Raw genomic sequence first — 56,909 nt, forward strand, 5'->3', positions numbered from 1 at the left:
GAATCGTCCGTTGCCACGACAGAGCTCTTCATCGACGGCGCCGTGCGTCACACGGTCGATCGCCTCGAGATCGTCGACCCCGCCCGCGCGGGAGTCATCATCGGCTCGGCCGCCGCCGCGTCCGAGGCCGACGTCGCCGACGCGGTCGCCGCTGCCAAGGCAGCGTTCCCTGCCTGGGCGGCGCTCTCACCGACAGAACGCGCTGCGGCGATGACGGAGGCGATCGCCGGCATCGCCGACCTCCGCGACGAGGATGCCGCCATCCTCACGCAGGAGAACGGCAAGATCCGGATGGAGTCCTGGATCGACGCCCTCGTCTTCGAGATCCGCTGGAACCTCGCTCTCATGCACACCGACGAGATCGACACGTCGACCGTGCTCTCCCCGATGCCCGGCATTCCGGTGACGACGGAGATCAGCTACCAGCCGCTCGGCGTGGTGACGATCATCGTGCCCTTCAACTGGCCGATCGCCATTCTCGCCGCCGCCCTCCCCCACGCGCTTCTCGCGGGCAACACCGTGATCGTCAAGCCGCCTGTCTCCGCGCCGCTCGCAACCACACGCGTCGTGCAGCGTGTGGCCGAGAAACTCCCCGCCGGCGTGCTGAACGTGGTGACCGGCCGCGACTCCGAGATGACTGCCCTCATCCAGAACGAAGACGTCGCCAAGGTGTGCTTCACCGGCTCCGTCGGCGGTGGCAAGCGCATGATGCAGATGGCGTCCCAGACGCTGACACGCGTGACTCTGGAGCTCGGCGGCAACGACCCGGCGGTGATCCTCGACGACGCGATCCTCGACGATGTGCACCTCGACCGGCTGTTCGGCGCGATCTACGAGACCACGGGCCAGGTCTGCATGAACGCCAAGCGCGTCTATGTGCACAACTCCCGGAAGGACGAACTGGTCGCCGGCCTCACCGCCCGTCTCGAGAAGGCGGTGCTGGGCGACGGCCTGCAGGAGGGCACGACGATGGGACCCCTGCACTCTCCGGCGCAGAAGGCCTTCGTCGACGACCTGATCGACGAGGCCAGAGCATCGGGTGCGACCGTGCTCGAGTTCGGCGAACTGCCGGGGGGCGAGCTCGCCGGTGGCAACTTCGTGCGACCCGCTCTCGTGATCGACCCGGCGCACGACCTCCGGGTGGTCGCCGAGGAACAGTTCGGCCCGGTCATCCCGATCATCGGCATCGACTCCGACGAAGAGGGTGTGCGCCTCGCAAACGACTCCTGGGGCGGCCTCGGCGGATCGGTCTGGTCAGCCGATGAGGGGCGGGCGAAGAAGATCGCCGCACAGCTCGTCACGGGCTATGTGTGGATCAACGACCACGGAGCCGACCGGCTCGACCTGCGTGCACCGTTCGGTGGCATGAAGCAGTCGGGTATCGGGCGCGAGCAGGGCATCCTCGGCATCCGTGCCTTCCAGGACACCCGCTCTGTCGCGGTGCTCGAAGCGAACGACTGACCGATCACGTCGGTACCGGGTCGATCAGCACCGCCAAGACCCAGGATGACCAGCCGGCCGTCAGGCATCACCGGCAGGTGCCCTGAGGCTCGCCTCCGCCGACAGGCGGTCGACGAGCTCCAGGCCACGCTCTGCCCACTCGATCTCCGTGCGCGCGCGCTCCACCAGACCCTCGTAGGTGAAACGCTTGAAGGCGATGGTTCGGGCATGCTCCGATTCGGGAGTCACCGCCAGCCGACGGACGAGCATCGGATTGTCGACGGCATCGATCCGTGTGAGCTCCCGCTCCCACTGGCCGAGCTCGTCCCGCCACTGTTCAATGTGCCGCAGGAGGAAGATCGTGGCCTGCTCAGGCGACGTCGACTCGAGGTACGCGGCCCTCAGGTGGGCCGGATCACGAACGCGCTGGTACTCGAGGGGGCTGTTCATCCAGTCGAGGAACGCCGCGTCGCCGGTTTCCGTGACGTGGTAGAGGATCCGGGTGCCACGCACGCCGCGAACCTGCTCTTCGGGCTCGATCAGCCCGTCGACGTGCATCCGCCGGAGCTCCGGGTAGATCTGGGAGTCCGGCGCGTGCCAGACGTGCCCCACCGACACAGAGAACTGCTTCTGCAGGTCGTAGCCCGACAGCGGCCCTGTGCGCAGCAGGGCAAGAAGCGCGTACCTCAAACTCATACGCGCTTCCTCCCTGCTGGCATGCTGTCGATCGGCGCTGCCTATTCTCCGGTATAACCGGTGCGCCAGCCGCCCTGGTACGTCGCCCGCGCCACGGTGGAGTAGGGCACCGGGCTCACGACGGCACGCACCTCGAACTGCTCGTGCGGTTCGACGGCGGCCTTGCTGGTGCCGCCGTTCGGCTCACCCCAGATCACCTTCAGTTCGGTTCCCTCCGGCACACTCGGATCGATGGTCGCCAGAGAGAGCGCCCGGCGTTCGTTCGCGCTGTAGCCCGTGAACATCGAGAAGCCGACCACCGTTCCGTCGGAATCGACGACGGAGTCGTAGTTCGCCGATCCGTAGTTGGCCAACGGGAGGTCGAAGAACTTGTAGGCCGGGCCGTCGACGTTGAAGAGGGAGCTGAAGATCGATGTCATGTCTTCGGCGTCCCACGCCAGCGTCACCTTCTTGCGCTGCGAGGCCGGGTCCATCTTCTCCAGCGCGTCACGACCGATGAAATCGTGGTCGAACTTCACGAACGATCCGTAGCCCAGCTCCCACGGCGTGAGGTAGTAGTCCTCGATGTTGTCGGAGACGAACGACCCGGCCAGCGTTCCCGTAGCCTCGTAGCTGTCGGCGCCGAGCCACTCGCGGTAGCCGCGCTCGGCCTCACCCGAGTAGACGGCGGGCAGCGGTGACGGGATCCAGCCCGATTCGAGCGTGTTCGAGGGGTACGCCCTCGAGCCGACGGGCACGAGGCCGAACTCGGCGCCCGCGTTCACGATGGCGGCGTGGATGCGATCGTGGTCCTCGTACGGGCCCCAGATCTCGAGACCGGGCGCCCCGGCCATACCGTGCCTCAGCGTACGGACGGTCGTCCCGTCGATCGTCATCGTCGACATGTTGAAGAACTTCAGCTGCTCGAGCGGGCCACCGTTGAGTTTCTCGATGACCTGCCAGGCGGCCGGGCCCTGGATCTGGAAGCGGTAGTAGTTGCGGTGCACTTCGTGTCCGAACGGACGGGATGGCGAACGCCGGTCGACCTCGATGTCGAGGTTCTGGTAGCCGCCCGTCTCACCGTGGTAGAGCAGCCAGTTCGCCGCGGGCGAGCGGCCGACGTAGACGTATTCGTCTTCGGCCTCGCGGAACAGGATGCCGTCGCCGATCACATGCCCGCCGGCCGAGGTGGGAACGTACTGCTTGGCCTTGTTCACCGGGAAGAGGGCCGTCGAGTTGATGGCCGTGTCGGAGATCAGCGAGAGGGCGTCGGATCCGCGCAGGAACAGGCTGTCCATGTGGTGCGACTGGTCGTACAGCACGGCGGTCTTCCGCCAGGCGGTCTGCTCCTTGATCCAGTTCTGGAAATCCGCCGGAACGACGGGGTAGATGTACGACCCGATCTGCGAGTTTCGCAGCAGGTCGACAGGATTCGTCGCCTCGATGAGGTGTTGCAGGTTTTCGGTCACGGGAGTGAACCTCTCTGTTCGGTCGTGCGGTGTGGGTGTCGGTGTGCTTGTCAGAAGACGATGGTGTGCCTGTCGTGGCGGATGATCCGGTCCTCGGCATGCCATGTCACCGCTCGGGAGAGCACGGCCCGCTCGACATCGGCACCGCGACGCTGCAGATCTCCGACGGAGTCGGCATGCGTGACCCGAACGACGTCCTGCTCGATGATCGGACCCTCATCGAGGTCGGCGGTGACGTAGTGCGAGGTGGCACCGATCAGCTTCACGCCCCGTTCCTTCGCCTTGCGGTAGGGGCCGGCGCCGACGAAGGCCGGCAGGAAGGAGTGGTGGATGTTGATCACCGGAACGCCGACCCGCTCGAGAAAGTCCGGGGAGAGGATCTGCATGTACCGGGCGAGAACGATGAAATCGACGTTGCCGGCGAGCAGGTTCACGATCTGCGTCTCGGCCGCCGACTTGTCCTCGCCCTGCGAGGGCACGTGGAAGAAGGGCACCCCGAACGACCGCACCTCCTCGGCGGTGGTGGTGTGGTTCGAGATGACCATGGGCACGGTGACCGGCAGCTCGCCGCGGCGGTGGCGCCAGAGCAGATCGAGCAGGCAGTGGTCCGACGTCGAGGCCAGCACCGCCATCCGCTTCGGTATCGACTGGTCGGTCAGGGTCCACGACAACCCGAACGGCGAGAGCGTGGCTTCGAGATCCGCCTCGATGTCGGGGAATGCCCCCGCGAGATCGACGCGGGTGAATTCGACGCGCTGAAAGAAGGCGCCGCCCTCCGGGTCGTCCGAGTACTGGGCGAGGCTCACGATGTTGCCGCGGTTGCGAAGCACGAGACTCGCGACCGCAGAGACGATGCCCGGCTTGTCGGGCCCATGCACGATCAGGCAGGCATGATCCATCAGGGCCGGGGTGTGCAGCGTCACAGCGCCGTGTCCGCACTGAACGCGCGAGCCCAGTCGGCCGTCGCCTTCAACCCGCCGAACGTGTAGAAGTGCAGGCTCACCGGCCCCGACCCCGCATCCTCGGCGAGCAGATCCCCGAGCTCGGAGACGAAACGCTCGGGCCCGGCGGTGCCCATCAGATTGGTGAGGGAGAAACCGTACTTCTTGACGATCATCGTGTTCGCACCCACCCCGAACCGCCGCGCGAAGCTCAGCAGCCGTTTGATGCCCGCGGGACCCGGCGTGCCGACACGGATCGGCGTGTCGATACCGCGGGTGCGCACCTCCCGGATCCACTCGACGACGGGAGTGGTGTCGAACGCGAACTGGGTCAGGATGGTGGCATCCAGACCCTGCTCGGAGAGCGCCTTCGACTTGTCCTCGAGCGCCTTCCACAGAACGTCGCCCGGGATGTCGGGGTGCCCTTCGGGGTAGCCCGCGATGCTCACCTCACGCACTCCGTACTTCTGCAGCACCCCGGAGCGGATGACCGCGAGCGAGTCCTCATACGGACCCTCGGGTATTGCAGGGTCACCGCCGACCGCGAACACGTGCCCGGAGGCGCCGATCTCCTGCAGGGCGCCGAGGTACTCCTCGAGTTGCGCCTCCGACGAGAGCCGCCTGGCCGAGATGTGCGGTACGGGAACGAAGCCGGCCTCGATCACCGCCTTCGAGGCAGCAATGCGCATGGCGAGATCCTCGTTGCCGAGAAAGGTGACATTCACTTTCGAGCCGGCCGGAATCGCGTCCTTCGCCTCGAGCAGGCCGGGTATGTCCTTGCCCGTCATTTCGAGTGAATAACCGGCCAGGAGGGCAACGGCCGCCGTGCTGTTCTGGCCTGGGGAAGGGGATCGAGACACAGGTCGTCATCCTTTGCGAAGTCGGATATCAACGCTTCGTTGCGTTGCCCTCCTGAATTTACCTATGTCCATAGGTAATGTCCAGAGGTACCGCTACTCTCGGCCGTACGGAACGAAGGAGTTCGCATGAGCGAGTCTCTGGCGGATGCCCTGGCCACCCTGATGCGTCCAGGCCTGACGGCAGCGATGTGGGCATCTCGCATGACGCCGGTTACATCACCGGAGCCCAGGTCTTCGTCTCCCTCGCGAGGGTGGCCGCAGAATTCGCCGAACCCGGCAACGCCGTGACCGTCGTGTGGGGCGAAGACCCCAACTCGCGCCGACGTGATACCCCGGCAGGAACTCCTCGCGGGTATCACTAGCCGGTCTCTTCTCGGTCAGGGAGTGGGAGTCACGGTCCAGGTGCCGTTGGTCTGTATAGCCATCACCCCAGGGAGGTCCGCATCGAAGACCTCCGAGAACGCTCCGGTGTCGCCGAAGACCTGAGGGTTGCCCGAGGTGGTGAACACCCGTCCCGAGAAGGAATCGCCAGCGCCGGCCACGAACCCTCCGCCTGGACGATGAGCATCTGATCGGCCGGGTCGTCCTCGAAGACATCCATCAGGAACGACCCGTTCATCGGTGCGGCCGCCCCTTCCGCCACGGGGCCAGCGTCGAGGGTTCCGGCCACAGGTTCCGCGGTCGCCGGAGTCGTCACTGTGGGTGTCGGAGTCGGCGTCACGAGGTCCTCGATGCGGGCGTGGGTCGAGGCCGCCTGGCTCGTTGGACTGTACGACAGGTGCCCGCTTCCCCATTTGATCCTCCTCCTGCCGGTCGATGTCCTGGTTCTTCGTCGCCACCGGCCCGCACCCGATCAGCCTCCGCCTGTCTGAGCCACCAGAAAAAGCGTCCTACGAGGAGTCGAGTCAGTCATGACTCTGGTTCGGTGCGTGTCTGTCTGAGGAGTTGTCCCGGGGTGAGCCCGAAGGTGGTGCGGGCGGCGTGCCGGAGTTCTTTAGGACTCATACCCGCCTCTTTCGCGAGTGCCGCTAACGTCAGCGGGTGGGCGTTCTGCGGGATCGCGCGTATTGCGGCGTCCAGACGGGTGTGCTGGATGGTCTCCCGGATGGTGTGCCCGTTCGCCGCGAACGCCCGCTGGAGATGCCTCAGCGACAGATTCAGCTGTCTGGCGATATCCGCCGGTTCCAGTGCGGGGTCGTCGTATCTCGCCTGAATGATCGCAACTGCGGCTTCGTAAGCGCCTTCCACCCGCATCTCTTCGGTGTGCGACGTGTGGGTTTGTGCGAAGAGTGCTGCTGCGAGTTCGACGAACACGGCTTTCGAAGGGTGCCCGGCAGACACCGGTTCCGGGCTCGGGGTGGCGGTGAAGGTTCTCAGAAACGAGAGGGTGGGCCTGAGTAGGTGGGATCGGGAATCGATCCGGCCTGCCGGCGCCGATGGGCGACGTCCCGGCCCGGTCAAGAGACGGTCCTGGACCGAGATCACCAGAAACCGGGTGGGAAGGTGTGTTTCGCAGGAGATGTGCGCCCAGCCGGGAGCCCAGCCTGCGTCACCGGTGGCGAAAGTGTGGGTGCGGTCACCGCCGAGGAAGGAGTACCTCCCTTTGTCTATGAAGAAAAGGCTGGTGTAGCCCGAGTCCGAAACGTCCACGACAGGCCGCGGTGCGACCAGGCATTCGGACTGCTCGATCCGGGAGACGATCACATCCCCGAAAATCCACCGACGACCCTGGTACTGGAACTCGCCGGGCCCGGTATTCACGATCATCCACGGCGCCGCGCGAAGAGCTTCCGCCCCGGTCAGCGACCAGCTCTGCACCGTCACAATCGCTTACACCCCGCGATCCCACCCACGCCAGCAAACTCCGCCCCAGCTATTCGCGGGGAGCCCAGCATAACCCCGGGGACCATTCAACAGCCTCGGGCCCTGTGGGTCACGGTCGAAATCGAGGCAGCTCGAGCCCAGCCAGAGGGCTCGGTGACCGTCACCTCACGGTTTCAGGCTGAGATCGCGGGTCGCGGCGGGCAGGACGACCACGAAGTGTGCGCCTGTCGTGAGCGATTCAGTGATGTGGACCTGCCCGCCGTGCGCGTGGGCGATCTCGGCGGCAATGGAAAGGCCAAGCCCCGAGTTCCCCTTCGAACGATTCCGGCTGCTGTCGAGCCGCACGAAGCGTTCGAAGACCCGCTCCCGCTCCGCCGCCGGAATACCCGGGCCATCGTCGACAATCTCGATCACGGCGGTGTCGGCTACAGGACACGCGCTGATCGCCACCGTAGTGCTGGCGTAGCGAACGGCGTTGTCAACGATATTGCGCACCAGTCGGTCGAGGTCTTGTGCGTTCCCCCGCGCAGCGAGCCCCGGCGTCACAGCAACTGTCACGGTCAGAGCACCCACCCGGGTGGACGCGACAATGCGAGCGATCAGTTCGGCGATGTCGACCCTCTCTCCCCGTGCGCCGAGTTCACCCTCGTCGGCCTTGGCCAGAACGAGCAACTGCTGTAGGAGAGTTTCGAGCCGAATGGATTGTTCCGCCGCGCGAGCAGCGATGACGGGCCACGGCGCACTGTCGGGGTGGGCAATACCCACCTCCAGAGTGGTGCGGATCGCGGCGAGTGGGCTGCGTAGCTCGTGGGAGGCATCCGCGACAAACTGTCGTTGCTTGAGCGCCGACACCTCGAGGCGCGTCAGCATCCTGTTCATGGTCAACGCGAGTTGCCCGATCTCATCGCCCACCATTGGCTCCGGCACCCGGCGCGAGAGATCGTCTGAGGTGATGTCGTTGACGGAGCGTCTGATCTGCTCGACAGGCCGAAGGGCCCGCCCCACGATCAGCCACACCGCCACGATCGAGAGCACGAGAATGATCGGCATTCCGATCAGCAGGACCCGCCCGAACTCCGAGGTCACCAGGTCGAGGATGCCGGTGTCTGTGCCGGTGATGATGACGACGGGCTCGCCATTGACGGTGGCGCGGGTGCCGACGACAATAGCCGAGTCAGGAACGATACCGCTTGCGGCGGGCAACCGCAGCGGTTGGTCGGTGCCATCGGGCAGCGAGTAGACGGCTGGCTGTCCGGCGAGGGAAGCGGTGGAGGCAAGCACGGAGCCATCTGCCGCGAGCACCTGGGCCTCGTACACGGCGTCGAAGGTGGAGCGGGCAAGCGGGGTCGTCCATCCGTTGCCCGTCGCGCCCCGCTCGATTTGAGTTGCGTACTCGCCCAGTCCCCCACTGAGGTTCTGGCGCACTGAATTGGTCTGCACGACGAACATGAGCAGCATCCCTGCCAGGATCGCTGTTGTCATTGCGACGCTCGCGATCCCGGTGACGCGCGCGCGAAGAGACCGTCTGCCGCGCCACGACTGCCAGAGCAGTGAGCCCCTCCTCGTGTCACTCACACCGTGTCGTCCTGTATGAGATATCCCTCGCCGCGCAGGGTGTGGATGACCGGAATGCTGTGAGACGCCTCGATCCTGCGGCGCAATCGGTGCACGAGTACCTCCACGACCGCGGGACCACCCTCATAGGCCGTGTCCCAGCAATGGTCGAGCAGTTCGGACTTCGAGACGACGGCGCCCTTGTGGCGCATCAGATATTCGAGAACGGACAGTTCACGGCTGGTGAGCTCGATCGACCTGTTTCCCCGCGTCACCGAGCGGCTTGACGGGTCGAAAGTGAGGCCAGCGGCCGTGAGCAAGGCAGGTCGTTCGCCAAGGCCACGCCGGGTGAGAGCACGCAGGTGCGCAAGCAACACCGGATATGCAAAAGGCTTCGCGAGATATGCGTCCGCACCGCTGTCGAGTCCTTCGGCGTGGTCAAGGTCATCGTCCATCGCGGTGAGCATGAGAACAGGCGTCCAAATGCCCTGAGCTCGCAATCGGCGACAGACGTGGTAGCCGTCCAGGCCGGGCAGCATCACGTCGAGCACAATCACATCGTGGGGCACCTCTTCGGCTTTCCACAGACCGTCGATTCCGTTCTCGGCGACATCCACCACGTAGCCTTCCGCCTGGAGGCCCCAAGCCAAGGAGGCCGACATCGCCTCTTCGTCTTCGATCACCAGAACCCTCATCCCACAAGCATCGCGCACAACCATTACAGCCCGCTTACACACCCTCAATCAGGGAGCGTTCAGCAGATGCTCAGGCGCCGAAAGGACGTGGACAGGCGTCCGACCCTAGCCTGCGGAACATGACTCTTCTGCAACGATCACCTGATCACCGCGCTGACCACGCGAACAGGTCACAGTGACCGAACTCGGCAGATCCAGAATGCGTCGAGTACCCGTCTGGGCCGGAATCGGATTTCTCATTCTGTTCTTCGCCGACAACGTCGGAGTTCAATTCGAGTTTCTCTCCTCGACAGCCCGACCGGCGGGGCAGGTCGCGCTCCTGGTTGCCGCCATACTGACGGCAGCGGCGACAATCTGGTTCTACAAGAATGTCATCCTGCGCCGGTGGGCGAACCGCGAACCAGACGAACTCGCTTCGTCGAAGATCCGGTACGGAGTCGTCGTAGGACTTCCACTCGGCGCCGCACTCCTGGGACTGGCCTTCCTCGCGACCGTGCTTGTCGGCGCCTCTGTGCCCAGAGTGTCTTCGACGTTCGAAGTTGGTGATGTCATTCAAGTTCTCATTCTTGTGGTTGTTTCGGCCGTCATCGAGGAAGTCGTCTTTCGAGGCCTGCTTTTCCATGCCCTCCAGCCCCTCATCGGATGGAAAGCATGTTTAGCCATCACGGCCCTCTTCTTCGGTGCGGCTCACCAATTGAACGCGCACGCGACCTTGTGGAGTTCATTCGCAATAGCGATCGAGGGCGGCGTTCTCTTCGGATTGCTCTTCATCTGGAAGCACAACCTCTGGTTGACGATGGGTGTGCACGCAGGCTGGAATCTCATGGAATCGCTCCTCGGCGTGCCCGTTTCAGGGCAAGAGCCACACGGTTTTCTGGATATAGAACTTCAGGGCGCCCCCCTCATCACAGGGGGTGAATTCGGAATCGAAGCCTCACTCATCACCTTCACTCTGAGCATCCTCGTCATCGGAATCGTCATCGTCCTGTGGAGGCGATCACTCTCGAACGTGAACGGATTGTCCGCGTCATGTTCCTGTCATGTGAAGCCAAGGATGCTAGGGGGCAGAACACCGACATGACCGGAGACAACATATGCCCTCGAATAAGAAGATCGCCTGCCTGATTGCCGGTGTGGCCCTAGCCGCGCTTCTCTCGAGCTGTGCGGCGTCCGCGGCGACGGGCGGTTCCGATGTAATGACCTCACAGAGTGTGGCCCAGCCCGGCGGCAACGCCGAAAAGGGGGCGGCGAACGTCAAGAAGATCGTTCAGCCCCCGGCGGCCGCACCGTTCGACTACCAGCTCGGCGGCCCCTACACACCGCGTAAGGGAGTGTCCGTCGTGGAGCGTGACCGGACAGCCGAGCCTGCACAGGGCCTGTACAACATCTGCTACGTGAACGGGTTTCAGACCCAGCCGAATGAGTCCAAGTCCTTCGCGAAGGCGCACCCCAACCTGGTACTGCAGAAAGGGGGGAAGCCGCTCGTCGATCCCGGTTGGCCCGACGAGTACATCTTCGACACCTCGACCCAGGCCAAACGGGTTCAGTTGACGAACATCGTCGGCTCGTGGATCGACGGATGCGCGAAATCCGGATATGCGGCCGTGGAAATCGACAATCTGGATTCGTACACCCGATCACAACGCCTCCTCACCGCAGCCGACAACCTTGCTCTGGCGAAGGCATACGCTGCGGCGGCGCACGCGTCGGGGTTGGCGATAGCGCAGAAGAACACAGCCGATCTTGCTCCGAAGCTCAAAGCCTTGGGCTATGACTTTGCGGTCACCGAGTCCTGTTTCGAGTTCGAAGAGTGCTCCTCCTACACCGACCGCTATAAAGCTGTGTACGACATCGAGTACACCGACGAACTCGGCGAATCGGGGTTCACCGATGCCTGCACCGACCCACATCGCCCGGCAACGATGATCCTTCGCGATCACAACCTCGTGACCCCGAACAGTGGTGACTACGTCTACAGAGCCTGCGCGGCGAAGTAGCCGCAAACCGACGACAACGAGGCCTGCCCTGCGCCAGCCGCACAGACGCGATACTGGGTTCATGCGAATTCTCCTGCTTGAGGACGACGCCGTCATGCGCTCTCACGTGAGCGCCGCACTGCGGTCGCGTGGGCATGCGGTCGACGAGACCGATAGCCTCGTCGGCGCCGACGAACGCACGTTCATCACGGAATACAGTGCCGCAGTGTTCGACCGCTTCGTCACAGATGGCGATTCAGTCGACCTCGTCAAAACGATGCGATCACGGGGTGATCACACACCGGTCATCTTCCTGACTGCCGCCGGCGACGTCGATGACCGCATCGACGGACTGGATTCCGGGGGCGACGACTATCTCACGAAGCCATTCGCCCTCGGGGAGCTGTTGGCCCGGGTCAGGGCGATCGCGCGGCGCCCCGTGTCCGCAGAAGCACCGCTGATCGAGTATCAGGATCTGCGAGTCGATACCGTTTCCTTCTGGGCAGAACGCGGCGGGCGAGCACTGAATCTGACGGCGAAGGAATTCGCTATCCTTGCTTTCCTGACGCGCCGCGCCGGCGATGTCGTGTCACGGAGCGACCTCATCGAGCACTGTTGGGACGAGTTCGCTGATCCGCGCAGCAACATCGTCGACGTTCGCGTCGGGCTGCTCCGCCAGAAGCTCGGCGACCCTCCGATCCTCCACACCGTTCGCGGTGTCGGTTACACGATCCGCTGATGCCATCGACAGCATCGTCGCAGCCAACACGCATCATCCGCAGGCTTCGCGTGCGTCTCATCATCGCGTTCGTCGCCGTCGCAACGCTCGGAATTGTCGGACTGGGCGTGACCCTCGTCTTCATCGACACAGCTAATCGCACTCGAACGCTCGACGAGCAACTCAACGGGCTGGCCTCCCGCGCCGCTGCCCTGGTCTATGTCGAGGGGGGCCAGATAAGGACGGATGCCGTTAGCGACGACGCGGTCTTCGAGCAGGCCCCAGTCCTCGTGATCTACCGAGCAGAGACCGCCGCAACAGCGACCTCCATCACGCTTGAGACCATTGCCACCAACTCGACGAGACAGACAACTGCGCTGAACGGTACTGCCTCCGACGCCATCCTGGACGGTTCCGAGCGCGGCACTCGCGAGACAGTGGAATTCGACCGAGACTCCTGGCGGGTGGTCGCCCTTCCCTGGTTCGACGGGCCCGACGTTGGCGGCGCCGTGGTGGCCGCGGCACCACAACCTCGCGCGCTCGACAGCGACATCCTCCTTCCACTGAGCCTCGGGGGTGCGATCCTTGACCTGCTGCTGATCGCGGTAGCCTCGCTTGCAATTCATCGCGGCTTCCGTTCCGCAGTGATCGCAGTGAGCGAGCGTGACCAATTCGTCGCCATGGCCGCACACGAGATGCGAAGCCCGCTCGCCCGGGTCCGGGCGTCAGCCGAGTCGTTGCTCCGCGACTCATCGCGCGACAGCTCTCAGGCTGTCGTCCTCCAATCGTTCGTTGAGGATCTCGACAGCACCGGGCGAACGGTCAACAACCTCCTCCTCGCTGCCCGGATCAATCAGGCAACCGCGTCCGCGCGGCACGAAGTGGTTCGACTCGACCGGATCGCAGCTGACCTCGAACACATCAGCCCGTCGGTGCTCGTCGAGATCACAGAGCCTGTCACCGTCATCGGGGATCCCAGCCTCCTGAGACACGCACTGACCAACCTCGTCGAGAACGCGTCCAAGCATGGCGGCATCGACGGGCGTTCGATGATCATCAACGTCCGTGTCGAGACAGACGGCCGAGCAGTCACGGTGAGTGTCCGCGACAATGGCGTCGGGCTCCCCGAAGGCCACGACGTTGTGCAGCCGTTTGTCAGTGTGGGAGGCAGCCCGGACAGCCACGGGCTTGGCCTGACTCTCGTCGCTTGGATCGCCGAGCAGCATGGTGCAACCCTCCGCCTGCAAAGGATGTCCGAGGGCACAAGCGTCGAACTCATCTTTCCGCGATACGGCTAGCCGATGCGGACGTGACGTGGCGGTCGAATCGACACCCCGATCGGCGAGAAACCTGCACGAGCCCCATCGGGAATGCGCGTCGCAGTGAGACGAACCTGACCCGAATCAGGTCGACTCCCGCACGACGAGGCTCAAGCCGATGACCTTCGCCTCCCCTGCAGCCGCAGGATTTCCGGCGAGCAGCCGGTCGAGGACGTCGAGCGCGACGTCTGCGAGCTCTCCTTTGTCAATCGACAGGGTCGTGAGTTCCGGAGTCACGAATCGCCCGATCTGGAGACCGTCGATGCCCACCACGGCGACATCTTCTGGCACACGTCGGTGAAGTCGCGACATGGCCTTGAGCACACCGATGGCCATCACGTCGTTGTAGACAAGCGCGGCGTCCACATCAGGGGCTCGCAGAACGAGCTGCTCGGCGGCCTCCATGCCACCCTCAATCGACTCCTCTGCACTGATTTCCGGCGTGCCCGCAGGCCACACCAGATCGTGGCCTTCGAGATACGCGCGGTAGACCTTTCGTCGGTCGTCCGGCCCAGATTCGGAGTCGATGAAGGCGATCCGCCGCCGACCGGTTGCGACGAGATGATCAAGCGCTGCCGTGATCCCAGAATCCACGTCGAGAACGATCCGACCGTTCAGTCGTGCGTGGTCTGCGCCATCGAGCATCAGAAGAGGCAGGCCGAGAGCCCCACCTCGGAGCACCGCTTCTGGTAGTAGATCCATGGTGTCCTGGTTGCAGCCTGTCAGGGTGAGAGCGTCGACCCCCGCAACAATCGATGCCAACTGCGCCCGGCCTTTCTCTCTGTCTCCGCCGATGTCGCACAGCAGCACACTCCATCCCCTCTCTGCCGCGGCGCGACTGAGAGCTGAGGCGAGCTCGGCGAAGTACGGGTTTGAAAGGTCTTCGAGCACAAGCCCGACCGTTCTGCGACGCCCGTGAACCATGTTCTGCGCAGCACGGTTCGGGCGATAGTTGAGTTCCATGGCAGCGGCAATGACCCGCGCCCGGGTGGCTGCGCTGACATCGACCATATCGTTCAGTGCCCGCGTCACCGTCTGCCGGGACACACCCGCTCGCTCCGCGACGTCGACGATGGTGCTCGCGCCCGAGTTCTTTGCCATGAACCGACTCTACTGCTACGTTTGGCGCACCGTGAACGTTCACGGCCGTCCCGCGAACAGGAATGAAATGCCCTCTACTCTGACCCAGGCTTCCGGTCCCCTGCGCGGAGTTCGCCGCGCACGAGTCGCCGTCAACGTCCTCTTCTTCACGAACGGCGCCCTCATCTCCAACCTCATCCCGAGGTACCCGCAGATCAAAGACGACCTCGGCCTGACGAATGCCTCCTTCGGCGCGGCTGTTGCCGCATTCCCGCTGGGCGCGCTCCTTGCAGGATTGACGGCTGGGCTGCTCATCCGGCGTTTTCGCTCATCCCGCGTAGCCGTCGCCGCCACTCTGGTGACAGCCATCGGCCTTCTCCTGGCCGGCTTCGCCACGAGCTGGGCGGTGCTGGCGCTCACCCTCCTCATCGCAGGCGCAATGGATTCGATCACCGACGTCGCGCAGAACTCCCACGGCCTGCGCGTACAGAAGCTCTTCGGGCGGTCGATCATCAATTCCTTCCACGCCGTCTGGTCAGTAGGCGCCGTGACAGGCGGAGTGATGGGCGCAGCCGCCGCTGCACTCTCTGTGCCGTTGCTGACGCACCTCACCATCTCCGCTGTGCTCCTCGGCGGGATCGCTGTCGTCTCGTACCGATGGTTGCTGACCGGGCCAGAACCCGAGATCGAACCATCAACGACACAATCGCGGGAAGCGGGGAGTGCAGGGGCAGGCAGCGCAGACGGTCGCATTCGTCAGAGACACCTGACACGGATCCTGCGGTACGGCGTCATTCTTGCTCTGGTTGTCATTGCTTCCAGCGGAGCAATCGTTGAGGACGCCGGCAGCTCCTGGTCTGCGATCTACCTCACCGGCGACCTCGGCGCATCAGCGTTCGTCGCCGGGCTCGGCTTCATCGCCCTGCAGAGCATGCAGTTCGTCGGACGCCTCCTCGCCGACCGCATGGTCGACCGATTCGGGCAGCGCGCCGTTGCCCGCGCTGGCGGCATCATCGTCTTCGTGGGCATGGGCGCCGCCCTCGCCTTCCCCACCATCCCCGGCACAATCATCGGGTTCGGACTCGCCGGGTTCGGCGTCGCAAGCCTCATCCCCGCCGCCATGCACACCGCCGACACCCTGCCGGGGCTCCGACCCGGAACAGGCCTCACCATCGTGAGCTGGCTCCTTCGCGTCGGCTTCCTCATCTCACCCCCGATCGTCGGCGCGATCGCCGACGCGTCCTCGCTCCGGTTCGGCCTCCTCGTCGTGCCCGCCGCGGGACTCCTCGTTCTCCTCTTCTCCTCCGTACTCGGAACCCGCAGCTCGAACTCGTCACCCTCGGCCGGCAGTTCCTCCGCAGAGCGATTGACAGCATCGCGTTAGTCCAGTCTCGCCACATTTCACACAAACTGACCCGATCACTCGAACTGCACCGCGCGGACCCATTCCTCGGTATGCAGATCGCGGCCACACGCATCGATCCCGATAGTCCCCTGGATCCGAATCGCTATCCAGGCAGCATCCGACCGAACGCCACATCACGTCTATCGGTCGCACGCTTGATCCGCGGCGGCGCGCTCCCGAGCTGACTCTGTGCGCGAGCGATCTGCTCATCCGACTGCCTGGGCGCTGACGGAGTGGCCGCTTTCGCCGGACCGACCCCGCCGCAACCTGTTGCCGACAGCATCCACCGAGCAGCTGCCGAGTTCATCACCGAGGCCAGAGCACCATGGGCACCGTGGCGTTCGAGCTCACGAATAGCCAGAGTCTTCGACGATGTCGAGAATGCATGGGCATCATCTCGATTGGGGATCCAAATCCGTTCGACTGCGCTTGATCTCGAGGAACGAAACTAGCTTCATGATCGAAGCAGCCTTTCCGCTCACGAGTATCTGGTCCGTCGAACCGAACCCATACGGGGGTTCTGCTGCGAGGGCGGGCAGTTAGGGATGGAGGTTGGTGTCCGCGTCTGTTGTGCGCCATGACGTGAAGTGAACGACGAGGCCCGCCCGTGACGGAGCGCAGCAGTACGGCCCGGCAGTGACCGTGGCCTCTGCCCGCAAAGGCGCCACCCGAACGAGGCGCCATGATTCTTCATCCACCCGGGCCCGGATCGTGATCGCGTCTCCCGAACGGCTTGCCCGCATGGTTACGGTGCGCCCTGCCCATCCTGACGTCGATCCGAGGGACCAGTCGGACTCTCCTCGGGTCACGACGGCACCAAGGTGCGCTTCACCGTCGCTCCACTCGACGCCGGCCTTGATCCACTCGGTGTCGCTGACGCGGAGGAAGACACCTGCCTGGTCGAACTGTTCCGAGAAGTTCAACTCGAACGACACCTCGACTGCGGCGGTCTGCTTCAGGGGTGCGAGGAGAGCGTGGGCGTTGTCGTGGATGAAGCCGTACGAGGTGATCCGCCAAGCGTCGCTTCCCTCAACGGCGGTCACGCGCATGCCGTCGTCGTCGACCTCTACGTGCTCGGGTTCGGTGCTCCATCTGCCCGCAGACCATTCAGTATTCTTCATGCGGTCGAACTCCTTTCAGTCGGCCGGGTGAAGTCTTCCCCAACTTCACCCGACGCCCACGGTAGACGAGGATGGGATGCTCGCCACGTTGGATCGTAGTCCGTCAGCGATCGTCGTGTGAGCCCCGGCGGATCCCAAGCCCCCCTCGCCCGCCGCAAGACGTTCTCGCCAGCACGCCAAAGCCAAGGGGCTTTCGGCTGTGGTGTTCTTTCCCCTGTCGAGGAGCGGGCGAGGCCGGCGGAGTCGCGCCTGCTGAAGCCGCCTGCGACTGGCCTCGGAGCAGAAGGTGACCCTGCTCCACCGCTGCCTGCGGGCTCGACACGGGCGCGCGACTCGGCACGGGAATGCAGGGTCACGACCACCACCGCCGCCAGCCACAGAACCGCGACGACTGTGAACGAGGCGCCTTCGAGGCCGTCGGCCACGTCGGCCACGGGGTTCGGTAGGCCGAGGCGGGCGGCAAGCCAGCCGGCCGCCGCGATGCCGGCGAACCCGGCAGCACCCAGACGCAGCGGGCGGTACAGCCGGGTGCGGGCGAGCAGCATGAGCGGCGGCAGCACGAGCGCGACGACGGCGAGTTGCATCAGTTCGATGCCGATGTTGAAGCCCAGCAGGCTGAGGGCCAGCTGCCCGCCCGACAGGTCGAGTTCGGTGAGGGTGGCCGAGAAGGCCATGCCGTGCACGAGCCCGAAGATGCCCGCGATCAGGGCCTCCCGGCCCGGGAAGATCGGGCGGAGCGCGTGCACCGCGGCGACCAGGATGCTGACGGCGATCAGCGCCTCGACGGCCTGTTGCGGTACCGGCAGTCCGAGCGCCCCGAGTGCCAGGGTGATCGAGTGGCCCACGGTGAATGAGAGGGTGATGGTGGCGATACGCCGTACCGAACGCCTGGCCGTCACCACCCCGGCCCAGCGTCGCCTGATCGACAGCAGGGGCGCCGGAAGCAGCAGGGTGAGCAGGAACAGTTGGTGGTCCACTCCGTCACGGATGTGGTCGACGCCGAGACTGACCATGCTCACGAACCCGGTCCATGCGCTGCCGTCCCCGAGATCGACCTCGAGGGAGGAGACGACCCCGGTGACGGTGTCGAGGCGGATGGTGCCGAGTTCGCGGGTGGTGCCGAGTGCTCCGGATGCCCAGTCCGACCGCACCGAGACGATGACGATGTGCGTGATCTCCTTGTCGACGACCACCGTGTAGCCGAGCTCGAAATCGCGCTCGCTCAGACCGGGCGGGGGCGTGAGGTGGGCGACGGCGGTGATGTACCCGAAGACGCCGGTGCCGAGTTCTTCGGTGCTGCCCGAGCCGAAGGTGTCGACGGTGACCGTCCAGGCCTGGCCCGAGGTGGAGGTGGGTTGGAAGTGGGCGAGGATGTACGCCCGCAGTGCGTCTTCTTGGGCAGCGACCTCGGCGGCGCTGCCCGATCCGAGGTCGATTCCGCTGGCCGCCTCGATGTCGTCGAGGGGAATGCGAAGGCTCGCATCGACCTCCGACTCGTGAACGTCGAGCACCACGGTGGTGGTGGGCAGGATATGCGCCGAGGCCGACTGGGCAGAGAACACGACGAGCCCCGTCACCATGGCCAGCAGGAGCAGCATGCCGAGGCCGAGGCGGTGCATCCGGCCCGCCCCGGCGGTGCGTGCTGCCCGGTTCACGCCTTCGTTCCGCCGTAGTCGGTGGTGCGGTCCCGCCACACCGAGTGTGGGTGGTTGCCGGCGAGCACGATGCCGTGCTGCATGGAGTACTCGATCCAGACCGACGGCCCGTCGATGCGTACGTAGTCGTTCTGCTCGGTGAGGGCGGTCGTGCCCGAGTATGCGACGTAGGTGTCGGCGAGTTCGCCCTGGTACTTCGAAAGGATGGTGGCGGCATCCGCATCGGCGATGTCGTTCACATACCCCGCGATCGCAGCGAGCACGAGAGCCTTCTGCGTGTCGGAGAGCACGGAGACCTGCAGTCCCTCGTGTGCGGTGGGGAAGGCCCAGTCGTTGCCGGGAGTGAGCACGATGTCGCTGTAGACCGAGCCGAGCTTCGCCGTGGCGAGCTGGTCGGTGGTGAGGCCGGCGAGCAGTGCGGTGAACGCTGCGGCCTTGACGGCGAGCGGCTGGTTCGTGCGGCCGTTGCCGTCGAACGCGCTGAACGGCTCGATTCCCCGGAAGGCGGGTGTGGCGCCGACGAGGGTGGCGTTGTTGTAGGTGTTCGCGACGGCGAGGTGGTGACCGCCGAACTGGAACTCCCACATTCCGGTGTCGGAGGGCGCGCCGAGGAACGAGATGTAGAAGTTGGCACGGCCGTAGTCGCTGCCGCCCCCGTTCGCTTCGAGGTAGTCGTCGGCGTTGAGGTGCTGCTGGATCTCGTCGTAGCCGAGACCGGCAGTGCTGCCGGTCACCGCCGCGAGCAGGGCATTGAACGAGGCGAGCTGGCTGTCGCTGAGGTCACCCAGCGAGAGGCCGAGCCGGGGGCCCGCGCTACCCGTGCCCTGGCCGCCGGTCATGCCGCCGGCCGGTGCGCCGCTCGGTATGGTGCTGCCGCCAGGTGCGCCGCTCGGCATCGCGCCGCCACCGGCGCCACCTGCACCGCCCATGCCGCCCGAGCCGCCCAGCAGGCCCTGCGGGAGGTTCGACCACAGCTCGGCGTTGGCGAGCGTGTATTCGTGCACCAGAGTCGCCTGCTGGTCGGTGCTGAGCGTCGCCTGGAATGCCTGCGCCAGCGCGGCGATGCTCCCCGGAGCAGCCGGAGCAGCCGGAGCAGCCGGAGCGGCCGTCGGAATGGCGGTCGCGGTGGAGGTGGCAGTGGCGGTAGAGGCCGCCGTCGTGCTGCACCCCGCGAGGAAGAGTGCGGCGACCGGGATGCTCCCGAGAAGGGCGCGCCGGCTGAGGGACGGGGTGTCGAGGAAGGGTGTCGTTTTCGGCATGCCCGGAGCCTAGAAAATACACCTATGCCCGAGCCCTGCGCACTCTATGAACTGGCCGGCCACGTCCCCCTCGTGAAACACCACCTCACCGAGAGGGTGTCCGTGAACCAGCTCGCCGCCATGGCCGGACTCAGCCCGACCCACTTCTCGTGGCTGTTCAAACAGCAGACCGGCTCCCCCGTGCTGCACTACCAGACGCAGTTGCGCATGGCGCGGGCCCGCGAGCTGCTCGACACGACCGATGACCAGGTCAGCACGGTGGCCGCCCTCGTGGGCTACGACGACGCCTTCTACTTCTCGAGGCAGTTCCGGAAGATCCACGGAACGACTCCCCTCCGCTACCGAGCCCTGCACAAGGGTTGACGAGGCGCGCTGGTATCGGGAGCATCCACGACCGCCGCCGTCGGGTTCGCTCTCGAGCACCCGACGGCGGAAGATCATCAACCAGGCGAAGTAGACCGCTCCCGCCAGAAGCAGCCCGAGCACCACGAGCGAGGGCACGAAGGCATCGGGCGGGGTCACCAGCACGAACAGCACCAGCGCCACCCACACCAGTGCCACCACGGTGACCGGCAGTTCGAAGCGGCCGAGACTGAACCCCCCGGGCTTCTTCTCGAGCGTGCCGCGAACCACCAGGTAGAGCACCACGATGCCCCCGTACATCAGGGCCGGCAGCAGGGTCCCCCCGACGATCAGCTGGATCAGTGCGTCACCGGGCAGCGCGACCATCAGAACGATGCCGACGGCGACGATCAGCACCGTCGCGGCAACAGGCGTTCGCGTCACCGGGTTCACCCGGCTCATCAGCCGTGCCGCGGGGAACCGGCCGTCACGGGCCATCGCGAAGACCTGCCGCGAGCAGGCCGCCATCACGACCATGCCGGCGCCGAAGAACGCGAACGCGATGCCGCCGAGCAGGATCCGCTCCCAGACCGGGCCGAGTTGGCCCCGGATGATCGCCGCAACCGGTGAGGGATCGGCGGTGACAGCATCCACGTCCTTGATCGAGACCGTGAGAACGATGAGGAAGACGAGGCCCGCGACGCTCGCCGCGATCACCGAACCCACAATCGCCCGCGGAACGGTGCGGAACGGGTTCTTCGCCTCCTCGGCCAGGTTCGCCGCAGAGTCGAAGCCGACCAGGGTGGTGAGCCCCATCAGCGCACCGGCCGCGAGGCCTCCCCCGATGGCGAAGTAGTCCGGGTCGCCGAGAGTCGTTCCGCGGGAGACGAGAGTGGCGGCATCCCCACCCCCGGTCACAGCCAGCACGATCAGCAGCCCGACCACCAGCACCGCGATGATGCCCAGTTCGACGGCCACCGCAGCCGACGTGATCAGGCCGAACAGCCTCGTCGACGCGATCACCAGGGCCGCCTGCACGACGAGGATCACGAGGGTCAGGATGCGCGCCATCCCTTCATCGGCGTCCATTCCGAGCAGCGGCATCACCGCCTGGCTCGCCATCGCGTTGGCCATCGTGACGACCGCGATGGCGAGGTACCAGAAGCTCAGCCAGCCGAAGAACCACCCCACCTTCGGGTTCGCGAGCCGGGAGGCCCACTGGTACGACGAGCCGCTCAGGGCGATGCGGGCGGCGAACTGGGCGACGACGAGCGCGACGAGCGTCTGTCCGACGGCGGCGAGCACCCACAGCCAGATACCGACCGGCCCCGAGGTCTGGAGCATCTCGCCATAGGTCGCGAACACGCCGACCGCCACCGAGATGAAGGCGAACGAGATCGCGAAGACCTGGAAACCGCCGAGCGTGCGTTTGAGCTGCGGCTCGCTCGTCGGGGCGGAGGGGAGGGGAGCTGAGCTTCAGCGTGCCACGGGCTCCACTGTGTCGAGGAGGTGCAGCTCGGCGCGGGTGGGCAGTCCCTCCCAGTCTCCGGGAGCGAGGCACGCGAACGCGCCGGCCTGCGCCGCGAGCGCGAGCCGCGCCTCAGGCGTCGAGCCGCCCGGATCCCCCGGCAGCAGCAGCTCGGCCAGATACCCCGCCACGAAGGCGTCGCCCGCTCCGACGGTGTCGAGCGGGCTGATCGGCACGGGTGGCTGCCAGTGCACGGCGCCGTCGATCACGGCGACCGCACCGAGGTGTCCGCGCTTGATGATCGCCTGCGCCGGTCCGAACTCGGCGAGCCGGGCCGCCAATACCTCGGACGGCGCCTCGCCGACGACAAGCGCGGCCTCGTCATAACCCGCGAACACGACGTCGACGAGCGGGAGCAGGCGTCGGTAGGCGTCGGCAGCGGCCTCCGCGCTCCAGAGTGTCGAGCGGTAGTTGAGGTCGAACGAGATGGTGACTCCGGATGCCCGGGCCAGCCCGATCGCTTCGAACACCGCGTCGGCAGCCGACGCCGAGAGCGCAGGCGTGATGCCCGTGAGGTGAAGGACGCCCGCACCACGCACGAGATCCTCGTCGAGGTCTTCGACCGAGAACCTCGAACCGGCACTGCCGGCACGGTAGTAGGTCACCTTCTGGGTGTGGGCGGTGCGGCGCTCCTTGATCATGAGACCGGTGGGAGCGCCCCCATCCACGATCGCCCGAACCTCCACACCCTCGGCACGGATCTCCCGCACCACCAGCTGCCCGAGCGAGTCGTCGCCGACCCGGCCGCACCAGACGGCGGAGCCCCCGAGTCGAGACACACCGATGGCCACGTTCGACTCCGAGCCGCCGATGCCGAGGCCGAGCGACGAGGCGTGGGCCAGAGGTCCGGGCTGTTCGGCTTTCAGCAGGGCCATCGTCTCGCCGAACGTCACCAGGTAGGGCGCCCGTGGCGCGCGGAGGTTCACGCGGCTGCCTCTGCAACAGCCGCGGCGAGCCGGGTCGCCCGCTCAGTGAGAGCGCGGAGGTCGCCGCCCGCGAAAGCGTCGCCGAGCAGCGGGCCGCCGACGCTCACGGCCAGCGCTCCAGCCTTCATCCATCGCACCGCATCGTCGATCCCCACCCCGCCTGAGGGAATGACCTGGATGCCCGGGAAGGGCCCGCGGAGCATCGAGATGTAACTCTCGCCGACGAGCGAGGCGGGGAAGACCTTCACCGCGGTACCGCCCGCCGCCCAGCCGGTGTGCAGTTCGGTCGGTGTCAGTCCGCCGGGAAAGGTGGGGATGCCGCGGGAGACCGCCGCCTCGATGATGCCGGTCGAGGTCACGGGGGTGACCAGGTACGAAGCGCCCGCCTCGATCGCTTCGACAGCCTGGGCCACCGTTGTCACCGTGCCGACTCCGATCTCGGCGTCGGCACCGAAACGTTCGCGGAGCGCGGGCAGGTGTTCGAAGACCCCGGCCGTGCTCAGGGTCAGTTCGATCGACTTCACCCCGCCGCCGACGAGCGCCTCGATGACGGGTTCGTACTCGACGGCGTGGGTTGCCCGGAGCACCGCTATGACCCTCGTGTCGAGCAGCAGCCTGGAGGGGCGGGGGCGGAGGGGCGTGACGGTTGTCGGCATCGGGTTCCTCGAGGTCATCGGAGTGGAGAGGAGTCGGAGGCGCCGAGCCGGAGCATGACTTTGCTGCTGCCCGCTCTACGGTCGGCGGCGACCTGCATGGCCGCACCGGCGTCGGCCAGGTCGAAGCGGTGCGTCACGATGGGCGAGAGGTCGACCCCGCCCGCCATGGCCTCGAGCGCGTCGTCGATCTCGTCGACGAAGCGGTACGACCCGATCCAGGTGATCTCGCGCGTGACGAGGTCGCCGAGGGCGGCCGGCGTCGGCGTACCCGGCAGGTTGCCGACCTGCACGAGCGTGCCACCCCGAGCCGTCGCGCGGAGCACGGATCCGAGCGCACCGGATGCTCCCGAGGTCTCGAAGACGAGTTCGGTGTCAGTCGGCAGCACACCGCCGGCGGCGACGTTCACTGTCGTCGTGGCACCGAGCTCCTCTGCGATCGCGAGAGCGCTGTCCTGGATGTCCGCGGCCGTGACCGTCGCGGCACCCCGATACTTCAGGGCGGCGACCACGAGCGAACCGATCGGCCCGGCGCCGTTCACCAGCACATCCCTGCCCCGCACGTCGCCCGCGCGGTTCACGGCGTGCAGCGCCACCGCGAAGGGCTCGGCGAGCGCGCCGCTCAGGGTGTCGACGCCGGATGGCAGCAGCCTGATCATCCCGGCGTCCACCGCGCGGAGCTCACTGAACCCGCCGTCGGTGTGCGGGTCGAACGCCGCCGACCCGAAGTAGCGGATCTCGGGATACAGGTTGGTGCGGCCGGCGAGCCGGTCGGGCAGGGGCGCCCCACCGACCGGCTGGGAGGGATGCACAGTGACCGCGTCGCCGAGGGAGAGGTTCGTGACACCCGCTCCGACCTGCACGATGCGCCCGGCGATCTCGTGCCCGAGCACGAGGGGGTGCTTCAGCACGGCCGTACCCGACGCGCCGTGCTTGTAGTAGGAGAGGTCGGATCCGCAGATCCCGCCCCACTCCATCGCGATGACGACCTGGCCCGGCCCCGCGATGGGATCGGCGACCTCGTCGATGCGGAGATCTTCCGGCCCGTGCACGACGACGGCTCTCATGCTGCATCCTGCAGCAGCACCAGGTCGCGGCCGCGGGTCTCGGGCGCCACGATCGCGCTGACCAAGGTGATCGCCGAGTACCCGATGACCATGACGGCGAGCGGCCACCACGATCCGGTCACGGCGGTGAGGGTCGCGGCGAGCACCGGGCCGATCGCCGTCGCGAGGATGCCGCCGATCTCCTTGGCGAGGGCCAGCTGCGTGAAGCGGGTGCGGGCGCCGAAGAGCTCGGCCATCGTCACACTCTCCATCGCGAAGAGGCCGAGCACGCCGATGTTGAGTCCGACCACGATGGCTATGGTCACGAGGGTCGTGTTGCCGCTGTTGATCATGAGGAGCATCGGAACAGCGAACAGGATCGTGATGATCGTCAGAACGATGTACACCGGCCGCCTGCCGACCCTGTCACCGATCAGCCCCATCGCGGGAACCGTTGCGAAGCCGACCAGCGACCCGATCAGGATCGCATTGATGCCGACGGACTTGTCGAGCAGCAGGGTGGTGGCGAGGTAGCCGATGAGGAACGTCTGGATGAGCCCCGAGTTGCCGGCCTGGCCGAACCGCAGCCCGAGCGCGATGAGGAAGGCACGCCCCTTCCGCTGGTGGAGGCCCGCTTCGATCGTGCTGACGCTGCCGGTCGCGGCGGCGGCGAGTTCGGCGCGGGTCATCGCGACGCCGTCGATGACATCGACGCGCTGCTCGAAGACCGGGCTCTCCTTGATGGAGGTACGGATCCACACCGCGAGGATCAGCAGCACGAAGCTCGCGAGGAACGGGATGCGCCAGCCCCAGCTCTCGAGCTGGTCGCTCGGCAGCGTCGCGACCAGAATCGCCCAGATTCCGGAGGCGGCGAGGGTGCCCGAATTGGTGCCGAGCGAGACCAGGGACGCGATCAGGCCGCGCCTCGGTGTCGGCGCATACTCGGCGAGCATCACCGAGGCGCCGGCGATCTCGGCGCCGGCTCCGAAGCCCTGGATCAGGCGGAGCGCCACCAGCATGATCGGTGCCCAGATGCCCACCATGGCGTAGGTCGGCAGTACCCCGATGAGAGTGGTGGACGCTCCCATGAGGGCGATCGTGATGAAGAGCACCTTCTTGCGGCCGATCCGATCGCCCATGCGGCCGAAGTAGATCGCGCCCACCAGGCGAGCGACATAGCCGACACCGTAGGTCGCCATCGCGGCGATGAAGCCGATCGCGGGACTCACGTCGGGAAAGAAGATCTTGTTGAAGACGAGAGCGGCGGCCAGGGAGTACAGCTGGAAGTCCATGAACTCCATGGCTGTTCCGAGCCAGCCCGAGACGGCCACCTTGGCGAGTTCGCCGGACCTTGTGGCCGGTTCCGGTTCGGCGGCGGTCGGATCCGCCTCGGCATTCCGCGTCTTGTCCGTCATGACTGTGCTCCTTTGCAACTCAGGTCGCATCTGCTCGACCTCGTGCACACTACCATACAAGTACTGCCATACAAGTACGCAAGTTTTCCAGACGAGCAATAATGGGGACATGACTTTCGTCGGCTCGTCCCGCCTCCTGCCCACAGCGCCGAGGAACGCCCGCGGCCAGGCACTGGACATCATCCGCCAGAAGATCATCACCCTCGAACTCGCCCCCGGCTCCCAGCTGTCGGAGAACGAGCTCGCCGGCCAGCTCGGCCTCTCCCGCACTCCCGTGCGCGAGAGCCTGATCCTGTTGGCCGAGGAGCAGCTCGTCTCTGTCGTGCCCCAGGTCGGCACGCTCGTCTCCCCCATCGTCGAGGCGGAGATCGCGACATCCCAGTTCGTCAGGGAGTCGCTCGAACTCGCCGCCCTCAGCGAGGCCGTTTACATGGTCGATGCCGCACAGCTCGCTGGCCTCAATGCGCTGATCGCCGAGCAGCGGGTCGCCGATGAGCGAGACGACACCGAGCTGTTCTTCGCGCTCGACGAGCAGTTCCACTTCGCGCTGATGAACATTTCGCAGCACGGTTCTGCGTGGCGCACCGTGAGCCAGGCGAAGGCCCATCTCGACAGGGCCCGTCGCCTCTCACTCTCGCTCACGCAGCAGATGTCGACCCTCATCGACCAGCACCAGAGCATCGTCGATGCCGTGGCGCGGGGCGATTCCGGCGCGGCGACGGATGCCCTGCGGCGCCACCTCCGCAAGGTGTTCGACGACATCGCCCTCATCCGGGCGGCCCGCCCCGAGCTCTTCGCCCCAGCCACCCCCACGCGACGGCGCTGAGCAACCGGATCCGCACGACCTCGTCAGTCTCGTCCACCTGTGCCATACTTGTATATCAGTGAGGGACTCCACGGTTGCGCCGACCCCCCACCCGTCGTTCGCATCAGCGAGGAAACGAACGCCCCAGGCACACCAGGAACGGGCAGACATGCTCATCACCGACGCTCGAGTTGTGGTCAGCTCGCCGGGCCGCAACTACGTGACGCTCATCATCGACACGGATGAGGGCATCCGCGGTATCGGCGACGCCACCCTGAACGGCCGCGAACTCGCTGTCGAGTCGTACCTCCGCGACCATGTGGTCCCCCTCCTGATCGGCCGCGAAGCCAACCGCATCGAGGACATCTGGCACTACCTCTACAAAGGCGCGTACTGGCGACGCGGACCGGTCACCATGACGGCGATCGCGGCTGTCGACGTCGCCCTCTGGGACATCAAGGGCAAGGCGGCGGGGATGCCCGTCTACGAACTGCTCGGCGGGGCCGCCCGCACCGGGGTGATGGTCTACGGGCACGCGTCGGGCAGCGACCTCGAAGAACTCGCCGACGACTTCAGCGCCCACCTCGAGCTCGGCTACAAAGCGATCCGGGTGCAGGCGTCGATCCCAGGGGTCGAGAAGACCTACGGCATCCCCGCCCAGGGCAGCCACTATGAGCCGGCGAGCGGATCACTGCCCCAGGAGGACAGCTGGGAGACCACGTCGTACCTCGACTTCGCCCCGCGCCTGTTCGACTTCGTGCGGGACCGGTTCGGATTCGGCATACACGTGCTGCACGACGTGCACCACCGGCTGACGCCCATCGAGGCGGGCAGGCTCGGTGCCTCGCTGGAGCCCTACCGGCCGTTCTGGATGGAGGATCCGACCCCGGCCGAGGACCAGACAGCGTTCCGCCTCATCCGGCAGCACACGACCACTCCGATCGCGGTCGGTGAGGTGTTCAACTCCATCTGGGACTGCCAGACGCTCATCACCGAGCGGCTGATCGACTACATCCGCACGTCGGTGTCGCACGCCGGCGGCATCACGCACCTGCGCCGGATCTTCTCGCTCGCCGAACTCTACGGCGTGCGGAGCGGATCGCACGGGGCCGGCGACCTCTCCCCCATCACCATGGCGGCAGCGCTGCACGTCGACCTGACCATCCCGAACTTCGGCGTGCAGGAGTACATGGGGCACACGCCGCAGACCGCCGAGGTGTTCCACCACGAGTACACGTTCGACGACGGCCTGATGCACCCCGGCACCGCGCCCGGCCTCGGGGTCGAGTTCGACGAGGCGGCGGCTGCACGCTTCCCCTACAACCCGAAGTACCTGCCGGTGAACCGCCGCCTCGACGGAACGGTGCACGACTGGTGACCGGGGAAGCCCTCACCCGCGACGCCCTGGCAAGGCGCACCGGACTGCCGACGCCCACCCCACCCGTGCGCATCGTGCACCTCGGGCTCGGCGCCTTCCATCGGGCCCACCAGGCCTGGTACACGGCCCGCGCGAGCGATGGAGCCGAGTGGGGCATCGCCGCCTTCACCGGCCGGAGCCCGCAGGCGGCCCTCGAGCTGTCTCCCCAGGACGGCCTCTACACCCTCATCGAGCGAGCCGAATCCGGCGACTCTGCAACGGTGATCACCAGTATCGTCGAGGCGAACGACGGCGCGGATGTCGCGCGCCTCGCGGAGCTTCTCCGGAAGCCTGCTGTGGCGATCGTCACACTCACGATCACGGAAGCCGGCTACCGCCTCGACAGCGCGGGCCGGCCCGATCCGGCCGACCCCTCGGTCGCCGCCGACGTGGCGCTGTTGCGAGACCGGCTGACGGCGCCGAGCACCACCACCCCGCCGGCATCCGCACTCCAGGCAGCACCCAGCCTCCAGACCACACTCGGCCGGCTTCTCTTCGGCCTCAACGAGCGCCGCACCGCTGAGGCAGCCTCGGGCATCGCCGCCCCGATCGCCGTCGTGCCGTGCGACAACCTACCGGGGAACGGGCCGATCGTCGAGGCGGCCCTGCTGGCACTCGCCGAGGACATCGATCCCTCCCTGGCGGCCTGGATCGCCGGGAGCGTCTCCTTCGTCTCGACCTCGGTCGACCGCATCACTCCGAAGACCACCCCCGCCGACCTCGAGAGCGCGACCCGCCTCACCGGCTGGCACGATGCGGCCCCCGTTATGACCGAGCCGTTCTCCGACTGGGTGCTCTCCGGCGACTTCCCGGCCGGGCGCCCCGACTGGGAGAGCGCCGGCGCTCGCTTCGTCGACGAGATCGCACCGTTCGAGAACCGCAAACTGTGGTTGCTGAACGGCGCCCACAGCCTGCTGGCCTACACGGCCCGGCAGCGCGGCCACGAGACCGTCGCCTCCGCCATCGCCGACCCCGGCTGCCTCGACGCCGTGAACGCGTTCTGGGCGGAGGCGGTCATCCATCTGCCCGGCGACGTCGACCTGCAGCTCGACGCCTACCGCCGGGCCCTCCTCGAACGCTTCGGGAACACGCGCATCGAACACCGTCTTGCCCAGATCGCGAACGACGCCGTGGGGAAGCTCCGGATCCGCATCGTTCCCGTCGTGCTCGCCGAATGGGCGGCGGGCCGCTCAGGCGACGCCTCGCTCAGCGTCATCCGGGGCTGGATCTCGCAGGTGCTCCCGGGCGGCGTGCTGCACGATGGTGTGATGACGGATGCCGTCGAAGCCCAGGTGCGCGCCGCCGCCGCGCTGCCGGAGGGGGCGAGCGAGGCCCTCCTCGGACTGATCGACCCCCGCCTCATCCCACTCGAAGGAGAGAACCCATGAGAATCGACAAAGCAGAAGTCATCGTCACGAGCCCCGACCGCAACTTCGTCACCCTGAAGCTGACGACGGATGACGGCCTCACCGGCCTCGGCGACGCCACCCTCAACGGACGGGAACTCGCGGTCGTCTCGTACCTGCGCGACCACGTGGCGCCGCTGCTCATCGGAATCGACGCGCACAACATCGAGGACACCTGGCAGTTCCTCTACCGCTCGGCCTACTGGCGGCGCGGCCCGGTCACGATGGCCGCGATCGCCGCCGTCGACGTAGCGCTCTGGGACATCAAGGCCAAGGCCGCGAACATGCCCCTCTACCAGCTGCTCGGTGGGGCATCCAGAACCGGGCTGCTCGCCTACGGACACGCCTCGGGCAAGACCCAGGACGAACTCTTCGACAGCATCCGCTCGCACCAGGAACAGGGCTACCGGGCGATCCGCGTGCAGACCGGCGTGCCCGGCCTGAAGTCGATCTACGGCATCGCGTCGAACGCCACCTTCGAAGCCAATTCGGGGGTGCGCTACGACCACGAGCCCGCCCAGCGCGGCGCCCGCCCAGCGGAGGAGGACTGGGACACCCGCAGCTACCTGCGCCACGTTCCCACGGTCTTCGAGGCGGTTCGGAACGAATTCGGGCCCGAACTGCCCCTGCTGCACGACGGCCACCACCGCATGACGCCGATCCAGGCCGCTCAGCTCGGCAAATCGCTCGAACCGTACGATCTGTTCTGGCTCGAGGACTGCACCCCTGCGGAGAATCCCGAGGCGCTGCGGCTCGTCCGCCAGCACACCACCACGCCGCTCGCGATCGGTGAGATCTTCAACACCGTGTGGGACTACCAGCAGATCATCCGCGAGCAGCTGATCGACTACGTTCGGAGCGCCGTCACCCACACGGGAGGCATCAGCCACCTGCGGAAGGTGCTCGACTATGCCGCGCAGTACCAGATCAAGTCGGGGATGCACGGCCCGACCGACATCTCACCGGTCGGTATGGCCGCCGCGATGCACCTCGGTCTCGCGATCCACAACTTCGGCATCCAGGAGTACATGAAGCACGGCACCCGCACGAACGAGGTGTTCGAGCAGACGTTCACCTGGCAGAAAGGAATGCTGCACCCCGGCACCGAGCCGGGGCTGGGGGTCTCGCTGAACCTCGACGAGGCCGGCAGGTACCCGTACGAGACGGCCTACCTCCCCTACAACCGGCTCGCCGACGGAACCGTGCACGACTGGTGAACCGCAGACGACGAGCGACCGGGGCCTGACCTGCGAAACCGGCTGTGCCCAGTGTGAGCTTTCCGGGGGTCAAGCGCCCGCGGACACGAGTGATAAACAGCCGAGTCCTCGACCCCGACCAGTCGAACCGCCCGCTCAACCACACAGCAGTGACCATTAGCGAGAAGTACAAAAGCTGCCGCTCCTCGCCGTGCTCGAGGCGACCGCCGCCGCACCTTGAACACAGAAACAACCAACAGTCACCCGACCCGCGCCGGCCGCGGTAAGCAGCCAGGTATTCAACCCAGCACCACCGGCACGCGCGCCAACAGCCAGCGGGGCGCATACGGCAGTCGCTGGCAACATTCCCCCGCGCTCTCGAATCGGCGGAAGTGAACCATATCGAGGAACACGGCGTCGGCCCGGATACACGAGTGCCCCGCAGCCCTCTGAGTCCTACGGTCTCAGCGCCCAAGGAAAACTCTCCACCCCAGAAAGCTAAAGGTTAACGAGGCACCCCACTCCCCTACGGAACGGCCTCCAGAATCCGCGAGATTCCGCGATTGCCTCATGTCTTGAAAACTCATCTCGTAGTCGTGCGTGTCTCGCGCCGGTTTTTAGGAGTTTTTGAGGCGCTCTGTAGTCAGTGTCGTGGCCCACGCCTCCTCCCGTAGTGCCTAAAGTCCCGTCGTCTGACGACGTCGAGGTCGGCCCAGTAGGCAGGGATCTAGATCTATGCCATTGCGCTGGGGTTTTGTCGCTCAACGTTTAGCTTCTGGCCAATAAACGCGCCGGCGGTGTAGAGCCAGAACGGGTCACAGGTCATTCTGATCAGGTCTGGACCGTTCACCCATTGTCCGGATCAACTCAGAGAGGTCGAGAGGTTCGGTGACACACAGGTCGATGTTGGCGGGGTGGTCACGCGGAACCAGCTCAAGCGGTGCCGCTCGACCACCAGTAGGAATGACGGATACGTCGGGCATGAAGGCACCTCTTAGTCGAAACGGGTAAAGACACGGTTCAAGTAGAAGCTCGCACCCCTGCTGACGGCAGAGTCGAAAGTCCTGTTCACTGAACCTCCTCCGAGGCGACCGCAGACAATACGCGATTGAAACGCGCCACCCGTCCGATCGACGTCGTCAGCTGGGTAAGCAAACGGCCTTGTCGTACTCGAAATCGCACTCGAAAAGATTCGGGCCCGTCGCAGGTCGAGGCCGATGCTTTTCGTTGCGAGCGGCTCCGCCATTTGTCGGCAAGCGTTGTCGCGCTGAGTTTCTTTCACTGCTCGAAGGGCCGGAGCCGTTTCTCTGGAGAAAGCGACGGCTCGCGGCAGGAACGAACGACCTCCTACCAGGTGGTGGGCGGCGTCGCGAGGAAAGTGAAGTATGTCACTGCGAATACACCCACCATTCCGAGCACACACGCGATCGCTGCCCTATGGATGCGGCGCCGGGGATGCTCCTGCGGAGGCCGCGGCTTCGGCGGGGGTATTGCCGCGTCGAATCTCACGCGGCGAGCCTCGCTGAGGAGTTCGCTTGTTCCGGGCAGAAGGGGGTCGAGTTCTCCGTGCTCGAAGTGGTCTTCGATCAGGATCGCCTCGGCCAGGGTCATTGCAAGCGAATCGGTGTGGGGCATGGTCGAACTCCTTCTCTTGAGGGCTACGAGATTTTCTGACTGCCCACGTCTGAGGTTGGAGCATCCGGTGCGTCTCTGAGCGGGCCGACGCCGACGGGCACTCCCGCCTCGGGGTGGTTGATGTCGAACGCCGGTGATTCCGATCGGATACGGGGCATCGTGGTGAAGTTGTGTCGCGGGGGCGGGCACGACGTGGCCCACTCGAGTGACCGGCCATAACCCCAGGGATCGTTGACGGTGACCTTTGGAGACTTGCGGGTGAGGTAGACGTTTAGGAAGAAGGGCAGCATGGAGAGGGCGAGAATCGCCGACCCGATCGTGGAGAGCTGGTTCATCCAGGTGAAGCTGTCGTCGATGGAGTAGGTGGCGTAGCGGCGGGGCATGCCGGAGACGCCGAGCCAGTGTTGGATGAGGAAGGTGGTGTGGAAGCCGATGAACAACAGCCAGAAGTGCCACTTTCCGAGCCTTTCATTCAGGAGCCTGCCCGTCCATTTGGGCCACCAGAAGTAGAAGCCGCTGAACATTGCGAAGACCACGGTGCCGAAGATGACGTAGTGGAAGTGGGCGACGACGAAATACGAGTCGGTGACGTGGAAGTCGAGGGGCGGTGAGGCGAGGATGACTCCCGTGAGCCCGCCGAACGTGAAGGTGATCAGGAATCCGATCGCGAAGACCATCGGCGTCTCGAAGGTCACTGATCCACGCCACATGGTGCCGACCCAGTTGAAGATCTTCACCCCGGTCGGAACGGCGATCAGCATCGACATCAGGGAGAAGAACGGCAGGAGAACTGAGCCCGTGGCGTACATGTGGTGCGCCCAGACGGTGATCGACAGCGCACCGATCGAGATAGTCGCGTAGATCAGGGTCTTGTAGCCGAAGATGGGTTTGCGGCTGAAGACGGGAAACACTTCAGACACGATGCCGAAGAACGGCAGGGCGATGATGTACACCTCGGGATGGCCGAAGAACCAGAACAGGTGCTGCCAGAGTAAGACGCCTCCTGTTGCTGCGTCGTAGATGTGGGCGCCGAAGACGCGGTCGATGCCGAGGCCCGCGAGTGCTGCGGCGAGCACGGGAAACGCCATCAGAATCAGGATGGACGTGACGAGGGTGTTCCAGACGAAGATCGGCATCCGGAACATCGTCATGCCTGGCGCGCGCATGGTGATGATCGTGGTGATGAAGTTCACGGCTCCGAGGATCGTGCCAAATCCGCTGAGCACGAGGCCGAAGACCCAGAGGTTTCCGCCGTCGCCGGGCGAGAATGTGGTGCTCGACAGCGGGGCATAAGCGAACCAGCCGAACGACGCGGCGCCCTGCGGGGTGAGGAACCCGGCGACGACGAGACCGCTGCCGAAGGTGTACAGCCAGAACGCGAAGGCGTTCAGCCGCGGGAAGGCCACGTCGGGGGCACCGATCTGCAGCGGCATCAGAAAGTTGGCGAACCCGGCGAACAGTGGGGTGGCGAACATCAGCAGCATGATGGTGCCGTGCATCGTGAAGAGCTGGTTGTACTGGTCTTTCGTCGCGAGCAGCTGTGACCCGGGTTCGAAGAGCTGGGCCCGGATGATCAGGGCCATCACTCCGCCGAAGCAGAAGTACAGGAACGATTCGATCAGATACATGTACCCGATGACCTTGTGGTCGGTCGACGTGATCCAGCGGACGAGAATTCCGCGGTGGCGGCTCGTTCCCGGTTCGTCCGGGATGGTCTGCTCAGGTGTACTTGGCCGGACAGTTGCGCTGGACATCAGTGTGCTCCCCAGAGGTGCATTCGGTGCTGCTTCCACGCCGCGTGATATTGCGATATGATGAATTGATACAGCCGATACTACAGGAGAGACGTCACGGTGGACAGCACGACTACGCGAACGGATCGATTCAGCACCGACCACCGCCCGCTCTACGAGGTCAAGGCCAACCTCTTCAAGGGTCTCGCGCACCCGGTGCGCGTTCGCGTGCTGGAGGTGCTCTCCGCCTCTCCAGACGTTTCGGTGTCAGACCTCCTCACCGATACCGGTCTTGAGGCCTCCCACCTGTCTCAGCACCTTTCCGTTCTGCGCAAGCACAACCTCGTGGTCGCCGAGAGGCGGGCGAGCCAGGTGTTCTACCGGCTCGCGTACCCGCAGGTCGCCGACCTGCTCGCCATCTCGCGGTCGCTGCTCGTCGAGATCTTGCAGAACACGCGGGCGCAGTTGGACTCCACGGTGAACCTGCCCGACATCTCCGTTTCGCGCGCCGACGATGATTCCGCGACCTCGTCGTGAAGCCGACCCGCTATCTGGGCTCACTGCTGCCAAGCTGGAAGGACTACCGGTCGGTCAAACGCACCTGGCGGGCAGACCTGATCGCCGGAATCACCGTCGGAATCGTCGCCCTTCCGCTGGCGTTGGCGTTCGGAGTGAGCTCCGGCGCCGGAGCAGAAGCGGGGCTCGTCACCGCTATCGTGGCCGGGATCATCGCCGCCGTGTTCGGCGGGTCGAACATTCAGGTCTCCGGGCCAACCGGTGCGATGGTCGTCGTGCTCGGCCCTGTCGTTGCAGCGCATGGCGTGGCGGCGGTTGCCGTCGTCAGCGTACTGGCCGGTGTTGTGGTCATTGCCGCAGGCGCACTCAAAATCGGCCGAGTCGTGTCGTACATCCCCTGGCCGGTGATCGAGGGCTTCACTCTCGGCATCGCGGTCATCATCTTCCTCCAGCAAGTGCCCTCCGCCGTCGGCAGCACACCCGGGGCCAGCAGTAACGCCCTCGTTTCAGCCGTGCAGTCGTTCCCGCGCGTCGACCCGGCAATCCTGATCTGGCCGATCCTCACGGTGCTCGTGGTCGGCGTCATCATGATCATCGCCCCGAGAATCAGCCGTAAACTCCCCGGCTCCATCATCGCGATCGTCGTCGTCTCTGCCATCGCGGCATTCTTCGACCTACCGCTCGCGCGCATCGGCTTGCTCCCGAGCTCATTGCCGACACCGACACTGCCGAGCTTCGCCGACGCCGGGGCGTTGGTCGGGCCGATCTTCACCGTCGCCGCTCTGGCCGCGATCGAGTCGTTGCTCTCCGCCCGGGTCGCCGCCTCCATCTCCGACACCGGGCCGTACAACGCAGACCGGGAACTCGTCGGCCAGGGACTCGCATCGGTTGCGTCCGGACTGTTCGGAGGCATGCCCGCGACGGGCGCAATCGCTCGCACCGCCGTGAACATCCGATCAGGCGGCAGAACTCGGCTCGCTGCGATCATCCATGCCCTCGTACTGCTCGCGATCGTGTATCTCGCGACCGGGGTGGTGTCGCAGATTCCGCTCGCCGCACTGGCCGGCGTGCTGATGGTCACCGCTGCCCGCATGATCTCCGTCAGCACCGTACGAAGCGTTCTCGGATCCACCCGCTCCGATGCCATCGTCTTCGTCATCACAGCGATCATCACCGTGTCTTTCGACCTGATCACCGCCGTCGGAATCGGGATCGCCGTGGCGGCCTTCTTCGCCCTTCGCGCTCTGGCCAAATCAGGCGGCGTGCACCGGGAAGAACTCCCCGGCCCCGCACAACCCGGAGACGAACACATCGCCCTCTTCCGTCTGGACGGCGCACTCTTCTTCGGTGCAGCCGACCGGATGCTCGAACGCGTGACCAGAATCGTAGACGTCACGGTGGTCATCATTCGCATGTCGCAGCTTCAGGTGCTCGATGCGACGGGGGCACGGGTCATCACCGAGATGATCAATGGATTGGAACGCCGCGGAGTCACCGTGCTCATCAAGGGAATCCAACCCGAACACCTTCGCCTCGTCACCAGGCTTGGTGTCATCAGTGCGCTCCGCGACCAGAAGCACCACTTCACCAGCCTCGACGCCGCCGTCGAGCATGCCCGCGACCACGTCAGACGGTCAGCGATCGGCGCTCTCGGAGCGTCGAAAGTCTCCACCACCACGACCACGCCCGCCTGAGAGGAACACAATGCAACTGAAACGACTGGTCGATGACCTCATCGACCACGCCAAGAGTCACGACGTTCTTAACACCTACTCGATCGTTCTCGGGAGCATGCCCGCGACGAACAGCACATGGGCGCGGGGCAAGAAGGTCTACCGCTGGTTCCCCGTCGCTCAATCCGGATACGTGCCGAACGACATCGTCGTGCTGGCTCCCGTGCCCGACAACCACCGCACCGGCGAACTGATCGAGTTCCGCGGCAACATCCTCACCGGAGCAATCAGCGACCACCTCATCCGAAGCGGCCGCGAACGGTAACCCGGATGCCTACAACGAGCCCCCCGAACCCCACAAAGAACCTAATCGACACAATGATTGACCAGGCCCACGAACAGAACCCCCTCGCCAACTACGTCGTTCTCATCGGCCACGCCCCGCTCACCAGCCGCGCTCACGACGACCTCGGCTGGCTTCGGGGCCACCGCACGTACCGACACCTGGCCGTCGCCCAGAGCGGTGAGATCCCGTTCGAAGCCATCCTCCTCTCCCCCACAGCAGACAACTACCAACTCGGCGAAGTCAGCAAATTCCGTGGCCTCACCGACTCAGGCCAAATCAGGCGGAGAGTCCTCTACCCCTGATGTGTCTTATGCAGCGAATGGTCATCGACGAGTTCGTCGCAAAACCGCCCCCGCCGGGTCGACCGATCTGTCATCGGGACGGTGGGTGGCCCTGCGGTGGAGCAGCTCCAAGGTCAGGCTTGCGACCGCGGATGCACCCAGCGCTACGAAAAGCAGCTCCGGCGAAGGCATGGTCAATCGAAGAAAATCAGTCGTGAGCGGTAGCACGACAACGACCACCAGGCTCGCGTAGGCGCCGATCACGATCATTGTCGTGGCGCGGGTGAACGGGCGGGCGAGGATCATAAGGATCCAAAGCGCGCTGAGGGTGAGGGTGACAACGGCCGTGGTCTGCACGACGGCCTGAGTTGCACCGACACCGATGGACGCGTACGTGACAACTCCGATCACGGCGATCGCGACGACCAGCCCGGACGGGACACAGAACCGCGCCGCCCGCTTTATGAAACCGGGCCTGTATTTGCGCTCGTTTGGAAGCAGCGCGAGGACAAGAGCCGGAAGACCGATGCTGATACCGTCCACGATCGACAGCTGGCGGGCCAGAGCGAATTCTCCATCCAGCAACACAATTTGTGCAACGGCTCGGGCGGCCGCCGACCCGGATCCCATCGCGATCCCAAGGTCGGCGTGCTTCAAAGCGAGCGTGTCGTTGACCCCGTCTCCCGTCATCGCGACCGTGTATCCCAGCGATTGCAACGCCAGCACCATTGCCTTCTTCTGCTGAGGCGTGACCCGACCGAACACACGCTCCGTACGGAGCACCTCGGCGAGAGCGACAGGGTCGGTGGGAAGTGAGCGTGCGTCTGCCGCGACGAGCCCCGCCGGGAGTCCGATCTCGTGCGCGACGGCGCCGACCGTGAGCGGATCATCCCCCGAAATGACACACACCTGGACACCCTGAGAACCGAAGTAGCCGATCGTCTCTGCCGCGTCGGCGCGCACCCGCTCCCGCAGCACCACCACCGCGACGGGCTCTAACCCCTTCGGGAGGGCCGGCGCCACTGTAGGGACCGTCGATGTCAGCAGGTACGGCGAATGCGCTAGGACCACCGTGCGTCGCCCGGCACTGGCGAGTCGGGTGACCTGCCGCTGCATCTCGGCGGCGCCCGCGGCTGTGCCACTCAGCACCACGTCGGCGCCGCCCAAGACCCACGTCTCCGGCGATTCTCCCTCACGGAAATATGCCGCGCTCCATTTGTAACGACTCGAGAACGGCACCGTGGCATCAGGCAGGGTGCCGGTCTTGTCCACGCACAACATGTCGACGCGGGCAAGACCCTCCACTGCCGAGAGTTCCTGCACAAGCACTCGTCGGCGGGCCAACCTGACAGCCCCGATCGTGAGCGCGAGAGAGGTCATGAACACCAAGCCCTGCAGCACCATCGCGATGATGCTCGCCACGGCTGCCACCGCCGCATCGCGCCAAGCGCCGCTGGACAGCGCAGCAGCCCAGCCACCTGCCGCCTGCATCTGCCCGTTGACGACGATCGCACCGACGGGAATCAGCCCGAGGGATATCCAGCGGGGTTCCGGGCACTGGACTCCCGCAGCTTGCTGCGCACGAGGGTGAACTTTCGGGCCTCGAGGGTGATCTGCGCGGAATATGAATCAGTGCCGACGCGAATGACCCGTGCAAGTCCGCCACCGGCGACAACCGTCGAGCCGCTCAGGAGTGTGCGACCGACCTTTGCGCTGACCGGATTCGCCTCCCCTGTCAGGAGTGATTCATCCACCTCTATGTCGCTGCCGTCCACGAGCTCTGCATCCGCGACGATCTGGCCGCCCGGGCACAGTACCAGAAGGTCGTCGACGAGGAGAAGGAAACTTGCTCCCACGATCCCGTTGAAGAGCGTGAACAGATTCGCCCGCAGAATGCGAGCCAACGAGCGGCCGGTGTCATCCGGCATCGTGTTGACTAGCCCCCGGTCGCGCCGGTCTTGCACCTCTGCAGCGGTCAGTCCTAGCGTTCTGATCGACCTCACCCCCTTCCTACAGCCCATGTTCCTCTGCCACAAGGACAAGAGACAGGGCCTTACGTCCTCAGCCGACCAAGATCATGACGCGCCTACGAACGAGCAAGCCGATTATCCGTTGGCAGGTCGGCCACGAATATCCAAGAAGCCGGCTACACCAGGACCCTCCCCGGCGGTGGTCTTCGACCCGCGGGGTCAGCATCGCCGATGATGTGCCTGCTGGTTGCGACGTACTGGCAAGTCAGACCATCACACCCTCTGAGACCGCACCGGCCGTGATGCAGAGGTGGCGTGCGTCGACCTTTCGAGGGTCAAGGTTGGGACCTTAGCCCCTGCCGCTGATGTCTTCCATCCGCCTAGCTTTGCTGGGTGACTATGTCTGAACATCCGTACTTAGAGAGTGCGCAGACGGTGCTCGACGATTTCGACTCGACCCTCAACGGGCTGACTGAGCCGCAGGTCATCGCCCACCGTGCGCGGTATGGCAGCAACGTCATCGTTTCCCTCACGAAGGAGTCGGGGCTCCGCCGGTACCTGCGCCAGTTCAAGGACTGGATGATCCTGCTGCTTCTTGCCAGCGCGGTCGTGACGGGTGCCCTCGGTGACGTCGGGACGACTGTCGTTCTGCTTGTTCTCGTCGGCATTAACACTCTGATCGGGTTCGTCCAGGAGTCCCGCGCCGAAAAGACCATGGAAGCGCTCGGGCGCCTCGTCGCTCCGACGAGTGAAGTCGTCCGCTCAGGAATTCTCGCCCAGGTCGCGTCGAGAGACCTGGTGGCGGGTGACATTGTGCGACTCACCGAAGGCTCGACGGTGCCCGCAGACGCGCGGCTCGTCGAGGCCACCGCCTTCTCGACGAACGAGTTCGCGCTCACCGGCGAGAGCGACCCGACCCGCAAGTCTGCGGACGACATCGCCCATGAGGTACCGGTAGCCGAGCGGCACAACATGGCCTACGCGGCGACGACGGTGGCCACCGGGGTTGCGCTTGGCGTGGTCTCTGCAACGGGCATGGCGACCGAGCTCGGGCGCATCGCCCGTCTCAGCGACTCCGCGCCGGTCACACCGAGTCCTCTTCAGTTCGAGATGGCGAAGATCGCCCGCTGGGTGACGCTCGGGGTCGGGTTCCTCACCGTGGTGGTGCTCGCGGTCGTCATCCAGTCCGATATGTCGATCACTGTCGCTCTGTTATTCGCGGTCGGGTTCGCCTGCGCACTCATCCCTCAGGGTCTGCCTGCCGAGGTGAACACAGCCCTCGCCGCGGCAGCAGCGACGCTCGCGCGCCAGAACGTGCTCGTGAGAAAACTGAGTGCTGTCGAGACGCTCGGCGCGACCCACGTGATCTGCACCGACAAGACCGGAACGCTCACGAAAAACGAGATGACGGTCACCGAGATCGTCGTCGGCAACTCGAGCTACTCCCTCACCGGCAGTGGCTACGACCCGACCGGCCAGCTCGTTCCCTCGCCGGGCGACAATGAGTCGCGGGTTCGCGCCTTTCTCCAGGTGGGCGTGCTGGCGAGCAATGCACGGCTCGCGCCGCCAGCGAAGGATGCCCCGACCTGGCGCATCCTCGGAGACCCGACTGAGGGCTCCCTCCTGGTTGCGGCGAGGAAGATCGGCATCGATCTGGATGCTCTGCAGAAGCTGTACGTCGAGGTCGGCGGACTGCCATTCGATTCGACGCGCAAGCTGATGACGTCGCTGCGTCGCGACGAGCACGGCGTGGTCACGGCGTTCTCGAAGGGAGCGCCCGAGAGCATCCTGGAGCGTTGCAGTCACATCGACACGGGATCCGGGGTGCGACCGATCACCGCCGCCGACACGAACGCATTGCTTGCCCTCCACACCGGCAAGGCCTCCCGCGCGTTGCGGAATCTCGCGTTCGCCACGCACACGGTCAGCGAAGCGGATGCCGCGACCGGGGATCTCGGGATCGTCGAGCACAATCTCACACTGTTGGGCTTGGTCTCGATTATCGATCCGATTCGGGCGGAAGTTCCGGCTGCCATGGCGGCGGTGCTCGCTGCGGGAGTCAAGGTCGACATCGTCACCGGGGACTTCTCGCTGACCGCACTTGCCATCGCACGCCAGGCCGGACTCGTCGCACCGGACGGCAGCCCCGGCGGCGAACTTGTGGTCGTCACGGGCGCAGAGCTCGCCACGATGACCGATGCCGACGTTCTGGCTCGCGCCGGTGCTGGCGGAACCGTTTTCAGCCGGGTCGCCCCCGAAGACAAGGTGCGCATCGTCGACCTGTTGAAGGCATCCGGCCGGGTCATTGCGGTCACGGGAGACGGTATCAACGATGCCCCCGCGCTCAGGCACGCCAATATCGGGGTCGCGATGGGAGCATCCGGAACCGATGTCGCCAAACAGTCGGCGGAGATCGTGCTGCTCGACGACAGCTTCGCGAGCCTCGTCGGCGCCGTGCGCCTCGGCCGCACGATCTACCAGAACATCCGTAAGGGCGTGCTGAGCTGCCTGACCTCGAACATCGCGGAGTTCACAGTGAACTCCGTGAGCCTCGGTCTGGCGTCAATGTTCGGGGTACCGCTCGCACTGAATGTGTTGCAGATTCTGGCGATCGATCTGCTCGGCGAGATCTTCCCGATCGCAGCGCTCGGGCGTGATTCGGAGGAGGGTGAGACGATGAGTGATGCACCGCGAGACCCAGCAGCGCGAATACTGAACCGTCGTTCACTGGTCGACATCGTCATCGCCGGCGGCGTGATGGGCGTGCTGGCTTTCGCGAACTACCTGCTGCTGTTCTCGCGCAACTCCGTCGACCCGTTTGTCGACATCGTTCCGTTTGCTGTGCTTGCACAGGCCATGACGATCACCTACGTGACGATCATGGTCTGTCAGCTGGTGAGCATCACCCAGCGGCGAAGCGTGCACGGCTTCTTCACCCGCTACCAGCTCACGAACCGCACCTACTGGCTGGCAGTCGCTGTGGCCGTCGCCATCATGCTCGTCATCGTCTACGTGCCTGTGGTCGCGAGCCTCTTCGGCACGGCGCCCCTCGGCATTCTCGACTGGGCCTTCGTGCTGGGTACTGCGCTCGTCTTTCTGGCCATACGCGAGACGGGCCGCGTTCTGGTGCGGAAGTGAGCCGGCCCGCAGAAGGACGGCAGATCGGAGGAGGGGAGCGCGTACTCATCCTGTCCGCAGGGGTGGGATCTGGGCACAACAGTGCTGCGGCGGCGGTGCGCGAGGCGTGCGACGTGCGCGTCGATGTCGCCGAGGTGCAGGTGCTGGACGTGCTCCGTACGAGCAGTGCTCTGTACCGTGACGTGCTGGGGAAAGGTTACTTCGTTCTCGTCGAGAACGTGCCCTGGCTGGTCGAATGGGGCTATGACGCGAGCAATCCCCCGTTCCGGCGCCGCGGCCCGATCGACCCCTGGACGCGGGCGAACGCCCTCCCCGTTGTCAGTGCGATCAAACGATTCCGACCCACCGCGATCGTATGTACACATTTCTTGCCCGCCCAGCTCGTGGCGTCGCTGCTGCTTCGCGGGGTGATCAACGCCAAGACCGCGGTTGTGTCGACCGATTACGACTTTCAGGGCCTGTGGCTCACGGGCGCATTCCATGCGCTCTTCGTGGCCCAGGAGGAGGCGAGGGTGGAGCTGTCGGCGTTCGGTCTGCCCCCTGACCGAATCGCAGCCACCGGCATCCCGATCGCCGCCCAGCCGAGCGCCGAAACGGTTCGTGGAAGTCATGAGCCCCCGATGCTGCTGATCTCCGCGGGCGCATCCGGCAGCGATTACGCCGTCGCGGTCGTACGGCAGACGCTTCATCTGCGATCCCCGTTCACGGCAACGGTCGTGTGCGGGCGCAACGTCGCCCTCCGGCAGCGTATCGAGCAGCTGGTGGCGCCGGCCGGGGACCGTTACCGTGTGCTGGGCTTCACGCCCGAAATGCCGCTCTTGATGCGCCGGGCCGACCTGTTCGTGGGCAAGCCCGGTGGGCTGTCGGCGTCGGAGTGCATGGCGGCCGGGCTTCCCATGGTGCTGATCGACCCCATCCCGGGTCAGGAGATTCGAAACGGCGACTACCTGATGGAGCAGGGTGCAGCTATCCGCTGTAACACGGCCGCGACGATCGGTTGGAAGATCGATGAGCTGTTGCGTGATCCGGGACGCCTGCAGCGGATGCAGGCAGCCGCGAAGAGAACCGGTCGCCCGGATGCCGCCGCAGATGTTCTGGCTAGCCTTCTGGGCGGAGCGTCCCGTCCGCTGGTCATCAGCCGTGCGGCGCAGAAGAGCATCCTCACCGGGGCCGAGCGGCGCGTCGTCGCGTCGGACAGTACTGGTGCCTCATCGCTGGTTCGCCTCATCGACGATACGACGGGCAGCACGATCGCACTCGTTCAGACCAAGGAGCTGGATGGTCTGCAGAAGCGATACGGCGTTTCGAGCGAGCGCCTGGTGCTGCGACAGGACGCGTCACCAGCGTCGCCCCAGAGAGGAGAGCGGCGGTTGATTCGCGCCGTGCTCCGGGGCGACGACCTGCTGCCCGTCCGTATCGAACGACTGTCGGCACCGGGTCAGATCCTCCCCGCCTGACTCCCCTCGACGCGTCGTAATGGCACGGCATCTGCCCAGCTGACGGGACTGTGCTGGGCGGCGAGCAGAGCCCAATCGCCCGCGCGGGACGACCACTGCCGTGTCGCCGGGTCTCGCTGCAGCGTCGGGCCCGCATCGAGCGTGACCTGCACGGTCATCTCAGCGCCGGGCTGGAGCGCCACTTTCGTAAAACCCAGCAGCTGCGCCACCGGCCTCCTTACAGACACGTCTGCGGCGTAGATCTGTACGACAGTCGAGCCCAGGCGAGATCCCGTATTCGTCACCCGCACGTGAGCGCTTCGGTCTGCGTCGTCGAACCGGTGATGGAGGAGTGCGTGCTCCATCGTGGTGTAGCTCAGGCCGAACCCGAACGGGAACGCGGCGGTGTGTCCATCGGCGTCCAGCAGGCGTTGGCCCCATTTGTCGTCGTACACGACCGATTTCGCGGAGCTGTCGAACGGCGGCAGATGTGCGGCGGTCGTCGGGAGCGCGAAGGGCAGCCGACCGCCGGGCTCCACGGCACCGGTCAGCACACTGGCCAGCGCATGACCTCCCTCCATCCCGCCGTACCAGGCCAGGAGGATCGCCGGTACGCTGTATCGCCAGCCTTCCGTCAGGATCGCGCTTCCGCCAATGAGCACGACGATGGTGTGAGGGTTGGCGGCAGCCACTTTGCGGATGAGGCGCGCATCGGAGGGGCGCAGTTCCAGCGAACGGCGGTCGCCACCTCGAACGAAGTGCGACACGATGTGAGCGAGGCCGACGAGCGGTTTGCGGAGAAGTGCCCATCCGACGGATCGTCCGAGCACGCCCACGTCGACGCCTCCAGTGACGACCGACTCCCCCTCGTCGTGCTGGTCCAGTCCTACGACGACGATCGCTGTCTCTGCTTTGGCTGCCATCGTGGCGGCTGCTCGCAGGTTGCGCCCCGATGACGTTGTCATCCGCACCAGCGGGAGTGCCTCACGAAGCCCCTGAAGCGGCGACACTGTCGACGGTGGTCGAACTCGTGACGAACCGTGATCGCCGAGGTTCGCCCGCGACGCGAGCCGTCCGATCACGGCGAGGTGACGGGTGGCGGGGGCCAACGGCAGGAGCGGTGCGGTGTCAGTGGCGTCGTTCTTCAACAGCACGATGGACTCGGCGGCAACCTGTCGGGCAAGAGCACGGTTCGCCGGCGACGCGATGACGGCGGTGCCCGGGCTCGCCTGCTCTCGAGTGGCGGCGTGCATCACGCTGCTTCGAAGGATGCGCCGCGCAGACAGCAGGAGTGTCGAATCAGCCACCTGCCCGCTTCGAACGGCAGCAGGCAGGTCACGGGCGCGAAGCAGTCGCAGGGGCATCTCGACATCCATCCCTGCCCGCAGGCTGAGGATCGCATCATGGGTGCCGAACACCCAGTCACTCGTCACGAACCCGGTGAAGCCCCACTCGTTCCGTAGCACATCGGTTAGCAGGGCGCGGTTGACGTCCATGTATTCGCCCCGCACCCGGTTGTACGCACTCATCACGGAGTCGGCTCCGGCGTCGACAACGGCCTTGAAGTGCGGCAGATACACCTCGTGCAGGGCATGCTCGTCGACTGTCACGTCGACCTCGAAGCGTTCGTTCTCCATCGAGTTGAGAGCGAAATGCTTCACACAGGCCATCACGTTGACCCGCACACCCCGGGTCAGGGCAGACCCCATCCCGCCCGTCAGCACAGGATCCTCCCCGTAGCACTCCTGCGCCCGCCCCCACCCGGGGTGACGAAGCAGGTTGACGCAGACCGACGCCGAGTAGTTCGCTCCCCGCGCCCGGGTCTCCAGACCGATCGCGACGCCGACCCGTTCCTCCAGTGCGGGATTCCAGGTTGCAGCCCGTGCCATCGTGACAGGAAAAGCGGTGCACGCGCCGATCACGACGCCTCGGCCACCGTCGCTGAACCGGATGCCGGGGATGCCGAGCCGCGGGACCTCCCCCGCCACGAAGGGGCGCCGACCCAGCAGGAGCGGAATGAAAGGCAGCAACCACCGCGGGGAGTCTCCATCGAGAAGACCGAGAACCTCCCCACCGGTCATCTGGGCGGTCAGGCTCTCCGCTGCATCATCCGCATCGAGCTCGCCCGCCCGAACCGCCCGCACAGCCTCTTCATAGGCGGACGCGCTGCGCTCAGACGTTGTCGGCTCCCGTATCCGCCAGCGGAGGAGTCACAGAGGATTCCGTCGACCACACCCAGTCCGCCACTTCAGGGGTGTCGGCGCCGTGGGCCCGCGTGTACTCCCGGGCGTGCAGCCGTTGATCCTGCATCTCCTGGCGCAGAACGGACTGCGTTTCGGCCAGCCCGGGAACCCTGTCGATGACGTCCATCACCAGGCGGAACCGGTCCAGATCGTTGAGCATCACCATGTCGAACGGGGTGGTCGTTGTGCCCTCCTCCTTGTAACCCCTGACGTGGAGGTTGTCGTGACCGTGCCGGCGGTAGGTCAGGCGATGGATGAGCCACGGGTAGCCGTGGTACGCAAAGATCACGGGCCGGTCGGCGGTGAAGACACTGTCGTACTCCAGGTCACTGAGACCGTGGGGGTGTTCCGTGTCACTCTCCAGCCGCATGAGATCGACGACATTGACGACCCGGATCTTCAGAGACGGGATCCTTCTGCGGAGGATCGAAACTGCGGCAAGAATCTCCAGAGTGGGAACATCGCCCGCTGCCGCCATGACGACATCGGGTTCACCTCCGGCGACCTCGGTGCCGGCCCATTCGAAGATGCCGAGCCCGCGGGTGCAGTGATCGATTGCCTGATCCATGGTGAGCCAGTTGAACTCGGGCTGTTTACCGGCGACGACGACGTTGACGTAGTCGACCGAACGGAGGCAGTGGTCATAGGTCGAGAGCAGGGTGTTCGCATCGAACGGCAGGTACACCCGCACCACGTCGGATTTCTTGTTCACGACGTGGTCGATGAAGCCCGGATCCTGATGGGAGAGCCCGTTGTTGTCCTGTCTCCAGACGTGGGAGCTCAGCAGATAGTTGAGGGAGGACACGGGTCGCCGCCAGGGGATGGTGCGCGCTGTCTTCAACCATTTCGCGTGCTGGTTGAACATCGAGTCGACGATGTGGATGAACGCTTCGTAGGAGTTGATGATCCCGTGACGACCGGTGAGCAGATAGCCCTCCAGCCAGCCTTCGCACTGATGCTCGCTCAGCATCTCGACCACACGTCCAGCCCAGGCCAGGTGGTTGTCTGCATCGATGGGGAGGTACTCGGCATCCCACTGCTTGTCGGTGGCCTCGAAGACTGCGCTCAGCCTGTTGGATGCGGTCTCGTCAGGGCCGAAGATTCGGAAGTTGTGCGGGTTGGCGATGATGACGTCCCGCAGCCAGGTGCCGAGCACCTTCGTTGCCTCAGCGACCGTGCTCCCCGGCGCGGGCACCGGTTCTGCGTAGAGCCGGAAATCCGGAAGGCGGAGTTTCGTTCGGAGCAGCCCGCCATTGGCGACCGGGTTCGCGCTCATCCGCAGATTGCCTTCAGGGGCCAACGCCGTCGCCAGCGCCACCGGAGCTCCGGATGAATCGAAGAGCTCTTCGGGTCTATATGAGCGGAGCCACTCTTCGAGAAGCCGGGTGTGAGCCTCGGTATCCCGGGCATCAACCAACGGCACCTGGTGGGAGCGCCAGTTGTTCTCGGCCGGGTGACCGTCGATCTCTTTCGGGCAAGTCCACCCTTTCGGTGTGCGGAGGATGATCATCGGCCATGCGGGGCGCCCCGGAAGGGTCCCGGCGGCCGCGGATGCTTTGATCTCCGCGATGTGGTTGAGAACGGAGTCCAAGGTCACGGCAAACCGTTTGTGGACCTCGATGGGGTCTTCTCCATCGAACCCACCGGAGACGAGATAGGGAGTGTGCCCGTACCCGCGCATGAGATCGAGTAGTTCTCTTTCGGGAATGCGGGCGAGAACGGTCGGGTTCGCGATCTTGTACCCGTTGAGGTGAAGGATCGGCAGCACGACGCCGTCGTGGAGCGGGTCGATGAACTTGTTCGAGTGCCAACTCGTCGCGAGCGGCCCGGTCTCGGCCTCGCCGTCACCGACCACCGCCGCGACGAGCAGGTCCGGGTTGTCGAATACCGCACCATATGCGTGCGACAGGGAATAGCCGAGTTCGCCGCCCTCATGGATCGACCCCGGCGTCTCTGGGGAGACGTGACTGGGAATGCCTCCGGGGAAGGAGAACTGTCGGAAGAGTTTCCGCAGACCGTTCTCGCTCTGGTCGATGGTGTTGTACACCTCGCTGTATGTGCCATCAAGGTAGGCGTTCGCGACCATCCCGGGTCCGCCATGCCCCGGTCCGGTCACGTAGATGGTGTTGAGTTCCCGCTGTTGGATGGCGCGGTTGAGGTGGGCGTAGATGAAATTCAGGCCCGGTGTTGTTCCCCAGTGCCCGAGCAGCCTGGGTTTGATGTGGTCCCTTGTGAGAGGGATTCGGAGCAGAGGGTTGTCGAGAAGGTAAATCTGCCCGATCGAGAGGTAGTTGGCTGTTCGCCACCAGGTATTCAAACGGAGTAGGTCCTCGTTTGATGGATCCTGCGGGGCGCGCCACATCCACGAGTTCGGCACTGTTGAAGGAGCGAACGGGAGAGCGTCCGGCTGGTGAAGGGAGATTGCGGCGTTCATGACCATGAGACCAGTCCAGACCCACCACGGGAGAGGTGCCAGTGCCGAAAGTCCCGAAAAACCACCTGCGCTTCCCACCATAGCGAGCGGACTATCAAAACGCGCGGAACTCTGCCGAGCTGGCGATCATCAAGGAATACTCGCCCCTTCAGACCGCCTAATAAGCGCTCGGAATTGTCGAGCTCGGCCGAGCTCGAAATACGTGCCCAACAGGAAGCGAAACGCAAAAATGACCAAGTACTCCGACTTCTACGCCTCCGGAACTCCACCGGATATCTTCCCGATCAACTTCCTGGTCAAGTCCAAGGCCCTGTATTTCCGAAGAGCTCCGGGGACGAAGATTCTCGCGCTCTCCAAGCGGCGCGAGGTCGCTGTTGAGATCGATGGCACAGAAGGCGGCAAGCGGTTCAGTGTCGTCATGCGTGGCCAGGTGAGCCGGCTCAATGACGACGTCACGATCCAAGAATCCGGGCTCACGACCCTTCATACCATGACGAGCTCGGAGAAGTGGAACTACTTCATGGTCACACCCGAGACGGTCACCGGCGTCCGCTTCCAGAGCCGCCGCCGGCCCGCAGAACACGAGCCCGCTTTCGGCCAGGGCAGCTGAGCGCAGAAGGCCATCCAGCTGTCGACGTCTGGCGCTTCCATCGCGGTGGCGCACCAGGATTTCTCCAGACCGGCGAGGCCACCGGAGCGTGTGATGCTGACCTGGAAGGGTGGCCGGGCTGTGGGATGCTGCGATGGCTCACCAAGAGGTATGTTCTTCACTCGAGTTCGGCGCCAGGTCGAACATCGTGGGTGATGAGCACCGGGCAGCGCGCGCGTCCGGCGCACGCCGCGCTCACCGAGCCCAGGTCGCGGTCGTTGAGGTCCCTGCTGCCGTGGTGCCCGATGACGAGCATCTGTGATCCGGAGCTTTCTTCGATCAGCACGCTCGCGGGTTCGCCTTCCCGGACGGTTTTGCTGAACCATGACGGCGGATGGATTCCGAAGACGGAGTTCACCACGAGATTCATGGCCTTGTCTGCGTCGCGGCGTGTGTGAACGCCGGTGCGGCCAGCCGGCTCCTTCGCACTCCAGACGAGAACGGCGCGAACGGGAGCGGCGAGACTGTCGGCCAGCCGGACGGTCCGTCGGAGCGCGTAGATGCTCTGCGAGGACCCGTCGACGCCGACGAGGACCGGCGCGGACGTTCGTGGCGGGTCGCTTTTGATCGCCTGCGCCTTGGTCGGTTCGAGTTCCTGGGAGGCTGCCGTGTGGTGCGGGGATGTCGTCATAGTCAGACCATGTCACCGGGCACCGTGCCGGCTGTAGGGCACAAAGTCATCAGTTTGCAGACCCGTCAGGGTCGCCGGTCCGGCCGGGCTAGACGACGCCTGCTGTGCCCAGGAGCGTTCCGACGAGGAAGGTGGCGATCAGGGCGAGCGCGCCGCCTGCGACGACTCGCAGCGTTGCGATGAGGGCGCGGCTGCCGCCGAGGCGTGCGCCGATCGCGCCGGTCGCGGCTGTCATGGGATGGCCATGTCTTCAGACCAGACCGTCATAGCTCCGCTGTGGCCGATGAGTATCGCCTGAATCGTCGTTCCGCCCCCGACCACCAGTGCGAGCACGAGGAGCGTGACGGTAATCCACTTACGAGCACGCGTCACATCCTTCGTAATCGGGGCGCCGGAGGTGACGGATGCGCGTGTGCGCCGCTCTACGAGCGGTGAACTAGAGGAGAGCGGCGGCGATGACGACGAGTCCGATGGTCCAGGGCAGCAGGCCGTCGGCGAGTTCGGAGTGGGCCTGGATGAAGTCGTTCGATCCGACGCGGGCCTCCAGTTTTTCGCCTGATTCCTTCGAGATCGAGACAAGGACGAGCGCTACCAGGGCGGTGCCGAGCGTGAGGTAGCCGGCCCACCGCCGAAACCCCGACCGGGCCAGGGGTTACTGAGCACCGCATGCCCACGTTATGCCGCGCTTCGTCTCGCCGCCACGGAGGGTAGGCTGCGCTTGCCAGCGCTGACGGCTCGGAGGGCGTTGAGGATCGTCGCGAGGTCAATGAGCTCCTGGATACCCGCACCAAGGGTCGCGAAGATGTATCCGAACGCCGCGACGACCATGAGACCGACACTCAGACCAATGCCGAGCCAGATGCTCTGCAAAGCGATACGGACGGTGTCGTGCCCGATCTGCACGGCCCGAAGCACGACCGACACGTCATCGAGGAGGATGACCGCGGAGGCGGCCTCGCTTGCTGCAGTCGCACCGCGCGCGCCCATGGCGATCCCGATGTCGACCGACGCGAGAACGGGTGAGTCATTGACGCCGTCGCCGACCATCAGCACAGGTCGCTCTGTGATGGTCCGGACGGCCTCGACCTTGTCCCGGGGAAGACAGTCCGCGCGCACCTCGGTGATGCCGACCGCGCGGGCGACATGATCAGCGGTCGCCCGCGCATCCCCGGTGAGCATCAGCACCCGCTCGACACCGAGTCGGCGGAGCCCCGCGATGGTGCCCGCAGCTTCCGGTCGCACGGTGTCTGTCGCGATGATGGTGCCAGCGAACCGGCCATCGACGGCGGCATAGATCGCCATCTCACCCCCGGAGAGGGTCGCCGGGACTGTAGCCGGATCGACCGCTTGGATGAATGCGAGCGTTCCGACGGACACGAGATGCTCCGCGACCGTCGCTTCGACACCCCGGGCGGCTACCTCCGAGGATCGAAGCGCAGGTTGGAGGGTGAGCCTCCGGGCGGCGGCAGCCTCGACGATGGATGCGGCAAGCACGTGGGACGACAGCTGCTCCGCGGACGCAACGAGGGTCAGCAGCTCGGTTTGGCTCCACGGCGGCAGGGTATTGATCCGGGTGATACTGGGGCGGCCTTCGGTGAGGGTGCCTGTTTTGTCGAAGACCGCGGTGCGTGTCCGGGCGAGCATCTCGAGCACTCCCCCGCCCTTGACGATGATGCCCTCCCGGGCTGCGCGGCTCATCCCTCCCATGAAGGCGACCGGAGCTGCGAGCAGGAGCGGGCACGGTGTCGCGAGCACCAAGACGTCCGCGAAACGCACCGGGTCCCCCGAGAACGCCCACGCCATCCCCGCGAGCAGAAGCGATATGACGGTGAACGGAAGCGCGTACCGGTCTGCGAGACGAACGACCGGTGCCTTATTGATTGCGGCTTGTTTCACCAGGGCCACGATGGCCTGGTACTGGCTGTCTGCTGCTCTCGCGGTTGCTATGATGATCGCCGACGTGTTGCCGTTCACTGACCCGCTCAGAACCTGTTCGCACTGACTCCGTGTCCGGGGCAGACTCTCCCCTGTCAACGATGACTCGTCAAACGCCGCTGACGAGGAATCCAGGGTGCCATCTACGGGGACCACCTCACCTGATCGGACGAGAATTCGATCCCCGATCCGCACGTCCGCCGCAGTGATGTCCTCGGCGTCGGAGGATCCCGGCTGGAGACGGTGCGCCGTCTGCGGTTCCCTGTCCAGAAGCTCGGTGAGCTCGCGCTGGGCGCGTCCCGCAGCGAAGTCCTCCAACGCTTTCCCGCCGGCGTGTCTATGGCAGCCTCAGTGGAGACCACCTGGGCAATCTAAGCCGAACCCACCGCAACGGTCGACATGATGGCGATGATCGCGAGAACGTCGATGCCGAACTGACCCTGGCGCAGCCGACCGATCATCTGCGCGAACTGGATCCCGGCGATCGTCAGCGCGAACACGCCGAAAGGCCACCGTGCGACCTGGTCGAAGCCCGCCAGCCAGAGCACGCCACCGATGACCCCGACGGCGACGGTCAGGGTCACGACAGGGTAGCGGCGCCATAGCCGGGAAGGAGCGCGTTCCGGATCAGGCACGGGCGGCGGCGGAAGTCGCGAAGGCGTTGACGAGTTCTGTGAGTTCGGTGATCATCTGCAGATGTTGTTCGCCGAGCTGAAGGAGCCGGTCGATCTCTGTCTTTGACGCCACGTTGGTATCGAAGTCGTGCTTCGCCATTGCTGCGCTGATGGAGTCCTGCCGCTTCGCCGCGATCAGGAGGATCGCACCCTGAAGACCGGCGAGCATGGAGAGGAAGAGGTTCAGAAGAATGTAGGGGTAGGGGTCCCACGACCCATCTTTCAGCGCGATGGTGTTGACGCCTGCCCAGACACCCATCAGGGTGATGAATATGCCGATGAACGGCCAACTGCCCATCCCGTTCCGCAGCGCGTCGGCGGCGCGCTGACCTGTCGTGAGGCCGGCCTCGTGCTCTGTGTGCCAGTTCGGCATCTGACTCAAACGTGCCTTGGTTTCGTGAGCATGGTGCGCGGAAGTGTTGCTGGTTCGCATAGGTGAAGTTTCGCCGCGCCGTCAGCCGCTGGACAGAGCCGAAGGTCCCACGCCTGGTTTGTGGGACCTTCGGCTCTAGGGTTCCAAGGTCGCCGGGTGGACGCTCGGAACATGACACTTCTCCCTGCGACCGATTCGTCCGCGCGTGAGACGCGGTTGCGACGCGCCATCACCCTCCCGCAACCGGCAACCGACCCGAGAGGCCTGGCTGCTTCCCACCGGGACGGCGTCTCCTCTGCAGATGCAGCTTCGCGGTGGCAGGTCAGCTCCCGCGCCAATCTCGAGAGAGTTTTCACCCGGATCATCACCGCCCTGAGCCTGAGCGCCCACGGCCAGACCGCAGCGAAACAGTTCACGATCTTCCTCCGCCACAGCGCTCCCCACATCTCGAGGGTTGAAGCGGACCAGCCGTCGTCGATCTTTGGCCAGCCGGTGCACAGTGCCTCTCGACCCATCGGCACAGCCCTGATCGTCAGCGCACCCTCGTGCGACCCGTTCATCGTGACGGAGAACATCGCTGCCGCCCTGGTCGCCCGAAACTGCGTCGAGCTCGCCCTCTTCGAGCAACCCGAACCCGAACTCTCGGCGGTCATCGCCGCACTGCAGCAAATCCTTCCGGAGGGGGTGTTCTCCGTGTTGCACGACCGGGCGGGCTGGGGCGGACGGGGACCGGAAACGGCGATCATCATCCTCACCCCTGATCAATGGTTCTTGACGAACAGAGACCGGGTCCGATCCGGTGTCCCTGTCTCGCCGCGGGCGATGGTTGGGTTCTACAGCCGATGATTCAAGACGAGGAAACGATCGAGCACCGGGGACGGGACATTCAGCAGCTACCCGACGCCGTGCACATGCGAGCACCGGGCGAGCTTGCGGACACGGTTCTCTGCCCCCACACGCTTCGGAACGACGGAGCGCGCCTCGCTCGGTCTCATGCTGGCGGGCGTGTCTCATGGTCCCATTGCGCTTATTCCTGATCATTGCACTGACACTGCAGCCCCGGTCACCGTCGCCGTTGACGGCTCACCTGCGTCTGTGGACACAGCCGTGTTCGCTGCCCGTGATGTCGCGCTCTCGGGGCGTGAGTTGCGCATGATCTATGCTTGGCCAATTCCGCCGAGCTGGGAGGACATACTCCCCGATTCAGCATCTCTCAGGAAGCTGAAGCAGACCAACCAGCTCATCCTTGACCGGTGCAGAGAGGCCGTTCAGGCGGCGGTTCCTTGCGCGCGCATCTCGGGCGAGTTGGTCAGAGGACCAGTGGTCCGCTCTCTCCTGCATGTTGCCGCCTGCTCTTCCCTGTTCTTTATCGGCAGCCGCCAACAGCACGGACTCCGGCGTCTCCTGAACGGCTCCGTCAGCCATGCAGTGCTACTCGATCTCGCCTCACCCACCATCGTCGTCATGGCCAGAACCTGACAAAAGGCCGCCCGGGCCGGGAGATAGTTCGCTGGAACAAAGATCCCACCGACAGCAGGGACCACGCCGAGGCTCAGAGCGACAGCACTGATGATCCGAGCCGCAAGACGAGCGAACCCGCCGCGGCCCCGCGAACCGTTGACAAGCAACCGGGCGTGCTGCGAGCGGCGGACCAACTCGGCCATCGGGTGCGCCATCACCGCTTCACGGGTCACCCGCACGCGCTCGAGCCGTCGATTGCGACAATCACGGGGGTGCTCACCTGGGTCATAGGTCGGGGTGCGCGGCGGCGCTCTTGGGTACGACGGCGACGGGGCAGTGGGCGTGGGATGCGCATTCGGAGCTGACCGAGCCGAGCATCAGGCCGGCGAACCCACCGCGGCCACGGGAGCCGACGACGAGGAGGCGGGCATGCTCGGAACGTTTGATGAGCTCCTCGGCCGGTTGCGACATGGCCGCAACAAGGGTGACCGTTGTGCCGGTGTGCTCCCCGATCCGGTGAGCCGTCTCGGTGATGAGGTCCCGGCGTACCCGCGCGGTCACTTCATCGAACGAGGGCACGTATCCGAACTCTTCATTGAACTGCGGCGGGATCCGGTCGATGCTCCACGTCCGCACCACCTCGACGGGCGCGCCGAGCTTCTCGGCGTAGTTCAGCGCCCATTCGAGGGCGTCGTCACCGTTGGCGGATCCGTCGTGACCGACGACGATCGGCGCCCCGGCGGAGGTGGCGGTGAGGTCGTTGTGTTCGCGGACAATCATCACGGGGCTGTGAGCGTGTGCGGCGCACTGGGCGCTGACGGAACCGAGGAAGAGCCCGGCGAAGCCGCCGTGCCCGCGGCTACCGACGACCAGCAGCTCGGCTGTTTTGCTTGCTTCGATCAAAACCTTCGCTGCAGAACCCTCAGCGACCTCCTGTTCGTACCAGTCCGGCAGGTCGTCGCCGAACACTTCGCGTGAGGATTCCTCGAGCTGGAAACGAGCGTCTTCGCCTAGTGACCACTCGAGCATGAAGGGGCTGTAGGTGTTGACGTTGCTCCACACCGAGATGGCGCGGAGCCGTGCGTTGTGTGTCTCGGCGTAGTTCTTCGCGGACTGGAGGGCCGCGACGGAGGATCTGGTGCCGTCGACGGCGACGATGATGAGGGCGGTGGGTTCTTCGCTGTTTTGCATACTTCAACACTGCGGTGCCGAAGCGGCCCCGAGTAGAGCCGAAGGTCCCCACCCTGTTCGGACCCGGGAGACGCCGGCGAGGGTCAGTGGTGTGCTGTGACGTCACGCATCTTGTGCGCGAACGTTCGGCGCCGGATCGGAAGGGTGTCGTGGATGACGACGGTGGGGCCGCCGAGGTTCAGCAGGACATCGTGAACGGTGGAGCCGACCGTTCCAGGAAGGCTCGCATTTCGGTGAGAGCGGCCGATGATGAGTAACGAAGCTGCGGCGGATACGTCGATCAGGCCCTCAGCGGCGGGCCGATGCACACTCCGAACCCGGATCGAGAGCTCTGGCTGCGCCTGCCCGGCAACGACCTTCGCGTCGGCGAGGACCGTTTCTGAGAGGAGGGAAGCGAACTGGGTAGCTTGGGACTGCTCTTCTGGCGTTCGTGGGGTGGTAGTTCGGGGTGCTTCCCAACAGTGCACGATAGTGAGTTCGTGACCGTCTCGGGCTGCCTCCGCGGCAGCGAACCGGATGGTCTCTTGCCCCTCTGTCGCATCTCCGACCCCAACGACGACACCGCCGCGGCGACGGTTCGCGAAGTTGGGGATGAACGCGACGGGGCTTGAAGCTCGGGCGGCGAGCTGTATGAACTTCGATCCGAAAACACGACCCTGAACGAACCCGGTCTTATGGGTGCCGACCGCAACCATGACCATGTGTTCCGACGCGGCAGCGAGTTGCTCCAGAGGATCGCCCTGCAGCAGCAGGGCGGTGACCGGGACATGATTTTCGATGAGGTGCGCAAAGTCGAGTTCGGCCTGCAGGAACGCGTTGCCGGTCTGCTGAATTTCGGCTTCGATATGCTCCGGAGGAACGGTCAGAGAATCCTTGACGATATGGGCCAGAACGACGCTAGAGCCCGTGGCTGCAGCGCGGTGCATGCTCCACCTGATCGCGGCCCGGCTCGGCGCGGAACCGTCGACCCCGACCACGATCGACTCTGCGGGGTGACTGTTCAACGTGTTCCCGATTCGACTCATGAACCGAGGCTGACAGAGCACCGGGCGCCTTGGCAGAGTCGAAAGTCCCGATCCTGTGCGGCGAACAGTTCTGAGGGAGTAGCCTTACGGCGTTGCTTCAGACCACGCGGCAGCGGCCCTCGGCCGCGCAGGAGAAGGAGCGAATCATGCCTCACAACATGACCACCGAGACCAGGCTGCGGGCACTTCTGAAAGCGAACCGGGCGGTCGTCGAGCAGCTCGACCTTCCCACAGTGCTCCGCCGGATTGTCGAGGCTGCTGTCGATTAGGTGGGGGCGCAATATGGAGCGCTGGGCGTGATAGCACCCTCGGGCGGGCTGGACCAGTTCATCCATGTCGGGATGACCCCGGACGAGGTGAACACGATCGGACACCTGCCCGAGGGAAAGGGTCTCCTCGGCGCGCTGATCGATTCCCCGCACTCGATCCGGTTGGTCACGATCGGCAACGACCCGAGATCCTCCGGGTTCCCGGGTGGGCACCCCCGGATGGACAGCTTCCTCGGTGTGCCCGTCCGGGTGCGAGATGAGGTCTACGGCAACCTCTACCTCAGCAGTCAGGCCGCCGGGCAATTCACTGACGAGGACGAACAGCTCGTCACCGCTCTTGCCGCGACCGCGGGCATCGCTATTGAGAACGCCCGCCTGTTCGCTGAGACGAAGAGGCGTCAGGCGTGGTCCGCCGCATCGGCCGAGATCACGGCTGCGCTGTTGTCGGGTGAGCGGCATGATTCGATCGCGCTGATCGTCAACCGTGTCTTCGGGCTGTCAGGCGCTGATTTGGTCTGCGTGCTCCTCCCGACCGACAAGCCCGGCGCCCTCGTCGTTGAAACCGCGTTGG

At 65.4% G+C, this 56,909-nt stretch carries 53 protein-coding genes and 1 pseudogene (2 of these 54 running past the window's edge); 23 read left to right on the top strand and 31 right to left on the bottom strand.

The features are described from left to right. Nucleotides 1-1,461: the 3' portion of an aldehyde dehydrogenase family protein gene (locus B7R21_RS15625; protein ID WP_116284143.1), read on the top strand. It extends 21 nt beyond the left edge of the window; the window shows 1,461 of its 1,482 coding nt (coding positions 22-1,482); the start codon falls outside the window, past its left edge; the stop codon is at nt 1,459-1,461. Between the two features lie 60 nt (nt 1,462-1,521). Here the strand turns inward: B7R21_RS15625 and B7R21_RS15630 are convergent, their stop codons facing one another. Genes B7R21_RS15630 through B7R21_RS15645 form a run of 4 tightly spaced genes read right to left on the bottom strand, consistent with a single transcriptional unit; the run spans nt 1,522 to nt 5,313 of the window. Further along, a complete protein-coding gene (locus B7R21_RS15630) occupies nt 1,522-2,136 on the bottom strand; it encodes a PadR family transcriptional regulator (protein WP_116284144.1) in 615 nt (204 codons plus the stop codon). A 41-nt stretch (nt 2,137-2,177) separates the two neighbouring features. Further along, nucleotides 2,178-3,584 (bottom strand): vanillate/3-O-methylgallate O-demethylase, encoded by a 1,407-nt coding sequence (gene ligM / locus B7R21_RS15635; RefSeq protein ID WP_253259846.1) that lies wholly within the window; start codon nt 3,582-3,584, stop codon nt 2,178-2,180. A 50-nt stretch (nt 3,585-3,634) separates the two neighbouring features. Then, nucleotides 3,635-4,483: a formyltetrahydrofolate deformylase gene (purU, locus tag B7R21_RS15640; RefSeq protein ID WP_116284295.1), complete on the bottom strand. Its 849-nt coding sequence runs from the start codon at nt 4,481-4,483 to the stop codon at nt 3,635-3,637. 20 nt (nt 4,484-4,503) lie between these two features. Next, entirely contained in the window at nt 4,504-5,313 is an 810-nt protein-coding gene (locus B7R21_RS15645) for a methylenetetrahydrofolate reductase (RefSeq protein ID WP_116284146.1), read from the bottom strand. A gap of 260 nt (nt 5,314-5,573) precedes the next feature. Here B7R21_RS15645 and B7R21_RS20205 point away from each other — a divergent pair, with 260 nt between their 5' ends. Beyond that, nucleotides 5,574-5,747, top strand: coding sequence for a hypothetical protein (locus B7R21_RS20205; protein ID WP_172592207.1), 174 nt, complete (start codon nt 5,574-5,576; stop codon nt 5,745-5,747). A gap of 15 nt (nt 5,748-5,762) precedes the next feature. On the opposite strand, the gene B7R21_RS20210 is transcribed toward B7R21_RS20205, so the two are convergent. From B7R21_RS20210 to B7R21_RS15660, 4 genes are all read right to left on the bottom strand, one after another. After that, nucleotides 5,763-5,927: a hypothetical protein gene (locus B7R21_RS20210; protein WP_172592208.1), complete on the bottom strand. Its 165-nt coding sequence runs from the start codon at nt 5,925-5,927 to the stop codon at nt 5,763-5,765. Between the two features lie 367 nt (nt 5,928-6,294). Then, nucleotides 6,295-7,209: a helix-turn-helix domain-containing protein gene (locus B7R21_RS15650; protein ID WP_147305916.1), complete on the bottom strand. Its 915-nt coding sequence runs from the start codon at nt 7,207-7,209 to the stop codon at nt 6,295-6,297. Between the two features lie 165 nt (nt 7,210-7,374). Then, nucleotides 7,375-8,658: a sensor histidine kinase gene (locus B7R21_RS15655; RefSeq protein WP_172592209.1), complete on the bottom strand. Its 1,284-nt coding sequence runs from the start codon at nt 8,656-8,658 to the stop codon at nt 7,375-7,377. A gap of 122 nt (nt 8,659-8,780) precedes the next feature. After that, the gene (locus B7R21_RS15660; protein WP_116284149.1) at nt 8,781-9,458 is read right to left on the bottom strand and encodes a response regulator transcription factor; all 678 of its coding nucleotides are present in this window, start codon (nt 9,456-9,458) and stop codon (nt 8,781-8,783) included. A gap of 175 nt (nt 9,459-9,633) precedes the next feature. On the opposite strand from B7R21_RS15660, the gene B7R21_RS15665 reads away from it, so the two are divergent. The 4 genes from B7R21_RS15665 (at nt 9,634) to B7R21_RS15680 (ending at nt 13,450) form a co-directional block, all read left to right on the top strand. Next, a complete protein-coding gene (locus B7R21_RS15665) occupies nt 9,634-10,539 on the top strand; it encodes a CPBP family intramembrane glutamic endopeptidase (RefSeq protein WP_147305917.1) in 906 nt (301 codons plus the stop codon). Between the two features lie 115 nt (nt 10,540-10,654). Next, nucleotides 10,655-11,455, top strand: a complete 801-nt coding sequence (locus tag B7R21_RS15670; RefSeq protein WP_116284296.1) for an endo alpha-1,4 polygalactosaminidase — start codon at nt 10,655-10,657, stop codon at nt 11,453-11,455. A gap of 61 nt (nt 11,456-11,516) precedes the next feature. Then, on the top strand, nt 11,517-12,173 hold the full coding sequence (locus tag B7R21_RS15675; RefSeq protein WP_116284151.1) for a response regulator transcription factor: 657 nt from the start codon (nt 11,517-11,519) through the stop codon (nt 12,171-12,173). After that, nucleotides 12,173-13,450, top strand: a complete 1,278-nt coding sequence (locus B7R21_RS15680; protein WP_116284152.1) for a sensor histidine kinase — start codon at nt 12,173-12,175, stop codon at nt 13,448-13,450. The genes B7R21_RS15675 and B7R21_RS15680 overlap by 1 nt, the downstream gene beginning before the upstream one ends. Before the next feature lie 105 nt (nt 13,451-13,555). Here B7R21_RS15680 and B7R21_RS15685 read toward each other — a convergent pair whose 3' ends face one another. Continuing rightward, the gene (locus B7R21_RS15685; RefSeq protein WP_116284153.1) at nt 13,556-14,572 is read right to left on the bottom strand and encodes a LacI family DNA-binding transcriptional regulator; all 1,017 of its coding nucleotides are present in this window, start codon (nt 14,570-14,572) and stop codon (nt 13,556-13,558) included. 67 nt (nt 14,573-14,639) lie between these two features. Between B7R21_RS15685 and B7R21_RS15690 the strand changes: the two genes are divergently transcribed. Further along, entirely contained in the window at nt 14,640-15,935 is a 1,296-nt protein-coding gene (locus B7R21_RS15690; RefSeq protein ID WP_116284154.1) for an MFS transporter, read from the top strand. Between the two features lie 560 nt (nt 15,936-16,495). Here the strand turns inward: B7R21_RS15690 and B7R21_RS15695 are convergent. The 3 genes from B7R21_RS15695 to B7R21_RS15705 are packed head-to-tail and all read right to left on the bottom strand — an operon-like array spanning nt 16,496 to nt 19,991. Next, the gene (locus tag B7R21_RS15695) at nt 16,496-17,077 is read right to left on the bottom strand and encodes a DUF1349 domain-containing protein (protein WP_116284155.1); all 582 of its coding nucleotides are present in this window, start codon (nt 17,075-17,077) and stop codon (nt 16,496-16,498) included. Continuing rightward, on the bottom strand, nt 17,074-18,732 hold the full coding sequence (locus B7R21_RS15700) for a HupE/UreJ family protein (protein ID WP_116284156.1): 1,659 nt from the start codon (nt 18,730-18,732) through the stop codon (nt 17,074-17,076). Before B7R21_RS15700 ends, B7R21_RS15695 begins: the two co-directional genes overlap by 4 nt. Beyond that, the gene (locus B7R21_RS15705; RefSeq protein ID WP_216364261.1) at nt 18,729-19,991 is read right to left on the bottom strand and encodes a DUF3500 domain-containing protein; all 1,263 of its coding nucleotides are present in this window, start codon (nt 19,989-19,991) and stop codon (nt 18,729-18,731) included. The genes B7R21_RS15700 and B7R21_RS15705 overlap by 4 nt, the downstream gene beginning before the upstream one ends. 120 nt (nt 19,992-20,111) lie before the next feature. Here B7R21_RS15705 and B7R21_RS20995 point away from each other — a divergent pair, with 120 nt between their 5' ends. After that, nucleotides 20,112-20,354, top strand: coding sequence for a helix-turn-helix domain-containing protein (locus tag B7R21_RS20995; RefSeq protein ID WP_367379412.1), 243 nt, complete (start codon nt 20,112-20,114; stop codon nt 20,352-20,354). A gap of 66 nt (nt 20,355-20,420) precedes the next feature. On the opposite strand, the pseudogene B7R21_RS15715 reads toward B7R21_RS20995, so the two are convergent. The 5 genes and pseudogenes from B7R21_RS15715 to B7R21_RS15735 form a co-directional block, all read right to left on the bottom strand. Further along, nucleotides 20,421-21,743, bottom strand: a pseudogene (locus B7R21_RS15715) (amino acid permease); the annotation flags it as partial. 66 nt (nt 21,744-21,809) lie between these two features. Further along, on the bottom strand, nt 21,810-22,787 hold the full coding sequence (locus B7R21_RS15720; RefSeq protein WP_253259847.1) for a sugar kinase: 978 nt from the start codon (nt 22,785-22,787) through the stop codon (nt 21,810-21,812). Beyond that, complete coding sequence (locus B7R21_RS15725) at nt 22,784-23,461, bottom strand: bifunctional 4-hydroxy-2-oxoglutarate aldolase/2-dehydro-3-deoxy-phosphogluconate aldolase (protein ID WP_253259848.1); 678 nt, start codon at nt 23,459-23,461, stop codon at nt 22,784-22,786. The genes B7R21_RS15720 and B7R21_RS15725 overlap by 4 nt, the downstream gene beginning before the upstream one ends. Beyond that, nucleotides 23,458-24,507 (bottom strand): L-idonate 5-dehydrogenase, encoded by a 1,050-nt coding sequence (locus tag B7R21_RS15730; protein ID WP_116284158.1) that lies wholly within the window; start codon nt 24,505-24,507, stop codon nt 23,458-23,460. Before B7R21_RS15730 ends, B7R21_RS15725 begins: the two co-directional genes overlap by 4 nt. Further along, nucleotides 24,504-25,901: an MFS transporter gene (locus tag B7R21_RS15735; RefSeq protein WP_116284159.1), complete on the bottom strand. Its 1,398-nt coding sequence runs from the start codon at nt 25,899-25,901 to the stop codon at nt 24,504-24,506. The genes B7R21_RS15730 and B7R21_RS15735 overlap by 4 nt, the downstream gene beginning before the upstream one ends. Nucleotides 25,902-26,010: 109 nt before the next feature. On the opposite strand from B7R21_RS15735, the gene B7R21_RS15740 reads away from it, so the two are divergent. From B7R21_RS15740 to manD (B7R21_RS15755), 4 genes are all read left to right on the top strand, one after another. Next, nucleotides 26,011-26,727 carry a GntR family transcriptional regulator gene (locus B7R21_RS15740; protein ID WP_116284160.1) on the top strand — a complete coding sequence of 239 codons (717 nt, stop codon included), beginning with the start codon at nt 26,011-26,013 and terminating at the stop codon, nt 26,725-26,727. 148 nt (nt 26,728-26,875) lie between these two features. Then, the gene (gene manD / locus B7R21_RS15745; RefSeq protein WP_116284161.1) at nt 26,876-28,084 is read left to right on the top strand and encodes a D-mannonate dehydratase ManD; all 1,209 of its coding nucleotides are present in this window, start codon (nt 26,876-26,878) and stop codon (nt 28,082-28,084) included. Beyond that, nucleotides 28,081-29,511 carry a mannitol dehydrogenase family protein gene (locus B7R21_RS15750; RefSeq protein ID WP_253259849.1) on the top strand — a complete coding sequence of 477 codons (1,431 nt, stop codon included), beginning with the start codon at nt 28,081-28,083 and terminating at the stop codon, nt 29,509-29,511. The genes manD (B7R21_RS15745) and B7R21_RS15750 overlap by 4 nt, the downstream gene beginning before the upstream one ends. Beyond that, nucleotides 29,508-30,746 (top strand): D-mannonate dehydratase ManD, encoded by a 1,239-nt coding sequence (manD, locus tag B7R21_RS15755; protein WP_116284163.1) that lies wholly within the window; start codon nt 29,508-29,510, stop codon nt 30,744-30,746. Before B7R21_RS15750 ends, manD (B7R21_RS15755) begins: the two co-directional genes overlap by 4 nt. 794 nt (nt 30,747-31,540) lie before the next feature. On the opposite strand, the gene B7R21_RS20215 is transcribed toward manD (B7R21_RS15755), so the two are convergent. The 3 genes from B7R21_RS20215 to ctaD form a co-directional block, all read right to left on the bottom strand. Further along, nucleotides 31,541-31,708, bottom strand: coding sequence for a hypothetical protein (locus B7R21_RS20215; RefSeq protein WP_172592210.1), 168 nt, complete (start codon nt 31,706-31,708; stop codon nt 31,541-31,543). Between the two features lie 364 nt (nt 31,709-32,072). Then, entirely contained in the window at nt 32,073-32,360 is a 288-nt protein-coding gene (locus tag B7R21_RS15760; RefSeq protein ID WP_116284164.1) for a hypothetical protein, read from the bottom strand. A 23-nt stretch (nt 32,361-32,383) separates the two neighbouring features. Further along, nucleotides 32,384-34,114, bottom strand: coding sequence for an aa3-type cytochrome oxidase subunit I (gene ctaD, locus B7R21_RS15765; RefSeq protein ID WP_116284165.1), 1,731 nt, complete (start codon nt 34,112-34,114; stop codon nt 32,384-32,386). A 99-nt stretch (nt 34,115-34,213) separates the two neighbouring features. Between ctaD and B7R21_RS15770 the strand changes: the two genes are divergently transcribed. Genes B7R21_RS15770 through B7R21_RS15785 form a run of 4 tightly spaced genes read left to right on the top strand, consistent with a single transcriptional unit; the run spans nt 34,214 to nt 36,930 of the window. After that, complete coding sequence (locus B7R21_RS15770; RefSeq protein WP_116284166.1) at nt 34,214-34,630, top strand: ArsR/SmtB family transcription factor; 417 nt, start codon at nt 34,214-34,216, stop codon at nt 34,628-34,630. After that, nucleotides 34,627-36,303 (top strand): SulP family inorganic anion transporter, encoded by a 1,677-nt coding sequence (locus tag B7R21_RS15775; RefSeq protein WP_116284167.1) that lies wholly within the window; start codon nt 34,627-34,629, stop codon nt 36,301-36,303. The genes B7R21_RS15770 and B7R21_RS15775 overlap by 4 nt, the downstream gene beginning before the upstream one ends. A 10-nt stretch (nt 36,304-36,313) precedes the next feature. Continuing rightward, nucleotides 36,314-36,607 (top strand): hypothetical protein, encoded by a 294-nt coding sequence (locus tag B7R21_RS15780; protein WP_116284168.1) that lies wholly within the window; start codon nt 36,314-36,316, stop codon nt 36,605-36,607. Nucleotides 36,608-36,660: 53 nt separating this feature from the next. Next, nucleotides 36,661-36,930, top strand: coding sequence for a hypothetical protein (locus B7R21_RS15785; protein WP_116284169.1), 270 nt, complete (start codon nt 36,661-36,663; stop codon nt 36,928-36,930). A gap of 21 nt (nt 36,931-36,951) precedes the next feature. On the opposite strand, the gene B7R21_RS15790 is transcribed toward B7R21_RS15785, so the two are convergent. Both B7R21_RS15790 and B7R21_RS15795 read right to left on the bottom strand, forming a co-directional pair. Next, entirely contained in the window at nt 36,952-38,400 is a 1,449-nt protein-coding gene (locus tag B7R21_RS15790) for an HAD-IC family P-type ATPase (RefSeq protein ID WP_116284170.1), read from the bottom strand. Nucleotides 38,401-38,432: 32 nt separating this feature from the next. Next, the gene (locus B7R21_RS15795; RefSeq protein ID WP_172592211.1) at nt 38,433-38,837 is read right to left on the bottom strand and encodes a hypothetical protein; all 405 of its coding nucleotides are present in this window, start codon (nt 38,835-38,837) and stop codon (nt 38,433-38,435) included. 441 nt (nt 38,838-39,278) lie between these two features. Here B7R21_RS15795 and B7R21_RS15800 point away from each other — a divergent pair, with 441 nt between their 5' ends. Then, nucleotides 39,279-42,017: a cation-translocating P-type ATPase gene (locus B7R21_RS15800; RefSeq protein WP_116284172.1), complete on the top strand. Its 2,739-nt coding sequence runs from the start codon at nt 39,279-39,281 to the stop codon at nt 42,015-42,017. Then, nucleotides 42,014-43,474, top strand: a complete 1,461-nt coding sequence (locus B7R21_RS15805; protein WP_253259850.1) for an MGDG synthase family glycosyltransferase — start codon at nt 42,014-42,016, stop codon at nt 43,472-43,474. Before B7R21_RS15800 ends, B7R21_RS15805 begins: the two co-directional genes overlap by 4 nt. On the opposite strand, the gene B7R21_RS15810 is transcribed toward B7R21_RS15805, so the two are convergent. Continuing rightward, nucleotides 43,456-45,597 carry a beta-glucosidase family protein gene (locus tag B7R21_RS15810; protein ID WP_253259851.1) on the bottom strand — a complete coding sequence of 714 codons (2,142 nt, stop codon included), beginning with the start codon at nt 45,595-45,597 and terminating at the stop codon, nt 43,456-43,458. The two genes, B7R21_RS15805 and B7R21_RS15810, sit on opposite strands and share 19 nt — an antisense overlap. A gap of 28 nt (nt 45,598-45,625) precedes the next feature. Next, nucleotides 45,626-48,058, bottom strand: a complete 2,433-nt coding sequence (locus tag B7R21_RS15815; protein WP_116284301.1) for a phosphoketolase family protein — start codon at nt 48,056-48,058, stop codon at nt 45,626-45,628. Nucleotides 48,059-48,359: 301 nt separating this feature from the next. Here B7R21_RS15815 and B7R21_RS20220 point away from each other — a divergent pair, with 301 nt between their 5' ends. Then, the gene (locus B7R21_RS20220) at nt 48,360-48,740 is read left to right on the top strand and encodes a pyridoxamine 5'-phosphate oxidase family protein (RefSeq protein WP_172592212.1); all 381 of its coding nucleotides are present in this window, start codon (nt 48,360-48,362) and stop codon (nt 48,738-48,740) included. 157 nt (nt 48,741-48,897) lie between these two features. On the opposite strand, the gene B7R21_RS15825 is transcribed toward B7R21_RS20220, so the two are convergent. The 5 genes from B7R21_RS15825 to B7R21_RS15835 all read right to left on the bottom strand — a co-directional run bounded on the left by B7R21_RS15825 (nt 48,898) and on the right by B7R21_RS15835 (nt 52,452). Then, nucleotides 48,898-49,410, bottom strand: a complete 513-nt coding sequence (locus B7R21_RS15825) for a universal stress protein (RefSeq protein WP_116284175.1) — start codon at nt 49,408-49,410, stop codon at nt 48,898-48,900. An 88-nt stretch (nt 49,411-49,498) separates the two neighbouring features. After that, complete coding sequence (locus B7R21_RS20225; protein ID WP_172592213.1) at nt 49,499-49,645, bottom strand: hypothetical protein; 147 nt, start codon at nt 49,643-49,645, stop codon at nt 49,499-49,501. 440 nt (nt 49,646-50,085) lie between these two features. After that, nucleotides 50,086-51,663 carry a heavy metal translocating P-type ATPase gene (locus B7R21_RS15830; protein ID WP_253259852.1) on the bottom strand — a complete coding sequence of 526 codons (1,578 nt, stop codon included), beginning with the start codon at nt 51,661-51,663 and terminating at the stop codon, nt 50,086-50,088. Nucleotides 51,664-51,716: 53 nt separating this feature from the next. Beyond that, nucleotides 51,717-51,929 (bottom strand): hypothetical protein, encoded by a 213-nt coding sequence (locus tag B7R21_RS20760; protein ID WP_253259853.1) that lies wholly within the window; start codon nt 51,927-51,929, stop codon nt 51,717-51,719. Between the two features lie 43 nt (nt 51,930-51,972). After that, nucleotides 51,973-52,452 carry a DUF1003 domain-containing protein gene (locus tag B7R21_RS15835; RefSeq protein WP_367379410.1) on the bottom strand — a complete coding sequence of 160 codons (480 nt, stop codon included), beginning with the start codon at nt 52,450-52,452 and terminating at the stop codon, nt 51,973-51,975. 111 nt (nt 52,453-52,563) lie between these two features. Between B7R21_RS15835 and B7R21_RS15840 the strand changes: the two genes are divergently transcribed. After that, a complete protein-coding gene (locus B7R21_RS15840) occupies nt 52,564-53,238 on the top strand; it encodes a hypothetical protein (protein WP_116284176.1) in 675 nt (224 codons plus the stop codon). Nucleotides 53,239-53,385: 147 nt separating this feature from the next. Then, complete coding sequence (locus tag B7R21_RS15845) at nt 53,386-53,871, top strand: universal stress protein (RefSeq protein ID WP_116284177.1); 486 nt, start codon at nt 53,386-53,388, stop codon at nt 53,869-53,871. Nucleotides 53,872-54,138: 267 nt separating this feature from the next. Here the strand turns inward: B7R21_RS15845 and B7R21_RS15850 are convergent, their stop codons facing one another. Then, entirely contained in the window at nt 54,139-55,044 is a 906-nt protein-coding gene (locus B7R21_RS15850) for a universal stress protein (RefSeq protein WP_116284178.1), read from the bottom strand. A gap of 83 nt (nt 55,045-55,127) precedes the next feature. Next, the gene (locus B7R21_RS15855) at nt 55,128-56,069 is read right to left on the bottom strand and encodes a universal stress protein (RefSeq protein ID WP_116284179.1); all 942 of its coding nucleotides are present in this window, start codon (nt 56,067-56,069) and stop codon (nt 55,128-55,130) included. 146 nt (nt 56,070-56,215) lie between these two features. Between B7R21_RS15855 and B7R21_RS20905 the strand changes: the two genes are divergently transcribed. Both B7R21_RS20905 and B7R21_RS15860 read left to right on the top strand, forming a co-directional pair. Further along, nucleotides 56,216-56,338: a hypothetical protein gene (locus B7R21_RS20905; protein WP_301182568.1), complete on the top strand. Its 123-nt coding sequence runs from the start codon at nt 56,216-56,218 to the stop codon at nt 56,336-56,338. A gap of 27 nt (nt 56,339-56,365) precedes the next feature. Then, on the top strand, nt 56,366-56,909 hold the 5' end (the start) of the coding sequence (locus B7R21_RS15860; RefSeq protein WP_172592215.1) for a GAF domain-containing protein. Its footprint extends 947 nt past the window's final position; the window shows 544 of its 1,491 coding nt (coding positions 1-544); its start codon is at nt 56,366-56,368; the stop codon falls past the right edge of the window.

It is taken from the genome of Subtercola boreus (assembly GCF_003399625.1).
Classification (GTDB): domain Bacteria; phylum Actinomycetota; class Actinomycetes; order Actinomycetales; family Microbacteriaceae; genus Subtercola; species Subtercola boreus_C.

Excerpts from the sequence above, each read along its gene's own strand:
- B7R21_RS15780 (WP_116284168.1), top strand. The coding sequence starts at position 36,314 with ATGCAACTGAAACGACTGGTCGATGACCTCATCGACCACGCCAAGAGT.
- B7R21_RS15840 (WP_116284176.1), top strand. The coding sequence starts at position 52,564 with ATGACACTTCTCCCTGCGACCGATTCGTCCGCGCGTGAGACGCGGTTG.
- B7R21_RS20905 (WP_301182568.1), top strand. The coding sequence starts at position 56,216 with ATGCCTCACAACATGACCACCGAGACCAGGCTGCGGGCACTTCTGAAA.
- B7R21_RS15825 (WP_116284175.1), bottom strand. The coding sequence starts at position 49,410 with ATGACGACATCCCCGCACCACACGGCAGCCTCCCAGGAACTCGAACCG.
- B7R21_RS15760 (WP_116284164.1), bottom strand. The coding sequence starts at position 32,360 with ATGCCCCACACCGATTCGCTTGCAATGACCCTGGCCGAGGCGATCCTG.
- B7R21_RS15730 (WP_116284158.1), bottom strand. The coding sequence starts at position 24,507 with ATGAGAGCCGTCGTCGTGCACGGGCCGGAAGATCTCCGCATCGACGAG.
- B7R21_RS20995 (WP_367379412.1), top strand. The coding sequence starts at position 20,112 with ATGGCCGGACTCAGCCCGACCCACTTCTCGTGGCTGTTCAAACAGCAG.
- B7R21_RS15740 (WP_116284160.1), top strand. The coding sequence starts at position 26,011 with ATGACTTTCGTCGGCTCGTCCCGCCTCCTGCCCACAGCGCCGAGGAAC.
- B7R21_RS15835 (WP_367379410.1), bottom strand. The coding sequence starts at position 52,452 with ATGCGAACCAGCAACACTTCCGCGCACCATGCTCACGAAACCAAGGCA.
- B7R21_RS15790 (WP_116284170.1), bottom strand. The coding sequence starts at position 38,400 with ATGCAGGCGGCAGGTGGCTGGGCTGCTGCGCTGTCCAGCGGCGCTTGG.
- B7R21_RS15690 (WP_116284154.1), top strand. The coding sequence starts at position 14,640 with ATGCCCTCTACTCTGACCCAGGCTTCCGGTCCCCTGCGCGGAGTTCGC.
- B7R21_RS15815 (WP_116284301.1), bottom strand. The coding sequence starts at position 48,058 with ATGTGGCGCGCCCCGCAGGATCCATCAAACGAGGACCTACTCCGTTTG.
- B7R21_RS15630 (WP_116284144.1), bottom strand. The coding sequence starts at position 2,136 with ATGAGTTTGAGGTACGCGCTTCTTGCCCTGCTGCGCACAGGGCCGCTG.
- purU (WP_116284295.1), bottom strand. The coding sequence starts at position 4,483 with ATGGATCATGCCTGCCTGATCGTGCATGGGCCCGACAAGCCGGGCATC.
- manD (WP_116284161.1), top strand. The coding sequence starts at position 26,876 with ATGCTCATCACCGACGCTCGAGTTGTGGTCAGCTCGCCGGGCCGCAAC.
- B7R21_RS15705 (WP_216364261.1), bottom strand. The coding sequence starts at position 19,991 with ATGCCGAAAACGACACCCTTCCTCGACACCCCGTCCCTCAGCCGGCGC.
- B7R21_RS15855 (WP_116284179.1), bottom strand. The coding sequence starts at position 56,069 with ATGAGTCGAATCGGGAACACGTTGAACAGTCACCCCGCAGAGTCGATC.
- B7R21_RS15850 (WP_116284178.1), bottom strand. The coding sequence starts at position 55,044 with ATGCAAAACAGCGAAGAACCCACCGCCCTCATCATCGTCGCCGTCGAC.
- B7R21_RS15660 (WP_116284149.1), bottom strand. The coding sequence starts at position 9,458 with ATGAGGGTTCTGGTGATCGAAGACGAAGAGGCGATGTCGGCCTCCTTG.
- B7R21_RS15785 (WP_116284169.1), top strand. The coding sequence starts at position 36,661 with ATGATTGACCAGGCCCACGAACAGAACCCCCTCGCCAACTACGTCGTT.
- B7R21_RS15680 (WP_116284152.1), top strand. The coding sequence starts at position 12,173 with ATGCCATCGACAGCATCGTCGCAGCCAACACGCATCATCCGCAGGCTT.
- B7R21_RS15725 (WP_253259848.1), bottom strand. The coding sequence starts at position 23,461 with ATGACCTCGAGGAACCCGATGCCGACAACCGTCACGCCCCTCCGCCCC.
- B7R21_RS20215 (WP_172592210.1), bottom strand. The coding sequence starts at position 31,708 with ATGCCCGACGTATCCGTCATTCCTACTGGTGGTCGAGCGGCACCGCTT.
- B7R21_RS15670 (WP_116284296.1), top strand. The coding sequence starts at position 10,655 with ATGACCTCACAGAGTGTGGCCCAGCCCGGCGGCAACGCCGAAAAGGGG.
- manD (WP_116284163.1), top strand. The coding sequence starts at position 29,508 with ATGAGAATCGACAAAGCAGAAGTCATCGTCACGAGCCCCGACCGCAAC.
- B7R21_RS20220 (WP_172592212.1), top strand. The coding sequence starts at position 48,360 with ATGACCAAGTACTCCGACTTCTACGCCTCCGGAACTCCACCGGATATC.
- B7R21_RS15735 (WP_116284159.1), bottom strand. The coding sequence starts at position 25,901 with ATGACGGACAAGACGCGGAATGCCGAGGCGGATCCGACCGCCGCCGAA.
- B7R21_RS15675 (WP_116284151.1), top strand. The coding sequence starts at position 11,517 with ATGCGAATTCTCCTGCTTGAGGACGACGCCGTCATGCGCTCTCACGTG.
- B7R21_RS15800 (WP_116284172.1), top strand. The coding sequence starts at position 39,279 with ATGTCTGAACATCCGTACTTAGAGAGTGCGCAGACGGTGCTCGACGAT.
- B7R21_RS15655 (WP_172592209.1), bottom strand. The coding sequence starts at position 8,658 with ATGTTCGTCGTGCAGACCAATTCAGTGCGCCAGAACCTCAGTGGGGGA.
- B7R21_RS20225 (WP_172592213.1), bottom strand. The coding sequence starts at position 49,645 with ATGACAGCCGCGACCGGCGCGATCGGCGCACGCCTCGGCGGCAGCCGC.
- B7R21_RS15685 (WP_116284153.1), bottom strand. The coding sequence starts at position 14,572 with ATGGCAAAGAACTCGGGCGCGAGCACCATCGTCGACGTCGCGGAGCGA.
- B7R21_RS15645 (WP_116284146.1), bottom strand. The coding sequence starts at position 5,313 with ATGACGGGCAAGGACATACCCGGCCTGCTCGAGGCGAAGGACGCGATT.
- B7R21_RS15845 (WP_116284177.1), top strand. The coding sequence starts at position 53,386 with ATGCTGGCGGGCGTGTCTCATGGTCCCATTGCGCTTATTCCTGATCAT.
- ctaD (WP_116284165.1), bottom strand. The coding sequence starts at position 34,114 with ATGTCCAGCGCAACTGTCCGGCCAAGTACACCTGAGCAGACCATCCCG.
- B7R21_RS15695 (WP_116284155.1), bottom strand. The coding sequence starts at position 17,077 with ATGAAGAATACTGAATGGTCTGCGGGCAGATGGAGCACCGAACCCGAG.
- B7R21_RS15795 (WP_172592211.1), bottom strand. The coding sequence starts at position 38,837 with ATGCCGGATGACACCGGCCGCTCGTTGGCTCGCATTCTGCGGGCGAAT.